General features: G+C 51.6%; 49 protein-coding genes and 1 riboswitch (1 of these 50 cut by a window edge). Of the genes, 7 read left to right on the plus strand and 42 right to left on the minus strand.

The features are described 5' to 3' along the window. The first annotated feature begins 281 nt into the window (after positions 1-281). The 3 genes from B9D94_RS24000 to B9D94_RS24010 all read left to right on the plus strand — a co-directional run bounded on the left by B9D94_RS24000 (position 282) and on the right by B9D94_RS24010 (position 2,350). Entirely contained in the window at positions 282-617 is a 336-nt protein-coding gene (locus B9D94_RS24000) for a PadR family transcriptional regulator (RefSeq protein ID WP_063478609.1), read from the plus strand. Further along, positions 617-1,282: a DUF1129 family protein gene (locus B9D94_RS24005; RefSeq protein WP_231888001.1), complete on the plus strand. Its 666-nt coding sequence runs from the start codon at positions 617-619 to the stop codon at positions 1,280-1,282. The genes B9D94_RS24000 and B9D94_RS24005 overlap by 1 nt, the downstream gene beginning before the upstream one ends. A 126-nt stretch (positions 1,283-1,408) precedes the next feature. Beyond that, positions 1,409-2,350, plus strand: a complete 942-nt coding sequence (locus B9D94_RS24010) for a hypothetical protein (protein WP_063478608.1) — start codon at positions 1,409-1,411, stop codon at positions 2,348-2,350. A 153-nt stretch (positions 2,351-2,503) separates the two neighbouring features. On the opposite strand, the gene ilvA is transcribed toward B9D94_RS24010, so the two are convergent. Continuing rightward, positions 2,504-3,772, minus strand: coding sequence for a threonine ammonia-lyase IlvA (gene ilvA, locus B9D94_RS24015; RefSeq protein ID WP_006208312.1), 1,269 nt, complete (start codon positions 3,770-3,772; stop codon positions 2,504-2,506). A 287-nt stretch (positions 3,773-4,059) separates the two neighbouring features. Here ilvA and B9D94_RS24020 point away from each other — a divergent pair, with 287 nt between their 5' ends. Then, positions 4,060-4,767: a stalk domain-containing protein gene (locus B9D94_RS24020; RefSeq protein WP_148248144.1), complete on the plus strand. Its 708-nt coding sequence runs from the start codon at positions 4,060-4,062 to the stop codon at positions 4,765-4,767. A 147-nt stretch (positions 4,768-4,914) separates the two neighbouring features. Here the strand turns inward: B9D94_RS24020 and B9D94_RS24025 are convergent, their stop codons facing one another. The 13 genes from B9D94_RS24025 to B9D94_RS24085 form a co-directional block, all read right to left on the minus strand. Beyond that, positions 4,915-6,837, minus strand: coding sequence for a DUF2264 domain-containing protein (locus B9D94_RS24025; RefSeq protein ID WP_148248145.1), 1,923 nt, complete (start codon positions 6,835-6,837; stop codon positions 4,915-4,917). A gap of 9 nt (positions 6,838-6,846) precedes the next feature. Beyond that, positions 6,847-7,071, minus strand: a complete 225-nt coding sequence (locus tag B9D94_RS24030; RefSeq protein WP_148248146.1) for a hypothetical protein — start codon at positions 7,069-7,071, stop codon at positions 6,847-6,849. A gap of 75 nt (positions 7,072-7,146) precedes the next feature. Continuing rightward, a complete protein-coding gene (locus tag B9D94_RS24035) occupies positions 7,147-8,283 on the minus strand; it encodes a YyaL domain-containing protein (protein WP_148248147.1) in 1,137 nt (378 codons plus the stop codon). A gap of 18 nt (positions 8,284-8,301) precedes the next feature. Then, positions 8,302-10,272, minus strand: coding sequence for a heparinase II/III family protein (locus B9D94_RS24040; protein WP_148248148.1), 1,971 nt, complete (start codon positions 10,270-10,272; stop codon positions 8,302-8,304). 78 nt (positions 10,273-10,350) lie between these two features. Beyond that, on the minus strand, positions 10,351-11,973 hold the full coding sequence (locus B9D94_RS24045) for a response regulator transcription factor (RefSeq protein WP_148248149.1): 1,623 nt from the start codon (positions 11,971-11,973) through the stop codon (positions 10,351-10,353). Next, on the minus strand, positions 11,966-13,777 hold the full coding sequence (locus B9D94_RS24050) for a sensor histidine kinase (RefSeq protein ID WP_148248150.1): 1,812 nt from the start codon (positions 13,775-13,777) through the stop codon (positions 11,966-11,968). Before B9D94_RS24050 ends, B9D94_RS24045 begins: the two co-directional genes overlap by 8 nt. 102 nt (positions 13,778-13,879) lie before the next feature. Further along, positions 13,880-15,259 (minus strand): ABC transporter substrate-binding protein, encoded by a 1,380-nt coding sequence (locus B9D94_RS24055; protein ID WP_148248151.1) that lies wholly within the window; start codon positions 15,257-15,259, stop codon positions 13,880-13,882. 66 nt (positions 15,260-15,325) lie between these two features. Next, entirely contained in the window at positions 15,326-16,165 is an 840-nt protein-coding gene (locus B9D94_RS24060) for a carbohydrate ABC transporter permease (RefSeq protein WP_006208304.1), read from the minus strand. Positions 16,166-16,179: 14 nt separating this feature from the next. Next, on the minus strand, positions 16,180-17,127 hold the full coding sequence (locus tag B9D94_RS24065) for a carbohydrate ABC transporter permease (protein ID WP_006208303.1): 948 nt from the start codon (positions 17,125-17,127) through the stop codon (positions 16,180-16,182). A 146-nt stretch (positions 17,128-17,273) separates the two neighbouring features. Then, on the minus strand, positions 17,274-17,888 hold the full coding sequence (locus B9D94_RS24070) for an alpha/beta hydrolase (protein WP_036640861.1): 615 nt from the start codon (positions 17,886-17,888) through the stop codon (positions 17,274-17,276). 385 nt (positions 17,889-18,273) lie between these two features. After that, positions 18,274-18,981, minus strand: coding sequence for a PIG-L deacetylase family protein (locus B9D94_RS24075; RefSeq protein WP_148248152.1), 708 nt, complete (start codon positions 18,979-18,981; stop codon positions 18,274-18,276). A gap of 39 nt (positions 18,982-19,020) precedes the next feature. Next, complete coding sequence (locus B9D94_RS24080) at positions 19,021-19,977, minus strand: GNAT family N-acetyltransferase (RefSeq protein WP_148248153.1); 957 nt, start codon at positions 19,975-19,977, stop codon at positions 19,021-19,023. Positions 19,978-20,150: 173 nt separating this feature from the next. Next, entirely contained in the window at positions 20,151-21,290 is a 1,140-nt protein-coding gene (locus B9D94_RS24085; RefSeq protein WP_148248154.1) for a serine hydrolase domain-containing protein, read from the minus strand. Positions 21,291-21,769: 479 nt separating this feature from the next. Here B9D94_RS24085 and B9D94_RS24090 point away from each other — a divergent pair, with 479 nt between their 5' ends. Further along, positions 21,770-23,911: an alpha-amylase family glycosyl hydrolase gene (locus B9D94_RS24090; RefSeq protein WP_148248155.1), complete on the plus strand. Its 2,142-nt coding sequence runs from the start codon at positions 21,770-21,772 to the stop codon at positions 23,909-23,911. Between the two features lie 417 nt (positions 23,912-24,328). Here B9D94_RS24090 and B9D94_RS24095 read toward each other — a convergent pair whose 3' ends face one another. The 27 genes from B9D94_RS24095 to B9D94_RS24215 all read right to left on the minus strand — a co-directional run bounded on the left by B9D94_RS24095 (position 24,329) and on the right by B9D94_RS24215 (position 55,550). Beyond that, positions 24,329-26,365 carry a methyl-accepting chemotaxis protein gene (locus B9D94_RS24095; RefSeq protein WP_063478599.1) on the minus strand — a complete coding sequence of 679 codons (2,037 nt, stop codon included), beginning with the start codon at positions 26,363-26,365 and terminating at the stop codon, positions 24,329-24,331. A 117-nt stretch (positions 26,366-26,482) separates the two neighbouring features. Next, entirely contained in the window at positions 26,483-27,325 is an 843-nt protein-coding gene (locus B9D94_RS24100) for a sugar ABC transporter permease (RefSeq protein WP_006208296.1), read from the minus strand. Next, entirely contained in the window at positions 27,325-28,638 is a 1,314-nt protein-coding gene (locus B9D94_RS24105) for a sugar ABC transporter permease (protein ID WP_006208295.1), read from the minus strand. The genes B9D94_RS24100 and B9D94_RS24105 overlap by 1 nt, the downstream gene beginning before the upstream one ends. Positions 28,639-28,735: 97 nt before the next feature. Further along, the gene (locus B9D94_RS24110) at positions 28,736-30,046 is read right to left on the minus strand and encodes a sugar ABC transporter substrate-binding protein (protein WP_006208294.1); all 1,311 of its coding nucleotides are present in this window, start codon (positions 30,044-30,046) and stop codon (positions 28,736-28,738) included. Positions 30,047-30,689: 643 nt separating this feature from the next. Beyond that, positions 30,690-31,958: a phosphoribosylamine--glycine ligase gene (gene purD, locus B9D94_RS24115; RefSeq protein WP_148248156.1), complete on the minus strand. Its 1,269-nt coding sequence runs from the start codon at positions 31,956-31,958 to the stop codon at positions 30,690-30,692. A 290-nt stretch (positions 31,959-32,248) separates the two neighbouring features. Beyond that, positions 32,249-33,796: a bifunctional phosphoribosylaminoimidazolecarboxamide formyltransferase/IMP cyclohydrolase gene (gene purH / locus B9D94_RS24120; RefSeq protein WP_148248157.1), complete on the minus strand. Its 1,548-nt coding sequence runs from the start codon at positions 33,794-33,796 to the stop codon at positions 32,249-32,251. 148 nt (positions 33,797-33,944) lie between these two features. Further along, positions 33,945-34,556 (minus strand): phosphoribosylglycinamide formyltransferase, encoded by a 612-nt coding sequence (gene purN / locus B9D94_RS24125; RefSeq protein WP_063478597.1) that lies wholly within the window; start codon positions 34,554-34,556, stop codon positions 33,945-33,947. Further along, entirely contained in the window at positions 34,556-35,596 is a 1,041-nt protein-coding gene (purM, locus tag B9D94_RS24130; protein WP_006208289.1) for a phosphoribosylformylglycinamidine cyclo-ligase, read from the minus strand. The genes purN and purM overlap by 1 nt, the downstream gene beginning before the upstream one ends. Positions 35,597-35,711: 115 nt before the next feature. Continuing rightward, the gene (gene purF / locus B9D94_RS24135; protein ID WP_006208288.1) at positions 35,712-37,190 is read right to left on the minus strand and encodes an amidophosphoribosyltransferase; all 1,479 of its coding nucleotides are present in this window, start codon (positions 37,188-37,190) and stop codon (positions 35,712-35,714) included. Next, the gene (gene purL, locus B9D94_RS24140) at positions 37,175-39,418 is read right to left on the minus strand and encodes a phosphoribosylformylglycinamidine synthase subunit PurL (protein WP_148248158.1); all 2,244 of its coding nucleotides are present in this window, start codon (positions 39,416-39,418) and stop codon (positions 37,175-37,177) included. Before purL ends, purF begins: the two co-directional genes overlap by 16 nt. Beyond that, positions 39,396-40,085: a phosphoribosylformylglycinamidine synthase subunit PurQ gene (purQ, locus tag B9D94_RS24145; RefSeq protein ID WP_006208286.1), complete on the minus strand. Its 690-nt coding sequence runs from the start codon at positions 40,083-40,085 to the stop codon at positions 39,396-39,398. Before purQ ends, purL begins: the two co-directional genes overlap by 23 nt. Before the next feature lie 4 nt (positions 40,086-40,089). Next, positions 40,090-40,335 carry a phosphoribosylformylglycinamidine synthase subunit PurS gene (gene purS, locus B9D94_RS24150; protein ID WP_006208285.1) on the minus strand — a complete coding sequence of 82 codons (246 nt, stop codon included), beginning with the start codon at positions 40,333-40,335 and terminating at the stop codon, positions 40,090-40,092. A gap of 49 nt (positions 40,336-40,384) precedes the next feature. Further along, on the minus strand, positions 40,385-41,275 hold the full coding sequence (locus B9D94_RS24155; RefSeq protein ID WP_148248159.1) for a phosphoribosylaminoimidazolesuccinocarboxamide synthase: 891 nt from the start codon (positions 41,273-41,275) through the stop codon (positions 40,385-40,387). A gap of 272 nt (positions 41,276-41,547) precedes the next feature. Then, positions 41,548-42,843: an adenylosuccinate lyase gene (gene purB, locus B9D94_RS24160; RefSeq protein ID WP_006208283.1), complete on the minus strand. Its 1,296-nt coding sequence runs from the start codon at positions 42,841-42,843 to the stop codon at positions 41,548-41,550. A 3-nt stretch (positions 42,844-42,846) separates the two neighbouring features. Then, the gene (gene purK / locus B9D94_RS24165; RefSeq protein WP_148248160.1) at positions 42,847-44,034 is read right to left on the minus strand and encodes a 5-(carboxyamino)imidazole ribonucleotide synthase; all 1,188 of its coding nucleotides are present in this window, start codon (positions 44,032-44,034) and stop codon (positions 42,847-42,849) included. Next, the gene (gene purE / locus B9D94_RS24170) at positions 44,031-44,516 is read right to left on the minus strand and encodes a 5-(carboxyamino)imidazole ribonucleotide mutase (RefSeq protein WP_006208281.1); all 486 of its coding nucleotides are present in this window, start codon (positions 44,514-44,516) and stop codon (positions 44,031-44,033) included. Before purE ends, purK begins: the two co-directional genes overlap by 4 nt. Positions 44,517-44,704: 188 nt before the next feature. After that, positions 44,705-44,806, minus strand: a riboswitch (purine riboswitch). 602 nt (positions 44,807-45,408) lie between these two features. After that, entirely contained in the window at positions 45,409-45,843 is a 435-nt protein-coding gene (locus B9D94_RS24175; RefSeq protein ID WP_006208280.1) for a universal stress protein, read from the minus strand. Between the two features lie 128 nt (positions 45,844-45,971). After that, positions 45,972-46,235, minus strand: coding sequence for a DUF1294 domain-containing protein (locus B9D94_RS24180; protein ID WP_063478594.1), 264 nt, complete (start codon positions 46,233-46,235; stop codon positions 45,972-45,974). 231 nt (positions 46,236-46,466) lie between these two features. Next, positions 46,467-46,604, minus strand: a complete 138-nt coding sequence (locus B9D94_RS31140; RefSeq protein ID WP_006208278.1) for a hypothetical protein — start codon at positions 46,602-46,604, stop codon at positions 46,467-46,469. A gap of 104 nt (positions 46,605-46,708) precedes the next feature. After that, the gene (locus tag B9D94_RS24185; RefSeq protein WP_148248161.1) at positions 46,709-48,844 is read right to left on the minus strand and encodes a DNA topoisomerase III; all 2,136 of its coding nucleotides are present in this window, start codon (positions 48,842-48,844) and stop codon (positions 46,709-46,711) included. 62 nt (positions 48,845-48,906) lie between these two features. Next, positions 48,907-49,059: a hypothetical protein gene (locus B9D94_RS31145; RefSeq protein WP_160163977.1), complete on the minus strand. Its 153-nt coding sequence runs from the start codon at positions 49,057-49,059 to the stop codon at positions 48,907-48,909. A 61-nt stretch (positions 49,060-49,120) separates the two neighbouring features. Continuing rightward, positions 49,121-49,942: an MBL fold metallo-hydrolase gene (locus tag B9D94_RS24190; RefSeq protein ID WP_148248162.1), complete on the minus strand. Its 822-nt coding sequence runs from the start codon at positions 49,940-49,942 to the stop codon at positions 49,121-49,123. A gap of 90 nt (positions 49,943-50,032) precedes the next feature. Continuing rightward, positions 50,033-51,961, minus strand: a complete 1,929-nt coding sequence (locus tag B9D94_RS24195) for an ABC transporter permease (RefSeq protein ID WP_148248163.1) — start codon at positions 51,959-51,961, stop codon at positions 50,033-50,035. Next, positions 51,936-52,706: an ABC transporter ATP-binding protein gene (locus B9D94_RS24200; RefSeq protein WP_148248164.1), complete on the minus strand. Its 771-nt coding sequence runs from the start codon at positions 52,704-52,706 to the stop codon at positions 51,936-51,938. Before B9D94_RS24200 ends, B9D94_RS24195 begins: the two co-directional genes overlap by 26 nt. Positions 52,707-53,076: 370 nt before the next feature. Continuing rightward, positions 53,077-54,057, minus strand: a complete 981-nt coding sequence (locus B9D94_RS24205) for a sensor histidine kinase (protein WP_148248165.1) — start codon at positions 54,055-54,057, stop codon at positions 53,077-53,079. Further along, entirely contained in the window at positions 54,054-54,752 is a 699-nt protein-coding gene (locus tag B9D94_RS24210; protein WP_006208271.1) for a response regulator transcription factor, read from the minus strand. Before B9D94_RS24210 ends, B9D94_RS24205 begins: the two co-directional genes overlap by 4 nt. Positions 54,753-54,815: 63 nt before the next feature. Further along, complete coding sequence (locus B9D94_RS24215; RefSeq protein WP_253806033.1) at positions 54,816-55,550, minus strand: acyl-[acyl-carrier-protein] thioesterase; 735 nt, start codon at positions 55,548-55,550, stop codon at positions 54,816-54,818. A gap of 204 nt (positions 55,551-55,754) precedes the next feature. Here B9D94_RS24215 and B9D94_RS24220 point away from each other — a divergent pair, with 204 nt between their 5' ends. Further along, positions 55,755-56,012 carry a GlsB/YeaQ/YmgE family stress response membrane protein gene (locus B9D94_RS24220; RefSeq protein ID WP_006208269.1) on the plus strand — a complete coding sequence of 86 codons (258 nt, stop codon included), beginning with the start codon at positions 55,755-55,757 and terminating at the stop codon, positions 56,010-56,012. Between the two features lie 169 nt (positions 56,013-56,181). On the opposite strand, the gene B9D94_RS24225 is transcribed toward B9D94_RS24220, so the two are convergent. Continuing rightward, positions 56,182-57,075, minus strand: a complete 894-nt coding sequence (locus tag B9D94_RS24225; RefSeq protein ID WP_036640893.1) for an SDR family oxidoreductase — start codon at positions 57,073-57,075, stop codon at positions 56,182-56,184. A gap of 129 nt (positions 57,076-57,204) precedes the next feature. On the opposite strand from B9D94_RS24225, the gene B9D94_RS24230 reads away from it, so the two are divergent. Continuing rightward, positions 57,205-57,671, plus strand: the start of a protein-coding gene (locus tag B9D94_RS24230) for a helix-turn-helix transcriptional regulator (protein WP_148248166.1). Its footprint extends 490 nt past the window's final position; only the first 467 of its 957 coding nucleotides appear in the window; its start codon is at positions 57,205-57,207; its stop codon lies beyond the right edge, outside the window.

Below are 57,671 nucleotides of genomic sequence, written 5' to 3' on the forward strand. Positions count from 1 at the left end.
CCTGCACCTGCAGGGAGTCGTGTATAGATTCAGAATGCTTATTATTGTGAAATAGGAGGCGTGGAATTATACCCTCTTTATGAATAACGACATGGATTGTTCATGCTACCTTGCAATGCAAGCATGCTGCTGATATGATATATTGCATAACAAGGTAGTTGGCAGATAGCACTTCTTATACAGGGTGCATAGGGTTTTGAGGTCTATCACATTCAGAATATAATCTTATTTCGACCCAGTACCTTGCATAACAACATACCCAGAGGAGGATCATCGGATTCATGACCACCCAAAGTCAAATGCTCAAAGGCATTCTCGAAGGCTGCATTCTCTCGCTTATGGAGCATCGGGAGGTGTATGGATATGAGCTTGGTACATTACTGGAAGACAGCGGGCTTACGTTTGTAAGTGAAGGCAGCATCTATCCTTTGCTCCTTCGCATGCAGAAAGAACAGCTTATTGAAGGAACCATCCGACCTGCGCCCGGAGCCGGCGGGCCACCCCGCAAATATTACAATCTCACCGACAAAGGCCGGAATATTCTACAACAATTCAAGGAACATTGGGGAACGCTTAAAGATAGCGTGGACCATATTTTAACCCGTGGAGGACAATAATGATGAATACCAAACAGATGATCAAGGAAAACAACAGGCTCCAGGATGCCATGAAACCAGACAATCTAAGTTACTATCAGGACATGGTTGTATATATTCGCAGCAGCTCCGTCGAGGAATCAAAAGGCGAGGAATTGCTGCTTGAGATCGCCCAGCATCTGCTGGATGCCCAGGCCAAAGGCAAAACAGCCGAGGAGGTATTCGGCAGCGATCCTGAATCCTACTGCAAGGAACTGGTCGAGCAGCTGCCCAAAATGAAAGGCTTAAACCGTCTGCAATACCATCTCATGATTCCGTGGATCGCCTTAACGTGGTTTTTCTTCGTTCAGGCCCTGGTCGGATTTATAACAACGTGGACAGGCGGCCCGGTAGAACGCATGACGCAGGTGCGAATTTCTACCCTGGTGCTGATTGCCGGGGGCTCTTACGTGTTAATCCACGCATTGATGAGATGGATGAAGAATGATACCTTTCAGCCCGATGAAGCTCGGCGCAAGATCAACGTGCGCAGCATGGGGATTTATATGGCCATCACGGTGTTGATTCTTATAGCCGGTGTGTGGCTGGGACGGCTGCTGCCGGTACTCACGATTGCGCCATGGGTCAGTCTCGTGCTGTTCCTGGTCGGGATCGCAGGGACAAAATTTCTTTTTTCGAGCAAATGATACAAACTCGTCATGAATTCGATACGGAAGCATAACAAAATCTTTAATATTTTTTAGTACATTGTAAACTACGGCTCTGAAGAAGATGATAGGATAAGGGTAATGTGTGGTAAGGGAGGAATATATATGTCAAAATCCAAAAAATCCGCGATTGCTGCCATCCTTGCACTTATTCTGTCCATCCAGACCGGTGTCATCGCAAGCGCAGCACCCGCTTCTGAACCTCTAGCTGATTCCAGCGCAGCTTCAAGTAAACCCACGGCCTTCGGCAATGCGGTGTACAACAAAGCCAATAAACTGCTGAAGGATTCAGACGTGGCTTACGCCAAGTCTTATATCACCAAGCATATCGGAAGTGTGACCAAGTATCAGGCCACCATGCTGATACTCAAGCTGGAGAACGCAATGAACGACGCGCTCCCTGCAAAAACCGATAAAGTGTACACAATCGGCATTCAGGATAAGCTGATGAATCTCTACAAGTACGGGGAGCCGATTAACACCACCATCAGCAAAGCCAAAGACGAAACGCTGCGGAAGGTGCTCATTAACCTGCGCGACAGCGGCTACCGACTGTACACAACCGAAGGCGTGATATTCCCGATTATAGATTATAAAACGCTGGAGCCTTACAAACCCTACATCAACAAGGATGTTCAGGCATACATCGATATTATGGTCGTAGAATCCGAGAAGCCTGCGGTCAGTGATGCGGCATTGGTTATCTCTTGGTCCGAAGTGATCGACCGGGGGCTTTCACTGGAAGCCTTTCTCACGGCTTATCCCAAATCCAACCGGGCTGCTGACATGAAGCTGAAGCTTCGTTTTACCGAACTAAGTCTGTTTTATGGGTATAACAATACACCGCTTATTAAATACGAGGACAACCTCTTGGATCCGGAAGTGCGGCAAGCCTTCGATAAAGCCCTGAAGAACAGCGACGCCGTATCCAAAAGCGCCCTTCTCAAAAAACTGAAAGCCTGGTCCGATGTGCTTGAGAGCAACAAGGACAAGCTGACACAGGAAGTGGAACAATACCGTGCCAAGGCGGTTCCGGTCGTTGACTAGAAACAGTTGATGGTGAGCATGCAAATGCAGTGACCTCTATTCACCAGGGCAAGCATCCAATTAAATGTTAACTATGTTAAAAAAGCCGGACTCCCGATGGTAACAGGGGTTCCGGCCTTTTTTTATCACCTGGTTGCTGCCTGACTCTGAAGTTTAAATCAGCAGATTAAACAGGTTCATGTTCTTGTTCAGCTCTGTATAATCCAATCCCTTGCGCTGCATTCGCTCAACTAGCGGACCGTAATCCTCCGGTCTCAGAAGCTCGATGCCCACGAGGGCTGGCCCATCTTCCTTGTTATGCTTCTTGGTATATTCAAAGCGGGCGATATCGTCATCCGGACCAAGCACTTCTTCCAGAAACTCGCGGAGCGCACCTGCACGCTGCGGGAAGTTAATCATGAAGTAATGCTTCAATCCTTCGTATATCAAGGAACGCTCCTTGATTTCCTGCATCCGGTCAATATCGTTATTGCCCCCGCTGATGATGCATACCACCGTTTTTCCCTTAATGCGGTCCCGGTTCATATCCAGCGCAGCAACGGCCAGCGAGCCCGCAGGCTCAACAACGATGGCATTCTCGTTATACAGCTCAAGGATGGTAGTACAGGCTTTTCCTTCCGGGACAGTCACAATGTCATCAACCAGCTCGTTGCAGATATCGTAGGTCAGCTGCCCGACACGCTTCACCGCAGCGCCATCCACAAACTTGTCGATCTCGTTCATGGTGACGACCTCGCCCTGCTTCTTGGACTCGATCATGGATGCTGCGCCGAGCGGTTCAACGCCAATGACTTGCGTCGTTGGGCTTACGGTTTTGACATAAGTTGCAACCCCTGCAGCAAGACCGCCGCCGCCAATCGTTACAAATATATAATCCGCTGGCGTATCGAGCTCCTCCATTACCTCCATGCCGATCGTACCGTTGCCCGCGATAATCTTCGCTTCATCAAACGGATGGATGAAGGTCATGCCGAATTCATCGCAAGCCTTGATCGCTTCGGCATAAGCATCGTCAAAGGTATCGCCTGTCAGGATGACCTCCACGCTGCCCCCGCCAAAACGCTTCACCTGCTTCACCTTCTGATTCGGGGTCGTGCTTGGCATATAAATCTTGCCTTTAATATTCAGCGCATTACAGGAAAAAGCCACCCCTTGCGCGTGGTTTCCAGCACTCGCACACACGATGCCCTCGCTTCGTTCCTCTTCGGTCAAGCTGCGAATCATGTTGTAAGCGCCTCGGATCTTGAAGGATCGAACTACCTGCAAGTCTTCGCGCTTCAAGTACACTTCGCAGTCATATTTGGCTGACAGCACAGCATCCCGCTGCAGCGGTGTCCGCACGATCACTTCGCGAAGCACATGGTGTGCGCGTACGATGTCCTCCATGCTGACTGTTCGTTTTGTCGTATACGTCTCTTCCATTCTCTAAGATCACACTCCCACTTCGCTGCCAGGTTTGCGTATATCCCTCCGCTACCCTTCGTTACGTATTTCTATCATTGTATCACTTTTCATGAAAATATCCCGCCCTTTTCTGACATGCTTTCGGAAAAAAGGGCATTTTCACAACAAGTATAAGCCGGTGCACAGCCGATACCCTGGATAGGTCCATGAAGGATCGGACCTTCCCTTTCAAGAGGTTGACTTCCTTCTGACACTTTACTACTATAAAGTATGAAAGTTAACCTAAATTTTGGGAGGGGTTTTAAATGAGGAAGAAAGTATTGTATGGGTTATTGGCGGGTACGCTCACGCTGGGGATCGGTACAGGCGCTATGGCGTCGTCAGCTTTGGAGCCAATCAAAGCCTATTTGAACAGCCAGATTTCCCTGAAGTTAAACGGTACGGTGGTAACGCCAAAAGACGCAAACGGCAAAACCGTGCTGCCGATCACCTATAACGGCACGACGTACTTGCCTGTGCGAGCTGTAGGCGATCTGATGGATATCGACATTCGTTATGATAGCGCAACTTCTTCAGTACTGATTGGCGGCAATCAGGGATCCCCATCCGAAACCTCCAGTCCGTTATCATTAAGCTCACTCGGAGCCTCCGTATTGGGGACATCGGCCTGGCACACCAAAGATTCCAGCGATACGGTCTACAAAGGCAAGGATTATAAAGACGTTTATTTACATACCAATTCGGCCAAACAAGGCAACAGCTTCCAGATCATGACGGGTAAAAAATATGCCAAACTGCATCTCGAGCTGGCCGTGACTGGCGGTGCGCAAGAAATCGTAATTATGGACCACAACAACTCAACGCTCAAAAAGGTGTCCCTGACTGCTGAAGATGGCCTGGTCGGCGTAGACGTCGATGTATCGGCTGCCGATTTTATTTTTGTGGAGATCGTTGATGAAGGTCCGGGCACTTCCCTGTTTGTTCCTCTGACCAGTTCCTATTTGACAAAATAAGTCCTTGCGATGATTCGTGCGGGCGGAAGGCCATGATATTGAAAGCCGGGGGTTAATGCCCCCGGCTTTCGCGTGTCTATCTGTATGATCTATATTAATTCTGACAAACCACTGATTCACACCTGTTCGGGTGAGACCACCTGCTTGTTAGTCCATCGGAATCACGATCACATTCCCCGTCTGTGTGGTGATTGTAATCTGACGCTGCAAGATCTCGACGCCCAGCCTTTCTTTCACGTCTTCCATGGAAGGCTCCTCAATGGCGGGAGTGCCGGGACCGCTCGGATCACCATATACGGCAGAAATCAGCCAATGCGTCCCGGGGTCCATCGCCGCCCTTAACGTAGGAATGACGGTCCGGGGATGCAAAAAATTCGTATTCGACTGCGGATAGATGAGCTCTGCCATATCGTAACCGAGCATGCCGTAGATGGCGCTGGTGCCGAAAGTACCGGAAGCCGAAGCTGCTCCATCTCCCGCACGGGAGCTGCTCAGAGATCCTAAACCTAACGCAAACCCACCTTCCGCAGCATCCAGTGTCCTGCCCGTGCTGATCCGGTGAATACGGATATGCCAGGGCAGGCCTGCAGCAATCCACGTCTGAACCTCCACGTCTCTCCACGGCTTCCACTTCGCATATAATACATGCTCCTGTATCCGCGTCTCCTTGCACAAGCGTTTCACCCTGAACAGATGATCACCCTCGCTAAGGGCCAGCATGGAATCAAAAGCCCCCTGGGAAAGTCCCCATTCGGCTCTTGGCACACTGAACGCAAAGGCGGTAGAGTAAACAAACTTCTCGTATTTGGCGGATGTATGTGTATGCTCGTTCGTAGAGGGATGACCCGTATTAAAAGCTGCCACATGACCAGCCTTCTCCTCACGGCAAATGACCAGATGTGCCGGCTCCTGCACCGACATGCTTCCTGTGCCTGTCCTTGTTCCTGTCCCTATCCCCGTCTCTGTCTTCGTCATCTCCAGCTCCTCGGCCAACCAGAAAGGATGCTCCTCTGGCAAGACCAGAATTAGAAACGTCTTCAATGACCAATACACGGAGCCTGGCGAATTATAATTCTCGGACATGATCTGATTCGGGTAGGCATAACCCACCGTTAATACACCATCCCGGTCAAAAATAGGCTGCTGAAACCACCATCTGAGATTTCGCAGGACAAGCCCCTTCAGCGATCCCGGACTCAGCCCTTCCAGTCCGGCATAGGCAGCAGCCGACCAGAAGGCCGACTGGGCGAATCGGTAAGTCAGGCTGCGTCCATATGGAATAGCCGCCCCATCAGGGGCAAACCAGTGCACAAAATCACGGGCAAACACCGCCGCCCGCTCCCGATAACTCTGGGCACGTTCAGGATCCTCATCCCCCATCAGCTCTGCATATACAAGGCCGTAGAAATGAAAGGCATACGGCACGTAGTAATCGCAGTGTCCGCCAACTCCATCGCTATACCAGCCAGCACCCAGATAGAAATCCTCAATCCGTTGAAGATTTTTCTCCAACAGAACTGCATCGTAAGGCAGTCCAGTCTTATGGAAGCCAACGTTCACCAGCACATGGAAGAACAGCCAATTGCAATCATGACAAGGATGATGGTTAATCTGATCCAGCCACTGATAGAGATTCGACTTCTCTCTATCGCTCAGCGGCTGCCAAATCCGGTCCGGAACCAAGGCAAAGGCTAATCCGAATACCGCCATCTCCACCAGACGCTGATCATAGTCGCGTACCTCCCCCCAATACTCCGCATGTCCCGGATCGGTTCCCGAACGTATCCCTTGAAGACAGAGCTCCCATAGTTCTTCGTGTGAGCCGCCCGCGATGGCCGGAACGAGTCCCCACAGTATCCGCGAGAAGCCTTCCATCTCTGCGATATTGGCGTAGGCATTCTTACTTGAGCTGCCAAGGATTAATCTGGAATGCTCCGCACTGTAATACCCTTTCAAAGGCTCCAATAGCTGCGAGAGCGCCTCCTGCACATCCAGTCTTGTCTTCAGCGGATTCTGGGAAACCGGATGTGTAAAGCCACCCCCGGGATTTCCAACACCCTCTATGCTCATCTTATATACTCACTCCATTTCCGGGGGTTCTCTGCTCTTATCTTCCGGGCTGGGCCTCCATCTGAAGCGTATGCTTCTCCTGTTTCCTTTCTCGATCCTCTCTCTGATACGTCTGCTTTCCCTATCTCTTCTTCTCAATCCTCTCTCTGATCTGCCTGCTTCATATCCTTTTCCCGTCAATCCAATATCTTCTCGGTTTTCTCTATCTCTTCTGATCTTCCTCGGTTTCTTCATGTTTCCGTAAATCTGGTATTTCCTCTATAACTTCCTTCATCTGTTCTTAATACCGAGACTGCCCCCTCATTCTCCTTACTCCCAATAAAAGGGCCCCTTCTCTCGCAACCGCGCGAGACCTTCCACAAAGAAGAAGTCACCATAAATGAGAGGCACGTCGACATTCTGAGCTTGCGGGTAGTGGCTTGTGCCGTGCAGAATCAAGCCCTCCTCTTCATCGTTGTCCCAAGTGCCGTAATTTCGGTACAGCGATTCCAGAATCCGGATCGCAGGCTTCCGGTATAAGGCAGCTTGCCCTTGATCTACCTTGTCGGCCAGAAGCAGCAGTCCGCTTGCCGCACAGGCACCGGCGGAAGAATCCCGGTATATGCGGGCCTCGTCCGGTGCGCGGAAATCCCAGAACGGCACATGATCTTCCGGCAGGTTCGCAAGAAAGAAATGCGCGACCGTTTTGGCTGTATCGAGGTAAACCTGCTTACCTGTATGATGGTAGGCAAGCGTCAAGCCGTACATCGCCCATGCCGTCCCTCTGGACCAGGCGGATTCCGGCGCATAGCCCTGACCTCCGATGCCTTCGATGCGCTCACCGGATACCGGATCGTAACGAACGATATGATACACGGACCCGTCAGGACGGACAAAGTCCCTGAGTACCGTATCCATATGTGCTTCGGCAATATGACGATAGCGCGGATCGCCGCTGACCTCGGATGCCTGGAACAGCAGCGCCGTATTCATGGAGCAGTCGATAATGGCAAGACCTGCATTGTCCTCTCCTTCCGACCACGGATTCCAGGCTCGAATATACCGACCGTTCAAATTGAAGCGTGCAGCCAGGTAATTGGCTGCCTTCAGCGCCCGGATCTTCGACTCTTCATTGCCGGTAAGCTTGTAAGAGGCCATGCTGGTCAGCATCCACATAAAGCCGAGATCGTGATCCAGACGCACATACTCGTTCAGCACATCGTCCAGACGGAGCTCGCATTGCTCGGCTAAACTACGTAATGCCGCATCGCCGCTGTCATTGTACAGAAGCCACAGCATCCCCGGCCAGAAGCCGGCCGTCCACCAATGCGGCGCCTCCAGTTGATAAACCCCGTTCTGGCTGGCATGCGGAAAGCCCGCCCCGATCCGCACTGCATTTCGCTGCATTTTTACAAGCGCCTTCTCCCAGGCCTCCGTCAACCAATCTAATGCCGTTTCTGTTCCCATGCCTCTTCACTCCTCGATTCATATGAATTGAAATCCAAGCCCTATATTCACGCACAAGCCCGGGTCCTTCACGTTAAAATCAATGGCATACCAAGCCGCATCCTTGCCATCATGATCACGGAACGTATAAGCTTTCAGCTCAGGCTCCATCAGCTCGGGATCGTAATGGATCGCCAGACTCGGTCTGTCGTCTATGGAAAGATCCGGCTCCCGGGTACATTCCGAATCTTGAACGGCTGTCCGCTTCCAGGTTCGTTCATCTGCTGCTAGTCCTTCCGCAGCCTCTTCTTTCCTCTGAACCTGTTCCTGCTCCCTAATCTCCCCCTGCTCATCAGCACCCGCTGCCCGCAGCACAACCATCCAGCACTCATTCAGCTGCTTCAGTTCGGGCTGTACCCTTGTCACAATTCGCTCTACCAGGCTGCCCGGCGGCGAATGAAAATTAAAACGGTCACGCAGCGTTAATACCGGTCTCTCCTCCTGCTTGTTCCACTCCAAGGACCTAACGAATTCCCGAAGCACCGGAGCGCAGTAGGCCGAGGTCAGCTCAAGCGTGAGTTCATCCCTCTCTTCTCCGGTGGCAGCTTCCAATACAATTGCTTCGCTGTCCGCGCCCTCGCACTGGACATGCCCATCAATAATTGGCACGGAATGGCCCTGTGAGCCGTTGCAATCATAATCGTATCGTCCATCGCCGAAATAATCCGCCGTGTACTCGCCGCAGCCGAGATCCGAGCACCACACCTCTCCCGCACCATACAGAATAAAATGACCAAGATCATTATGGTTGTGAGGCTCGTCATTCCTGCCGCCCTTGGCCGCAAATGCATAGAGTTCCTCTCCATCCGAGACTCTGGAGATCAGCCACCGGGCATCCGGCAAGTAATAGCTTGCCTCCCCCCATTCGCTTCCCGGCTTCCCGGGGTCCCTCCAGATCAGATTGCGCAGAGCCGGAGCCCAGCGGCTGCAATGATCGTCACCGTACGCGGACCGAAGGGAAGGAGGCGGTGTCTCGAAGTCTTCATATAATCCAGCCAAATAATGAGACAAGCCGATATGTACGGCGTTTTCCGGCTGCGAGTCGGAGAAGTTGACAACCGCCCTCCCGCCCAAAAAAGAGCGTTGCTGGAACAAGGCGATGCGGCTCACCTTCTCATCACGGAACCAATCCATTGCGCCTTGGCTGCGCTTAAGCAGCAAATCGGCATAATACACAAAATAACCGAACCCATAGTTCCAGTATCCCAGCCCCTCCAGACAAGCTCCGTCAGCACCAAAGCCTTGCAGATAATAAGCCATGCAGCGCTCCGTCTTCAACAAAATCTCCTCCAGCTCACCCGTATCTTCCATCATCAGAAGGGCAGCAGAGCCGATGGAGCCCGCACAGACGGCAGACCAATTGTGCGTTGCGGTCTCCCATCCAAACTCATGGCTGAGAAATGGGGTGAACAGGCGCCTTGCAACCTCGTCCTCCATCCGCGAGATCAGCAGCGGCGGCAAGCGATCCTGCAGCAGCAAGCGGATTTCGCTGAGGGTAAACCCTGTCTCTGCACTGAACAGATCGATCGTGCTTCGGATGTTGGCGGACGACTCACCGTTCAGATGGGCCGGCAAACACCAGGTATACTCATCGCAGATTGTCCAGATCATCTCCTGAAGTGCCAGCAGATACTCCTCCTTGCCTGGCTCAAGCAGGGTCAGAAGAGCACACGTATTCAGCCGCCGCCTTCGCTCGAAGTAGACCTTCTCGTATTCCAGTCTCGTTCCCTGCCGGGCGAACCGCGCGAATAAATCATAGGTCAGCTGCGGGATCGGTTCCGCCAGCACCCGTACCCCTTCCCGCCGAATCTGGGCAATGTCCTCCTCGTAAGCCCCGCTGCTCTGGATATCTTCCCAGAATGACCTCTGGTCTCCATTCGGATAATACAATCGTAGATCCACCGAAGCCCAGCGGGTCACGGCCGGTTTCAGCTCCTGCTCCCTGCTCATCAAGTAAACCCCCATTGCTCTTTTCTTGTTAAAATATTGGCTTCGCGTAAGATGTTAATCTGATTACTATCTAAACCATCAACCACTCCGGTACTCTATGGGCGTTACGCCCGCATACGCCTTAAATATTTTGCTGAAATAACTTACATTGTCATAGGCCAGGCTTTCGCAGATCTCCCCAACCGTGCGGTCCGTCTGTCTCAGCTGATCCTTGGCGCGCTCCATCTTCATCCGGGTTACGTATTCGATAAAGGTAATGCCGGTTTCTTTCTTGAACAAACGACTGAAATAACTCGGGTTCAGATGCAGGCTGCCCGCTACCTCATCCAGCGTGATCCTCCGGTCCAGCCGGAGGGACACATATTTGCAGGCATCCGCTACCTCTGATCTTCGGCTGCCTCCAAATCCTCCGCCCAGTGCCTGTGCCGTGGATTCCAAATGCGCGTATAACCACGACCGCAGCTCGTTCAAGGAATCCATGTCCATAATCTCCTTATGCAGCGCATCTGCCGTATAAGCGGGGGAAAGCGATTGCAGAAGATGAAGCCGCAGCTTCATATCCAGCAGGAGCTTCAAGACCCAGTCCTTCACCAGTTCCGGCGCAAACCGGTTTTCTTGAATCCAGGCAATCCATCGATCCGCCGTATCGCGGACTGCATCGAACGCATCCTTGCTAAGCAGCGATTCCCGCAGCTCCGAGCTGGCCTGTTCATAATGGACGAAGGGATCGGATGCTCGGCCAAGTCCCGGCTTTTCCCGGCTTCCCAGAGATCTGGATACCTCCCCCGGTTCCAGATAAAATCGCTGATGCTCGCAAGCCAGCAGTTCGTTCAGCCCAAGCTTTAGCCCCTCCGGACTTGCGCATCCACTGCCAACCAGAAACGACATTCGAATTCGAAGCACGCTCGTAAGTGTGGCCCGGACTCCTTGAAGGCATGCGGCGACTTCATCATATATGTTGTTTTTCAATCCGGGAGCATAGGAGAACAAGAGCAATGAAGTCTTTGCATCATATCCGACATGCACCGCATCCGGATTCAGGTCGTCCAGCACCTCGCGCAGCACGTTGGAGAGTGCAAAATGCAGCGTCTGGTTGGAGGCGAAGCGATGCTTGATATCCCGTGCGTCCTCCAGGTATCCGATAACGGGAAGACAATGATGGCCAGGCCGCAGCACGCCGTACTCCGACAGCTCATGCTGCCATTTTTCCGGAGACAGCAGGGGCTGGTGGATGAAATTTTTAAAACTCTGCTCCTTGCGCAGCTCCCGGGATTCGTCCACAAGATGAATCATGCGAGACCGCTCCCAGCCCTTCTGGACCTCCTCGTCCATCGCCTGCTTGAATCTTCTCAGCAGCTGTGCCAGCTCCTCGGGGTCCAGCGTGTCCTTAAGCAGATAATCCTGCACGTTCAGGCGCATGGCCTGCTGGGCATATTGGAACTCATTATGACAAGAGAGAATGGCAATTCGGACATCGGCCTTGACCTCTTTTATGCGTGCAGACAGCTCAAGTCCGTTCATCTTGGGCATACCGATATCGGTGATCAGAATGTCCGGGGGTTGAGTCCTGGCATGCTCCCAGGCACTCATTCCATTCTCATAACTTCCCATCAGGTTCAGACCCAGCTCATTCCATGATATCGTCTCGGATAATAACTCGATGACCGGATAATCATCGTCTACCAGCATCACGTTATACATCGGCATTCCCTCTTTCCGGTATATGCATTTCGATCACCGTTCCCTGACCCGGCTCACTGTAAACATGGCACTGAAAAGCCTCGCCAAACACCATTCTCATCCGCTCCATCACATTTTGCAGACCTATCCGGGAGAAACTCCCGCTGCCTGCTTCATCTTGTATCGAGGCGTTTGCTGCTCCTTGTCTTATTTTCCGGATGATGGACTCCCTTGTCGCGACCTCCATGCCGATCCCGTTATCCTTCACCTTCAATATAATATGCCTGCCTTCCATAACCGCTGTTATGGCAATCGTTCCCGCATGCTGATTAAACCCATGGATCAGCGCATTCTCCACAATCGGCTGCAGGAAGAGGCGCGGTACCTTAAACAGGAACGCTTCTGCGGCAATATCCAATTCCAGCCGGACGTCCTCCTTCTGCCTGAGATTCATCAGGGCCACGTAATGCGAGATCAGATCGATCTCCTCGTGAAGATAAATTTCATCCTCTTCCCGGCTGATTGTCATGCGCAGCAACATCGATAAGGAGCCGATCATCTTGGCGCTGTCCGGGTCTCCCCGCTTCATAACCTTCATCCGGATGGAGTTCAGGACGTTGAACAGGAAATGGGGGTGAATCTGGGCCTGGAGCATCCTCAGCTCCGCCTTTCTTTTGCGGGTCTGGTTATCCGATATTTCGGCAATCATCAGCTTGAACCGGTCCAGCATGTCATCGAATAGATGCCCCAAACGGCCGATCTCATCATTGCCTTCGATGTTCGACCGCACCTCCAAATTGCCGCGCTGCACACTCGTCACTACCTTGCCGAGCCGAACAAGCGGCTTCGTAAAGGTCCGGACCAGTGCAATCAGCAGCAGCAAGAAGACCAGGAAAGAGCCCATCTGAAACAGAAACACCCTGCTGAAAATGGCATTGATGTTCACGATTGCCGATTTGTACGGCTGCATCATTACAAGCCGCCATCCGGCAGATGGAATGTCCTGCTGCACCATCAAATATTTCTCTCCGTCCATCGTAACGATGGAGTATGGCTCAGCCGTTCCGGTCTCGCTCAGGTAGGCAAATGGGGTGCCGATGCTGTCCGGATGAGTGCTCGACACAATGTTCCCCTGCCCATCAATCATCAGCACATCGCTGCCTTCGGACAGAGAGTTAAAGATCCTGCTGATTTGATCCTCGGTAAAAGTCACGATGACATAACCGTAAACCTCCGAATCCAGAAGCCGAAGGGTGCGCACCACGGACACCTGATTCGGATGATCGATCCGATCGGAACGGAACACCGTGGGCTCCGGCCCTGTCCACAGCGACTCCAGTCCCCGCAGCTGCTCGACCTGCCTGAACCAGGACTGCCGCCTGTAATCCAGCGGATTGTAATCGCTTACGGAATAATTCATATAATAAGCTCCGTTTGTCAGCAGTACGGTAACATAACTGTGCTCGCCCACCACCGTCAAGCTGTCCAGAAGCTCCAGCACGCGATGCGATTCAACGAATCGGCGGTACGGGTCTTCTTCCTCATTGCCGGAAGCCACCTGCTTGAAATAGGAATTCAAGGTAGAATTCACCTGGATGTAGTTGGCGATATTGAGCTTGCTCAGGAGCAGGTTCGTGACGGACCCGCGAACCAGCTGCAGCGCATCATTGGCATTGGATACTGCCTGCTGCCGCAGAGCTTCCTTCGTTAAGGAATTGTACAGAATCAAGCTGACAATTGCCGGAACGATAATGCACATGACGGACGCCAGAATCAGCTTATGACGAATGGAGCTGGGCACATATCTTTTGAGCCGTTCAAGCATATCCTTCACCTCAGCCCGGAGTGTTCCTTACCTATACGCTTCGAGATACGATGGCAAAAAAGGGACGAAGGCTCGCCCCTTTTTTTCGTTTATTATACCAGATCATTTTTTGTTGGAATCGATAATTTTGTTCACACGCTCCTGGGTGCTCTTAAGGGTCTGATCTATATCCTGATTGCCGAGGATCAGCTTCTCATACTCCTCATTCACCGCCTCGTACACTTCGGCCTGATAGGAGGAAGGCGGAACGATGGCCGAGGCTTTCGAGATAACAAGTGTGTCGACAAGCGATTTTTTATCTACCTTTTCTGGACTTTTGGTGCCTGCCAGGATGGTGTCGATGATTCCCTCCACCTGCTCGCTCTTCACCTGCTGCCAGGCAGGAATGTTCTTGCCCTGTACGATCTGACCTTCCGTTGTGTACCAGCGGACAAACTTGTAAGCCTCTTCCTTGTGCTTCGATTTGGCAGCAACGGCCACATAGTCCGTAGAGACTGATGTCAGTCCGATCGGGTCACTCTCTTTGTTTTTGGGATACGGGGCGACAGCCACTTGGAAATCCAGCGGCACCTTGTCGGTTCCGCCGATCTCGGTATTCATCCAGCTTCCAATCGTGATCATGCTTGCCGACTGGTTAAAGAACTGTGTCCGGTAATTCAGCTTCTGAGAGATAATGTCGGTATAGGGAACAGAAGACTGATCCTCCTTCTCCATCTTCACTCTCAGCTCCAGCGTCTCCCGAAATGTAGGGTTATCCAGATTGGAAGACCCATCCGTCTTCAGGAAGTCGGCATCCTGCGGCTGGTTAGCCATCTTCAGCTTCAGGAATTCCATCCAGCCACCCCCTTGCGGGCCGTGAAAATATGTGCCATAGCGCTTGCTTGCCCCTTCGCCCTGAGTCAGCTGCTTCGCATAGTCCGCATAGTCGTCCCAGGTCCAATCCGTCGGAACGGGAAGGCCCGCCTCCTCCAGGTGGTCCTTATTCAGCAGCACATACCAGGGGTTGAATTTTCCGGGAAGCGCATACACTTTTCCATCCAGATGGGTATCCACTTTATAGTCAGTCTCCACGGTGTAGCCGTCCTTGGCGATGTATTCGTCCAGCGGTTCGGCCATGCCAAGCGCAACCCGCTGGGCATACCCTGCCGGATCGCTGAACATGAGAATATCCATTTGCGCCGAGGACGCGGCTTCAAGGTCCATCTTCTTCATCGCTTCCTGGCTGTCTCCCTTCTCGCTTAGCTGAACCAGCTCAATGGTCACACCGGGTGTTGCATCCTCGTAAGCTTGAATCGTTTTGCTCCAATTGTAGGCTTCCTCCGTACCGTGCGTATACAGCCTCAGATTGACCGTCCCTCCACCCTCGGCGGCGCCTTCTCCTGCCGTACCGCTCGGTTCCTTCGTGCCTCCGCCGCAGCCGGACAGCAGACTGAATGCCATCGTCCCTGCAAGTATCCCTGCCCACCATTTCTTGTTCATCATCGTTATCGAGCCCTCCCCAATCATATCATTCTAATAGAAGCGCGATTCTCCGGGATGTCCTTGTGCCTATCCCTTGACCCCGCCCAGTGCAATTCCTTCGATGACACTCTTCTGACCTATGATAAAAACAATCAGCAGCGGGAATATGGCCGACACGGCCGCCGCCATAATCAGCGAATAAAACTCACCGCTTAAAGACGTAAATTTCTGCATCGCCAGCGGAATCGTAAACAGCCGATCCGTTCGAAGAAAGATGAGCGGATTCTGATAGTCATTCCATGTCCAGATAAAACGCAGAATCGCATAGGTAGCCACAGCGGGCTTTACCAGCGGCAGCGCAATGGACCAGAATATCCGCGGATGGCTCGCACCGTCGATTTTGGCGGATTCGATGAATTCCTGGTGCACCCCCATGAAGAATTGCCGCAGCATAAACGTCCCCAGCACGCTGAAACTCCCAAGCATAATGAGGCCGAGATGATTATCAAACAGCCCAATGTTGCGGTACAGGATAAACTGCGGGATCAGAATGGCCTGACCCGGGATCATGTAGGTCACAAGCACAATGATGAACAGCCAATTCCCGGCGGCAAACTGGATTTTGGAGAACCCATAGGCTGCCAGCGCGGATACCATTGCCGAGATGAGGGTTGTGAGCATGCTAACCTTGATCGAGTTCCAATAGTAGAGATAGAAGGGATAATCACCGAACCATACCTCCCTGTAATTCTGGATCGCGTTCCATTCCCGCGGAATCCATTGAATCGGATACACGAACACATCTCTTTCCACCTTAAAGGATGTGACCAGCATCCATATGAACGGAAGGAGGAACAGCATACTCACAACGAACATCACGATGGTTACGAAGAGCTTGCGCCAGTCAACGCCAGCTTGTGTCTGCATATAACGCCCTCCTCCTAGTAGTTGACCCACTTCTTCTGAGCTGCCCACTGCCCCAGTGTAATCAGCATGACGAACCCGAACAGTACCGCGGCAATGGATGATGCATAACCTACCTTCAGGTTAACAAACGCCGTATCGTACAAATACCAGACCATCATCGTCGTAGAGCCGATCGGTCCGCCTTGTGTCATGACGGCGATGATGTCGAACACCTTGAATGTAGAGATAACCCCCGTAACCAGCAGAAAAAAAGACGTCGGTGACAGCAAGGGAAGCGTAATGCGCCTGAACTTGGTCCAGCCGTTCGCTCCATCGATATCCGCTGCTTCGTACAGATCCTTCGGTATAGACTGCAGTCCGGCAATATAGATGATCAGATTGAAGCCGATGGATATCCAAATCGATATCAGCATAATGGAGATCAGGGCAAAATTCGGATCTGCAATCCATTTGGGCGGATTGGAAATCCCGATTGTCCGGAGGATTTCGTTAATAGGCCCGTAGGACGGCTGGAACAGTACCTGCCATACGACAGCAACCGCAACGATGTTGGATATGTAGGGCATGAAGTAGGCTACTTTAAAGTATCCCTTCATATAAACAAACCGGTCGATCAATATAGCCAGCAGCATCGATATCATCATGTAGATCGGAACCGTCAGAAGAAAAATCAGGTTGTTCCGCACGGACTTGAGAAAGATGTCGTCCTCCAGCAAATGTCGGAAATTCTGAAACCCGACCCACTGGATTCCGTCCCAGCCCTGCACAAAGTTCCAATCGGCGAATCCCAGCACGAGCGTAGCCAATATCGGAAACAGCACCAAAATGATGACGCCAAACAGCATCGGGCTTACAAATAAAATCCCCCATAGATTCTCCCCCCGCCGCAAGGAGCCCCGGGGCTTGGGCCTGCCGGTCATCTGCCGACCAGGCTTCTTCACTGTCTCCATCGTCTGTGACATGTCTGACCACCTCGTTTATCTTGGATGGCTTAAGTATAAAAAAAATACCGTCAAGTCGTTGACGGTATTTTGATCATATTCACTTTCATTTTTACCTTCTATAGGTAAGAAATGTTTAGCACTTGCACATCATGGCATCCAAGGTATTACTGGAACTTCTCCTTAAACCAGGAAGCTGCCATGCCAACCTCTGCACGGCTGAGCTGATGCCCTCCATTCTCCCAGTGCAGCTTGACATCCGCGCCAGCCTCGCTCAGGAGTGCATTCAGATCCTCGCTCTCCTGCGGAGTGCACATCGGATCGCGCCGGCCAGCAGCGATGAAGACCGGAACGCCAGTCAGATCAGGCAGGGCCTTATCCCGCAGCGGAACCATCGGATGGTGGAGTACAGCTCCTTGCAGCGCATCTCCTTCGTGAAACAGCAGGCTCGCGGCGATATTGGCCCCGTTCGAATAACCAACCGCTACGATACGGCTGCGGTCAAAACCGTACTCGGCTGCTGCCCAGTTTAAGAACTCATTCAGATCCTGCGTACGCTTCACCAGATCCTCTACATCAAACACGCCTTCAGCCAGACGTCGGAAGAACCGGGGCATGCCGTTCTCCAGCACGTTCCCGCGGACGCCGAGCACATTCGAAGCTGGCGAGATCATCTCGGCCAGCGGCAGCAAATCCTCCTCATTGCCTCCGGTGCCGTGCAGCAGTAGCAAGGTCGGTGCCTCGGAAGATGTTCCCTGGCGATAAATATGTGTATGTTCCATATGGATTCCGTCTCCTTTTCGTTAATTTAAATAATCTAATCAGAAAACAGTCTGCAATTCCATCAAAGTCTGCCCTGATATCCAGCTTATATATCTTTAATTTAAGATTCTTCAAATACATCATACCATGGAATTCAAAAAATGCAACATCGGTTCTTCTGCATCCCGCCCGGTTTCTACGCGCATGAAAAGAGAGGAAGCCTCCAATATGGAAGTCTTCCTCTCTCATGTATATTCTCTATATGATTCCGTACGTGTTCCCCCGTAACATCACTCATTATATCAAAAGATGTTTATAATGTCAGTGTATGTTTTGGGATTTCTCACAATTTTTTTGCGATTTCATTAGGTATTATTCCAGATGACTGGATGTGAAACCATATATTTAGAAAAACTGTAATCGTTTGGTCATTGTGCCTCTCGGAACCGCAAAAGCCTGTGCCCGCTTGAAGTTCATCGGCGCTCCCCGTACAATCGTGAGTGCCTTATAATATTCGATGAACGGGAAGCCGTAGGTTTCCCCGCGTGCGTAAGCATATACATTCATGGCTCTTACCCAAGTTTCATAGGCTTCTTCCGGAATATCGATAAATACCTCGGGATGAAAATCATACGGATCCTCCCAATTGTCCGCATAGTATAAATGCTGGGCATAATGGGATGGAAGCTCGCGCTCAATGGTCTTCAGCCCCGCATAGAATCGCGCATCCTCCACGATATAGTGTGTATTGGCATGATCCTTATGAATGCTCTCCTTCCAGTGGGTAATTATAATGTCCGGCTTCACTTCCCGTATGACATCGGCTACCTGATACTTCACTTCCTCGTCCAGCGGAAGCTCCGCATCCTTATAAGCAAGAAATCGGACATCCGCGCCAACAATTTCGGCGAATTGATGAGCTTCGTCAATCTTCTGCTTCGCGTAATCCTCCGGCGTCATCCGAGGATGCCCCTTCTCCCCCGGCGTTAAATGAAGAAACGTTGCTCGGTGCCCGGCCTGCGTGTATTTTGCTATGACCGCTCCTGCCGTAAGATCCATATCCCCCGCATGTCCGCCAATCGCCAAAATGTGATGCTGCTTTGCTTCCGTCAATTTGATCTCTCCTTTGTAGAAAAAGTCGTAGAATCTATTTTATTGAAGCGGCTTGCTCATAATATCGAACCGGCGCGTCACGTGAAACCCGGCTTTTCGGTATAAATGTCCTGCGGGGCTTTGCTCGCCCGTCCAGAGGAACCACGCACCATGCAGCCCCTGAGCCCGCATAAGGGCGAGACAGTCATACAGCAGAATTTTTCCCAAGCCCTTCCCTTGCATCGACGGGTCCACTCCAAACGGGCCGAATCGTTCAGCAACGCCCTCGTATCCGCCATGCAGGCAAAATCCAACCAGCTTCCCCTGCTCGTCCGCAATCAAGATCTGATCTGTTCTTAATTGCTGCAGCAATCCCTCACGAATCGCCCGGCCCCAATCAGGGTTAAACACGTCCGTTGCAAAATCAATCAGCTCCACCAGATCGCCGTCCTGAGCCAGCTGAAAGGTAAAGCCCTCCTGCTCGCGCTGCTGCTTCAGCTCCGCAACTTCAAGCGGCATATGGAAATCAACCAGGGAGCGATCCATTGCAACCGCCGTGTAATTCCGGGTAAAACCGCTGGCTTGCAGCCATCCAAGGCCCTCAGGATACCGCTCGCCATCGATACCCGGGACCATATAATTCGGGGCGTAAGAGGAGAAAAAAACTGTACGGCGTCCATGGCATCGAAGGAAATCCTCACCTTCCTGAAGCAGCCGCGCCCCAACGCCCTGTCTTCGCATCGACGGATCGGTATAAAAGAAGGTAATCCAGCCCCGATCCGGCTCCAGCTCGGTTCCGATCATCGGGAGTCTCCGGCGCACCGCATACAGGACGCCTACAATCCGATGTTCCAGCTCGGCAACCCGCAGGCCCTGCGGATCAAAGTTCGGGTCCAGCAGCACCAAGTTTCGAAAGCGAAGACGGGTGATGGGATCTCCCGGCACACAGGCATTCCATAAGGTTGTGATGCCTTCTTCATCTCCAGGCCGATAAGACCTGTAGGTTAGGGTCGTCATAGCGTGTTCCCTCCTCAATTTCTCGTTATAGGTCCCGTTCCGGTTAACGTGAAGCGAAACGGGACCGGATAATCCAATCTTTTGTTCGCGGAATTTGGATATATATTCCCCTGGCTAATCAAACTTTGGCAGCTGTCCATAAGGTGTCATTATTATCCTTCATTTACCGCTGATTACTTAGCCACGGCTCCTGTCAAGGCATTGTGGACCTGGGCACGCAGCTGAGCCACGCTTGTGCTCCTCCCTCCGTATACACGGTTGGTGAGCAGAACGACCGCGAGATCAAACTCGGGATCGATCCACAGGCTGGTACCGGTAAATCCGGTATGTCCATAACATCCAGGACTCATCCAATCCCCGGAAGCATCCATCTTATCCCCTTTCAGAACCCAGCCCAAACCGCGGTTCGATCCTTGAATATGCCCTGTATGGGTACGTACAGCGGTACCAGCCGCAGCTTGAGATAAAATCCGTGATACATGGCCTGTCACCTCCGTATGCGGGGCTGCCGGGATTGTCCCCTGTCCAAGCCACATGCGGGCGTACAACAGCAGATCGCCTGCGGTCGCAAACATTCCGGCATGGCCGCATATGCCACCCAAGGCCCGGGCCTTCTCATCATGTACGATTCCGCATAGATGACCTTGTAGGGTCTCATCATATTCCGTTGCAGCATAGCGTTCGGTCTGTTCCGGATCAGGCGTCAATGTCGCATGACGCATATTCAGCGGATCGAAAACCCGCTGTTTTGCCGCCTGATCTAGTGGCATACCCAGCACCTTCTCAATGATGCGGCCCAGGGTGAGATATCCCAGATCACTGTAAATCACTTCAATATTCGGTTTGGCAGCGAGCGGCGATGCAAGAACAGCATCCCACATCTGCTCTCTGCTCCAGCCCTGGGCATGCAGGTTCATATCGGCCTGAAGCCCGGAAGTATGTGTCAGCAGCTGCCCTACCGTAATCCCTTCTTTACCGGTCGAACCGAATGAAGGCAGAATATCACTCACTTTTGTGGTCAAGGTCAGAACGCCATCATCGATCAGTTGCAGAATTAACGGGAGTGTGACTACCACCTTGGTCAAGGATGCGCAATCATATAACGTCTCCTCACGGGTAGATACAGGCTGACCCTGAATCCGCTTCGGATTGGCATAACCTGCTGCGTAGTACCAGTCCCTGTCTTGGTGGAGAACGCCGAGCACCGCGCCGGGTGTCGTACTTGCAGCAATCTCACGCTCTACGGCAGCGCATGCCGCTCTCAATCCTCTAATGCCCAATCTTAGCTTCGCTGCGCCAGCTTCCACATTCATCACCGAGTCCTCCCCTCCATTACGACAAAATCCATTGAACAACCAGCTATAATCAAAACAACCGAACGAAAGATATCCAACTCTAAAATCTATACTAATGACATACAAACAGAAGCGGAGAAGCCTTTATAAATGTAAACGTTTCCTAAATCTTATTATAGAGCCTGTAAAATTTTGTTTCAATATTAAATATAAATTATAAAATTTAATTTCATGGTGGATCATTAAATATTTCCATTGAATTGGATATTAAATATTGACACTTGAATCCGCTTTCAATTACAATAATTTTGAAATCAAACACTCGCATAATTTAAGGGCCATGCATTCCGTAACCGCACACCGGTATGGAACAACCCCGGTTTCTCTTCAGGAGATGCCGGGGTTTTTTGTTGCCCGATTTTGTTGGAGGTGATGCTGAAGCAGCCAGTTAGCAAGATGAACCAAGATTTCATTCTCAATTACATAGGAGGTATACAATGAAGAAGTTTTACAAACTGACCACCGCGTTAGCCCTTAGCTTATCCCTTACCTTGAGCCTGTTTGGCCCAGCATACGCGGCCCCGGATACCTCGGTATCCAACAAGCAGAATTTCAGTACGGATGTCATCTATCAGATTTTTACTGACCGTTTCTCCGACGGCAATGCTTCCAACAACCCGACCGGGTCTGCCTTTGACGGTACTTGCACCAACCTTAGACTGTACTGCGGCGGTGACTGGCAAGGAATCATCAACAAGATCAACGACGGCTATCTTACCGGAATGGGCGTTACCGCCATCTGGATCTCCCAGCCGGTTGAGAATATCTACAGCGTCATCAATTATTCCGGTGTTAACAACACCGCTTATCACGGCTATTGGGCCCGAGATTTCAAGAAGACCAACCCGGCTTACGGCACGATTGCCGATTTCCAGAATCTTATCGCTGCCGCTCATGCCAAGAACATTAAAGTCATCATTGACTTTGCTCCTAACCATACATCTCCCGCCTCCTCTGACCAGCCTTCATTCGCAGAAAACGGCAAGCTGTACAACAATGGCACCCTGCTCGGGGGATACACAGGCGATACGCAAAATCTGTTCCACCATAACGGAGGCACCGATTTTTCCACGACAGAGAACGGGATTTACAAAAACCTGTATGACCTTGCTGACCTGAACCATAACAACAGCACGGTGGACACCTATCTGAAGGACGCCGTCAAAATGTGGCTCGATCTTGGCATTGACGGCATTCGGATGGACGCCGTGAAGCACATGCCGTTTGGCTGGCAGAAGAGTTTCATGGCCACCGTCAACAACTACAAGCCGGTCTTCACCTTCGGGGAATGGTTCCTGGGCGTGAATGAAGTAAGCGCCGAAAACCACAAATTCGCTAACGAATCCGGCATGAGCCTGCTTGATTTCCGATTCGCCCAGAAGGTTCGTCAGGTATTCAGAGACAACACGGACAATATGTACGGTCTGAAGTCCATGCTGGAGGGTTCAGCGACCGATCATGCCCAAGTGGAGGATCAGGTAACGTTCATCGACAACCATGACATGGAGCGTTTCCACGACAGCAATGCCAACCGACGGAAGCTGGAGCAAGCCCTGGCCTTCACACTCACTTCCCGTGGCGTGCCAGCCATCTATTACGGAACTGAACAATATATGGCCGGCGGGAACGATCCCAACAACCGGGCACGGATCCCTTCTTTCTCCACAACGACTACAGCTTACCAAGTGATTCAAAAGCTTGCGCCTCTGCGTAAATCAAACCCGGCTATCGCTTACGGAACGACGCAGGAGCGTTGGATCAACAACGATGTGCTGATCTATGAACGCAAATTCGGCAACAGCGTAGCTGTCATCGCTGTGAACCGTAACGTGAACACGCCAGCCTCGATTACAGGATTGGCCACCTCGCTTCCTGCCGGGAACTACGCGGATGTATTGGGCGGACTCCTGAACGGTAATTCACTTACCGTCAGCTCCGGCGGGGCTGCTTCCAACTTCACGCTGGCAGCAGGCGGCACGGCAGTATGGCAGTACACTACAGCGACTACCGCTCCAACCATAGGACATGTAGGACCGATGATGGCAAAACCGGGCGCAACCGTCACCATTGACGGCCGCGGCTTCGGCGCAAGCAAGGGTACCGTGTACTTCGGAACGACAGCCGTTACAGGCGCCAACATTACAGCTTGGGAAGATACGCAGATCAAAGTGAAAATCCCAGCGGTTGCCGGTGGCGTATATAACATCAAAATCGCAAACAGCGGTGGCGCTTCAAGTAATGTGTATGACAACTTCGAAGTACTGACCGGAGATCAGGTCAGCGTCCGCTTTGTGATCAACAATGCAACAACCGCTCTCGGGCAGAACGTGTACCTCTCAGGCAGCGTAAGCGAGCTCGGCAACTGGGACCCAGCCAAGGCCATCGGCCCGCTGTACAACCAGGTCATCTACCAGTACCCAACCTGGTATTATGACGTCAGCGTGCCTGCCGGCAAAACCATTGAATTCAAATTCTTGAAGAAACAAGGCTCAACGGTAACATGGGAGGGCGGAAGCAATCACAGCTTCACCGCTCCAGCCAGCGGCACGGCAACGGTCAACGTGAACTGGCAGCCGTAAGCCCCTAATGGGCTAGGCTATTTTCGCAGACTCCATATCAAGCCCACCGGCTCCGGGATTATTCCCGGAGCCGGTCTTCGTGCAGCTAACGACGCGCACCGCGGACAACAAAAACGAGCCGATGAGGGTGTTTCCCTTCATCGGCTCGATATTATTTTACCCTCTATATCCACACCCCGAGAGTAAATTGCTTTTATTGCAATGAGGGTGCAGCGAAATGCATACACAGAGGCGAGGCTTCGACGGAGCAGGCGGAATCATGCTGGAGAAACGAAGTGGTCCCCTTTATCCCCGGAATTCATCATTAGATATGATTTCAATAGAATTCCGGGGATAACAGGGATCGGAAGCATGATCCGTATGCGAAGTGCTGCACGGCCTTCACATTATGCAATGCACATGGTTAACCAAAGCTATTTACGTCCTGAACTTCACCAATGACTGCCGCAAGCTCTCCGACAGCTCCTCCAATCGCGAGGACAGAACAACCAGCTTCTCGCTTACCTTGAACTGCTCGGATGACATCGAAGCGACCTCCTCTGTGGCGGCACTGGTCTCTTGTACGATCGAGCTTGCCTCCGAGATGGAGTCGGTCAAGGTGAGCTGGGATTCGATCAGGCCCTCTATGGCATGAGTCGATTCGCTAATCTCGGTTAAGAGGGTATCCATCTCGTGCCGCACATTATCGAATACCCCCTGCGCTTCCTGTACCGAATGCAGCTGTTCGTCAAAGAGCGGCGATGCCGACGTTAACGCGTCGACGGAGCCCTGCACTTCGGTCCGTATATCCAGGATCATGGCGCCCACCGTCTGGATCGATTCCTTGGAACGGTCCGCCAAGCTTCTCACCTCATTAGCTACGACCATGAAGCCGCTGCCTGCTGCCCCGGCCCGGGCTGCTTCAATGGTAGCGTTAATGGACAACACGTTGGTCTGGTGCGTAATCTCCGACATCAGTTCCAATATTCTGTGAATCGACGAGGTATTATCCTTCAGCTTCTCCGCATTCTGAACGATTGCCCGGTTCACCTGATTGATCCGCGTGGATTTCTCTACCAGACTGTCCATATGCAGTGCACCTTCTCCCGTCACCCGAAGTACGCGATCCGCTGCGGCCTCGATCACTTGATTGGAATCTGAAACCTTGCTCATCTGGACCCCGATGTTCTCGGCCAGCTGATTCTCCCGTTCGGCTTCCATGGCGAGACTTCCGCTGCCCTGCGCAATCTGCTCCATCGCTGCCGCAATTTCGCCAGCTGTGAGTGAGGTTCCTCTTGACGCTTCTGCCAGTTCCTCCGCGGTAGCCAGCACTTCCTTCGCGGAAGCATTCGTCTGGTCAACCAGGGCTGAGATTTGCCCCATCATCTGGTTGAAGCTGTGGCCGAGGCGGCCAATCTCATCCACACGCTGAAAATCTGTCCGAACCCTCAGATTTCCCTGCTCCCCCTCTTCCATCAAACTGCACATCTGATTCAGTGGACGGCCGATAGTGCGCATCATATAGTATCCGATCAGCACTGCAACCAGAATCGCAGCTGCAATGACAACAAGCGTTACGGTCAGCAGCTTATCTGTAGCTTTCACGAAATCACTGACAGGAGCAAAGCCAACCATGTACCAAGGAGCCGTCTTCAGAGGCGTATACACGACCATCTGCTCATTCGCAGTATAATAGGTCCCTCCTTCTGCAGCACCTTCAGGAACCGTAATGGTGGACGGCTGCATTAGTTGCGCCGGATCCATATCGTGTACGATTCGGTTATCTGCGGCAACAATTCGCATTTGCCCGTTATGCCCTATTTTTAAATTAGCCAACACCTCTCCCACGGCCTGATCCTTAATATCCATCAGGAGGATGTACTGCGCATTTGGATTTTTGAGGTTTTTCAGCAATCTCCCCATTGTCATGGTGGGGCTTTTCTCATTCTCCATAAATCCTTTGGTTTCCGTAGGGAACCATACCGGCTCGCCATCAGCTTGAATGATCTGGTCGATTTTGGACTTGATGCTGTCCGCAGAAGACAATCCCAACAAACCTGTAGAATTATAGGAGCCTTGTGCACTTAGACTGGGTGCCACCAGGCGCATGCCCTGCATACGACCATCCGAAGAGGCCGTCCCGTTAAGTTTCTCACGGATACGGTTCTCAGCCTCTGTTTTCTCCCGAATACCGATGTCTGAAGAACTGACCGTAACCAGATCCTCACGAAGCACCGTATCCAGCGCCCATTGACGGGAAGTGGCTTCGTACTGGGACAGCAGGAAATCCAGCTTGTCCGCCGCCTGCATCATCTGACCCGATGTCGCTTCAGACACCTGATCCATAACTGTATCCTTGGATATGAAATACGATAACAACCCCAAGGCCGAAGATAACAGCACAATTGTTGCAAAAAAGATAACAAACAGCTTCATTCCGACTGCCCTAAATTGAAAGCGCCTTGCCATGTTCATATGTATGTACCCCCTGCGTAGCATTCATAAAATACGAAAAGACACAGCAAGCGGTTACCGGCTGTGTCTCTTCGCTGTTCTGTCTATCTTTAGGTCTGATGATGAGTCCGTTGCATGCTACCCTTTGCTTGCACCTGCCGTCATACCGTCCACCAGCAAACGCTGCAGGAAGATAAACAGAATGGTGATCGGCAGCGCGATAAGCACTGAGGCTGCTGCGAACAGAGTAAAGTTACTGTCCTGGGTGGAGTTGACGAGATCCCACAGACCAACGGCAAGCGTCCAGTTTTCTTTAGTCCGGAGCACAAGTCTGGCAAAGATAAAGTCTACCCACGGTCCAACAAACATCGTCAAGCCCATATACGTAATCATTGGCTTCGACAACGGCAGAATGATTCTGCGGAAAATCTGGAAGTTGGTTGCTCCGTCGATTTTCGCCGCTTCATCCAAGCTTCGCGGTATCGTATCCAGGAAGCCCTTCATGATCAGCGTTCCGCCCAGAGGCGCCCCTGCGGCATACACAATAATCATAGCTGCATGTGTATTCAGCAGATCCAGAGAGTTCAGCAAAATGTACAGTGCGATCATACTCATGAAGCCGGGGAACATCCCCAGCACAAGAATGGTCGATAGTGCATTTTGCCGACCCTTAAACCGGAAGCGGGATACGGCATAACTTGTAAGCAATACAAGAATGGTCCCGATAATCATGGAGAATACCGCTATTTTCAATGTGTTCATATACCATGTACCAAACAGGAAGCTTTGGGATGTGAACAACTCTTTATAGTGACTAAGTGTAAATGATTCTGGAATCAGAGTCTTGCTGTACAATGACTTTCCGGGACGGAAAGAAGCCAGAACAATCCAGAGCGCCGGGTAAATACAGCCGATCGCGATGATAACAAGTGTAATATAACTTGCCGTCAGGCGAATCGCATTTCTCGTTTTAATTCCCATTATTGGATCATATCCTCCTCTTTAAATGATCTGGTTCGGCGATAATTGTAAATCGAGAAGGACGCAATAATCATGAAGATGATAATACCGATTGCCGATGCCATACTGTATCTCTGCTGATCCAAAGTCAGCTTGTAGAGCCAGGTAACCAGCAGGTCCGTAGCTCCCGCGTACTGATAATCTCCCACAACCGGGTTACCGTTCGTCAGGAGGAAGATCAGGTTGAAGTTGTTAATATTACCGGCGAATTGCGTAATCAGAACCGGTGCGGTTGAGAACATGATCATCGGCAGGGTGATGATTTTAAACTTCTGGAACCCGGTTGCCCCATCCACGTCCGCGGCTTCGTAGAGATCCTTCGGAATCGTAGTCAGGACACTCATGACCAGGAGCATGGATACAGGTATACCTACCCACATGTTTACGATAATAACGGTGAATTTTGCCCAGATCGGATCTGTCAGCCAAGGCAGGCCTTCCAAACCGAAATATCTTAAGTATTGGTTGATCGGTCCGAACTGCCCGTTAAACATATTACGCATAACGAGCAATGAAATCAGCTGCGGAATTGCATATGGAATGATCAGAATAACGCGCCATACGCCTTTGAAGCGAATTCCTTTTTGCTGAATAAGCAGTGCAACGAGCACCCCGCCAAAATACGTGGTTACCGTTGCAAGCACCGCCCAAATGATCGTCCAGGTCAGGACGCCGAAAAAGGTATGGCTCCACGATTTCAATGCAATCAGATTCGTAAAGGTTTGGAAACCAACCCAGTCTACCAGATTTGCCGGTGGCAGGTTGTTCGGAGCAGAATAGTTCGTGAACGCCAGCAAGACCATGAAGATAATCGGCATGACAGTAAAGAATAAAATACCGATGGCAGGCAAGGTCAGGAATGATTGGGCGAATTTCCACTCAAAAATATAATAAAGGGTCTGTCTGAAATTGTTGGGTTTCACACCCTTTTCCCTTTGTTTTCCAGCATTATATGCGTTTCTGATATTGGCATAGTAACCAAGCAGAAAAATCGCAAACAAAATCAAAGTGATAAGACCTTCAATCAACAGGTTGATGGAATGATCTCCGGCAACCATCTGGGTTAAGCCGTTCACCTTCTCTAAATGACTTCCCTGTTCCCCTAACGATATCATTCCCCAGATAGCATCACCCAGGTTGTTTATGAAGTAGTACAGACTGAATACACCTACGATAAGTAAAAGAACGCCTTTGATCCATTGCCGGTTGTAAAGCTGACCCAGACCCATACAGATGGCTGATAATATGGCCGCTGTCATACGATGTTGACGCATGCTCCCTCCATTCTCCTCTCCATATAATCGAGGAATCACCCGCCGGTTGTTCGGCGGGTGAACTTCTTCATCTTTCTCGTATTATATAAGAACGCTATTACTTAGCAGCTCCACCACTGTTAAGATCTTTAACTTGACTCACAGCTTTATCCAGTGTTTCTTTAACGTCTTTGTTGTTATCCCAAATCTCAGCCAGTGCAGCGCCTACAGGAGACCATACGTTAGCCATTTCAGGAACGGATGGCATCGGCTGGGAAGATTTGAACTGCTCCGTGAATGCCGATACATACTCGTCATTCTTGATTTGATCGTCTTCTTGAGCTTCATTGTTTGTTGGAACCGATCCAACCAATGCACTCAGCTGCAATTGAGCTTCCTTGGAAGTTGCAAAGTCAGCGAACAGACGAGCCGCTTGCGGATATTTCGAGAATGAGCTTACGTACCATGCTTTGATACCGGAGAACGATACGGCAGGCTGTCCGCCAATCGTTGGGATTGGAGCAACGCCGAGTTTGTCGCCAAGCGCTTCTTTGTATCCGCCAAGTTCCCAAGGTCCGTTGATGTCCATAGCCAGGTCGCCGGCTGTGAACAATCCGCGTTTGATATCCGGTGTAATGTCGCCAGATTTAACGGGAAGAATTTCTTTCAGGCTAGCGTATACTTCCATACTCTTAACCGCGCCGTCATTGTTAAGACCGATATCGTTGACATCTGCACCGCCGTTACCGAAGATGTATCCGCCGTTGGAAGCAAGGAACGGATATGCAAAGTACAGGTTGCCCGTTTCGAACATAAATCCGTATTTGTTCTTGGATTTGTCGGTGAACGTTTTGCTGAATTCGATAACTTCTTCCATCGATGTTGGAACTTCTTTTACCAAGTCCTTGTTGTAGTACATCAGGTAAGTTTCAGCAGCGCGCGGGTATCCGTACAGAACGCCGTCATAGCTTACACCTTGGATGGCAGCTTCCGTGTTGCTGCTCTTTGTTTTTTCTTCGTAAAAGTCATTTGGCAGAACCAGGTTTGTAGCTACTGCTTTACCCAGGTTATCGTGAGGGAACAATACTACGTCAGCGCCCAATCCGGATGGACCGTCTTGTGCAAGCTTGGTTACTTGATCGGTTGGAGACAATTCTTCGATGGTCACTTCAACGCCGTATTTCTCGGTAAATTCTTTAGCCACCGCGTCCGTGTAGGCTCTTTCGTCCCGGCTTTCCCATACGATCAATTTAGCGCCTTCTTCTGGCTTAAGTTCCTGTGCTTCTGTATTTTCAGCCGGCGTTTCCTGTGCTGGTGGATTCTCAGCAGGTGCCTCTGTAGCAGGAGCAGCTGTGTTTCCTCCACATGCTGTAATGGAGAACGCCAACGTGAAGGTTGCAGCTAGCGTGAGTAACTTCTTCATCTTCATTCCATGATTACCCCTCTCAAATAAATGATCAGAAAATGTTGGAAATCTGCGCAAACGATTTCAGAAAATTTTCAGTGTCTCTTTTTTTATGTAGCATCTGGCGAGATACTTTGGAAAAATCCCGTTGAGAAAGCGCTTCATTCACTGAAAACATCATACAACATTTAATATCGAATGTAAAAACGTTTGCACAGATCATTTTTCCTCGAAATAGGCATTTAATCCTATATTATCTTCCATTATCGCTGTGTTTCGTAAGTTATCATAAAAATAGTTGTGCATTCGCTGTGCAATCCTGTAGTTATGCTCGCTAATTAAGACAAGAATTCACAATAATTGATGATCAATTGAACAAACGTTTGCACACTAATACGATAGGCGTTAATGAGGCTCCACATACATCTATTGCTTGCGAAAAAGACCGTTCCTCCAGCATTTATGCTCTCACAGTACGGAACGGAAGGAGCGCCGATCGTGATCTAAAAAAGATCCAAGGCAGTCCTTCAGTTTCCTCTAAATGATCATACAAAACAGAAGGACTACCGATCCCGATCTAAAAAAAGATCGGCGGCAGCCCTTCAAATTTTTATGATAGCTGTTCTTGTTCGTTAATGAATACTTCTGCTATTTAGCATTTCCGTTATCATCTGAGTGCCTTGAGTGCAATATCCGTCCGGTTAAACTTGCCTTCAAACGTGATGCCTTCTGCCCGTTCATATGCCTTTGCCCGTGCAGAAGCGATATCTGCGCCTAAACCGACAACGCCGAGTACGCGTCCGCCGTTCGTTCTCCACGTTCCTTCCGCGTCGCGTGCAGTTCCCGCATGGAATACTATGGTGCTGTCCTGCTCGTCCTCCAGACCCGTGATAGCAATCCCTTTCGGATACGATGCCGGATAGCCGCCAGAGGCCAGGATAACGCATACAGCCGCTTCATCGCTCCACTCCAGCTCCAGATCAGCCAAGGTGCCATTTACAGCAGACAGGAACACCTCCAGAAGATCCGTCTTCAGGCGCGGTAATACTACCTGCGTCTCTGGATCACCAAATCTGGCGTTAAATTCAATCGTCTTCGGCCTGCCGTCCGGTGAGATCATCAATCCGGCAAACAGAACCCCGCGGAACGGTCGCCCTTCAGCTACCATCGCCTTTGCTGTCGGCTTGATAATCGTTTGAATGGCCTCTTCAATAATGGATGGCTGAATATGAGGCAATGGCGAATAGGTTCCCATTCCTCCCGTATTCGGTCCCCGATCATCATCGTAGGCCGGCTTGTGATCCTGGGCTGCCGACATCGGCTTCACGGTCTCACCGTCGACAAAAGCCAGAATCGACATTTCCTGGCCTTCCAGAAACTCCTCAATGACGACCCGGCTTCCGGCATCGCCGAATACCTTCGATTGCATGATGTCGCTGAGCGCCTGCTCTGCTTCTTCCAGCGTGCGTGCAACGGTAACACCCTTGCCTGCTGCCAGCCCGTCCGCTTTCACAACGATTGGCGCGCGTTGCTGGCGCAAATAAGCAAGTGCAGCTTCGTAATCGTCAAACTTCGCATAAGCCGCTGTCGGAATACTGTACTTGTGGAGCAAATCCTTCATGAAGGTTTTGCTTCCTTCAATCTCGGCAGCATTTTTACGTGGACCAAAGACAGGAATGCCTGTCTCATCGAACGCATCGACAATGCCGTCTGCCAGCGGATCATCCGGACCAACGACGATAAGTCCCACCTGCTTCTCTACCGCAAATGCAGCCAGCTTCTCAAACTCCGATACCGCGATGGGCACGCACTCAGCCAGCTGCCCGATTCCGGCATTGCCAGGTGCACAGTATATCGTGCCAGCCTTCGGACTCTTCGACAGTGCCCATACGATGGCATGCTCTCTGCCACCGCCTCCGATCACCAATATATCCATGGATCTTCCCTCCCGATTCATCTCAGGTATTCACATCGTTTCATTGCATGAATGATTCATAGTGCAAAATCAAATGTACCATGACGACCGCCTGCTCGGGCTCCAAGTCCCGAAAAGGGACTTGTGCTACCTCTTCGGCAGCCTGGCTCAACGCCCAACGTCCACTTCATCCCCTAAACTTAAAGGCGGCGCCCGCTAAGCGCAGCGTCGCCTCAGTCTGTGTTGGGATTAAGGGGTCCCTTGAACTGCACCGGATGGCTGCAACAAGAGAGACTTTGTTGCCATCCTCATTAGTGTTTGAAATGTCTCACGCCGGTGAAGACCATGGCGATGCCGTGTTCATTGGCTGCCTTGATGGATTCCTCATCCTTAATGGAGCCGCCCGGCTGGATGATCGCCGTAATGCCGGCTTTCGCTGCAAGCTCAACCGTATCTCCCATCGGGAAGAATGCATCGGAGGCCAGTATAGCCCCCTTCGCTTTCTCGCCGGCTTGCTCAACCGCAATGCGTGCCGAGCCGACGCGGTTCATCTGACCTGCGCCAACGCCAACGGTCATGTTGTCCGCAGCCAATACAATCGCATTGGATTTCACATGCTTGACAACCTTCCATCCGAAGAGCAGCTGCTTCAGCTCCTCTTCAGTAGGCTCACGGTCCGTCACGACCTTCAGATCGGCAACATCCAGAGAATGCACGTCGCTTTCCTGGACGATCATGCCGCCTTCAATCGTCGTTACGGCAAGCGTGCTCTGACGCTCCTTGGCAGAACCGAACTCGCCCATCTTCAGCAGACGGATGTTCTTCTTCTTTGTCAGAATTTCCAGCGCCTCCGGCGTGAAGTCCGGTGCAAGGATGATTTCGAGGAAGATCTCCTTCAGCAGATCAGCTGTCGGAGCGTCAATTGTCCGGTTCGCTGCCACAATCCCGCCGAAGATGGAGGTTGGATCGGCGCTATACGCTTTTTGATAAGCCTCCAATACGTTGGTGCCAATGCCAACACCGCAAGGATTCATATGCTTCACGGCCACTACCGTCGGCTCGTCAAACTCCTTCACGATCTGCAAAGCCGCATTCGCGTCGTTAATATTGTTATAGGACAGCTCCTTGCCGTGCAGCTGTTCCGCTGTCGTCAAGGTACCCGCCGGAGCCAGCGGTTTACGATAGAAGGCCGCCTTCTGATGCGGGTTCTCGCCGTAACGAAGATCCTGGATTTTCTCATACGTCACGCTGAAGCGCTCAGGAAGCGGATCGCCCATCACATTCGACAAATAGTCGGAAATGAGTGTATCGTAAGCCGCTGTATGGCGGAATACCTTGGCTGCCAGACGTTTGCGGGTTTCCAACGTGGTGTCGCCACCACCGCGGATTTCCTCGATCACACTGCCATAATCCGCCGCATCGACAACCACGCTTACAAAAGCATGGTTTTTTGCCGCAGAACGCAGCATGGTTGGACCGCCAATGTCGATATTTTCGATGGCATCTTCATACTCGACATCCGGCTTCGCAATCGTTTCCTGGAATGGATACAGATTAACGACAACCATATCGATATAATCGAGACCGAGCTCCTGCATTTGGCGCTGATGCTCCTCGCTGTCGCGAATAGCAAGCAAACCGCTGTGTACCGCAGGATGAAGGGTTTTTACACGTCCGTCCAGAATCTCCGGGAATCCCGTCACATCCGAAATACCGATAACAGGTACTCCTTCCTGTGCAAGAAGATTCTTGGTTCCCCCAGTCGAGATGATCTCTACACCCAATGAAGACAACTCACGGCAAAATTCCACGATGCCGGTTTTATCCGAAACGCTGACCAAAGCTCTTTTGATACCCACGTCCATACCCCCTATATTGAATGAAAATCATAATAGCCTGTCTTGATTCCTTAGATGCTGTCGAACATCCATAATTGCAAATTATTTCCCGAGAAATATCGAACATGTCGATTCGCCGCAAGACCTTGTCCGCTATTATTACAAGAGGCTATTCGGCAATCGTCACATTCCGCCCATTCAGCGAAATCCGCCTCTGAGCAAACCAGGATACGACCTCCGAGTACAGCTTCTGCTCCACATGATGAATGCGCTCCGCCAACACTTCCGCGGTATCGCCTTTCTTGATCTCAACGGCCTTCTGGGCAATAACGGGCCCGGTATCCATGCCGCCATCCACGAAATGAACGGTAACTCCGGTCATTTTCACACCATAGGCAAGCGCTTGTCCAATCGCGTCTTTACCGGGAAAAGCAGGCAGCAGGGAAGGGTGAATGTTGATGATTCGGCCGCTGTAAAACTCCACAAAAGACGGACTTAATAATCGCATATATCCTGCAAGTACAATCAATTCGACACCGCGCTGCTGAAGCTCTGCTGCAATATTCCGTTCATACTCTTCCTTTGAGGCATACTCCTTCGGCTCGAATACAAAGGTATCCACATTCGCCGCTGCCGCCAGCTCCACCACGGGAGCCTGCGGCTTGTCGCATACCAGAAGGCAGATATCGCCACCCAAGGCACCGCTTAACTGCGCATCCACCAATGCCTGAAAATTGCTGCCCTTTCCGGAAGCAAAAACGGCTATGCGAAACGGACTCATTACACCTCAGCTCCCGTGAAGGTTACGATACGCTCGCCTTCCGTCACTCGGCCGATCACGTAAGCCTCTTCGCCAGCGGAACGAAGGAATTGAAGCGTCGCGTCAGCATCCTGTTCCTTAACGACAAGAACCATGCCGATTCCCATATTAAATGTCGTAAACATATCCTTGTTCGAAATCTTGCCTTTCTCCTGCATCAGCTTAAAGATCGGCAGAATCGGCCAAGCACCGTATTCGATGTCGACATTGACGCCATCCGGCAGCATGCGCGGAATATTCTCGATGAATCCGCCGCCCGTAATGTGCGCCATGCCCTTCACTTCAATCTCCTTCAACAAACCAAGCAGCGGCTTCACATATATCTTGGTTGGCACCAGCAGCACGTCGCCAAGACGTCCTCCCAATTCGTGAATCTCTTGCTGCAGCGAATAGCCCGCATCCTCCAGAAGCAACTTGCGTACAAGCGAGAAGCCGTTGCTGTGCACGCCGCTAGAAGCCAGTCCAATCACCGTGTCGCCCGCTGCGATATTCGACCCGTTGATCATTTTGCTTTTGTCGACAATCCCGACGGTAAAGCCTGCAATGTCATACTCGCCTTCACTGTACATCCCCGGCATTTCCGCGGTTTCGCCGCCGATCAGCGAACAGCCGGCCTGGTTGCAGCCGTCCGCAATTCCTTTGACAATGGATTCAATCTTGGATGGAATGACCTTGTCACACGCCAAATAGTCGAGAAAAAAGAGCGGTTCTGCGCCTTGCACCACAATATCGTTCACACACATCGCCACCGCATCGATACCGATGGTATCGTGTTGATCCATCGCAAATGCGAGCTTCAGCTTTGTGCCGACGCCATCCGTGCCTGAGACGAGTACCGGCTCTTCATATTGGTCTTTATTCAGCTTGAACAGTGCGCCAAAACCACCCAGATCTGTCATGACCTCCGGTCGGAAAGTCGTTTTGACATGCTTTTTCATCCGCTCTACCGCTTCGTTGCCTGCTGCGATATCCACGCCTGCTTGTTTGTAAGTATCAGACACGCGCTCAACACTCCTTTTTCGTTATGACGAAAGTATCCGTTCACACAACATTTATGGCCTTAATCAATAATCAGCTTAAAGGGTATTCCCAAGAAAACGGCTGTCCACCGCAAATCTAGCAGCTGCAGCCCATTTTCTCTTCCCCGTTAAAATCAATCTGCGTCGGGTAATCATTGTCAAAACACGCCATACACAAGCCGCCCTTATGGCTGTGTTCATCATAACCGCCAATAGCAGATATGAGTCCATCCGGGCTCAAGAACGACAGGGAGTCCGCATTGATCTCACGGCAAATCTCCTCGACGCTTTTTTCAGATGCAATCAGTTCTCTGCGATCCGGTGTATCGATGCCATAGAAGCAAGGATTCTTGAATGGCGGCGACGTAATTCGCACATGCACTTCGGTAGCGCCTGCCTCGCGAAGCAGGTTGACGATCCGGCGGGACGTCGTACCGCGCACGATGGAGTCATCAATCATCACTACGCGTTTGCCTTCCACCACGCGCCGTACAGCGCTCAGCTTCATCTTCACGCCCTGTTCGCGCAGCTCCTGGCTCGGCTGGATGAACGTACGTCCGGTGTACTTATTCTTGATCAATCCGAGCTCATACGGAATGCCCGTCTGTTCGGCATAACCAATCGCAGCTGAAATGCTGGAGTCTGGCACGCCTGTGACCACATCCGCATCCACGAACGATTCCAACGCCATCTTGCTGCCCATCCGTTTACGGGCCGAATGCAGATTTGAACCGTTCAGATCGCTGTCCGGACGGGAGAAATAGATGTATTCCATTGCGCATAGCGCTTTGCGGCCGGCTTCCGTGTAACGCTCTTCACGCAGACCGTTTCTATCCAGAATAAGAAGCTCCCCTGGAGCGACATCACGTATCGCTTCCGCCCCGATCACTTCAAGCGCGCACGTCTCGGACGTGAAGATATACGCATCGCCAAGACGTCCCATCGTCAGCGGACGGAGTCCGTTCGGGTCCGAAGCGACAAGCAGCTTGTCGTTTGTCATGAGCAGGAAGGCGAATCCGCCGACCAGTCGCTTCAATGCATCCTTGGCTGCCTCGACAAAATCCTTGGGCGATCGTGCAATCAGATGCGCAATAACTTCCGTGTCACTCGTAGTCTGGAAAATAGAGCCCTCCATCTCCAGCTCACGCCGGAGCTTCGGCTCATTCACGATGTTGCCGTTCGTGGCAATCGCCAGATTGCCCTCACGGTATTTGAAGACAAGCGGCTGCGCATTCGTCAGCCGACTGTCGCCGCTGGTCGAATAACGGACATGCCCGATCGACATCCCGCCCTTCAGCGATTCCAGCTTATCCTTGTCGAACACTTCCTTCACAAGCCCCATGCCGCGGTGATAATTGAAGTTCTCACCATCGGCCACGCAGATCCCTGCGCTTTCCTCCCCTCGATGCTGGAGGGCGTGAAGCCCGTAATAGGAAAGGGAGGCGGCATCGGGATGCCCAAACACCCCGAATACGCCGCACTCTTCTTTTAATGTATCAAATATATCGCTCTGACCTGTTCCCTCATTGTAGTAATCCCCTGTCCACAGTCCTTCGGGCATCAGTTCATGAGACATGGAATGGCATCCTCCCAGACGGATTTCAAAGCCTCCACGGATTCTTCCAGCGCAGAAGCACCGTTAATGTTAATGCTAAGCTTGCTTCCGCCAACGAAACCAAGTGCCGTAAATGGTACGCCGGCTTCTTGCAGAAGCTTCTCAAGCGCGTTCTTATGATCAGCGAATACCGACAGCACGATCCGGGATTGGCTCTCGCTAAACAGCGCCACGTCGCTGCGAAGCTCGGTCGACCATTCGACCGTTGCACCGACATTGCCGCTGATGCAGCTCTCGGCGAGTGCTGCTGCAAGGCCGCCCTCCGACACGTCATGCGCGGATTGAACCAGACCGGATTGGATCGCCTTCAGTACGCCGTCAAGCAGTTTCTTCTCGGTACCGAGGTCAAGCTCCGGCGGTCTGCCTTCCGACACCCCATGAACGACCGCTTGGAACTCACTGCCGCCCAGTTCTGCAAGGGTATCGCCCAGCAGATAAATCGCATCGCCTTCCCCCTTGAAAGCTTGTGTCGTAATATGATCCGTATCATGGATCAGACCGACCATGCCGACAACCGGCGTCGGATAAATCGCGCCCTTCGTGTTCTCGTTATAGAGGCTGACATTGCCGCCAATGACCGGAGTTCCGAGCTCGCGACAAGCCTCGGCCATGCCGTCAACGGCTTTTTCCATCTGCCAGAATATTTCCGGCTTCTCCGGGCTGCCGAAGTTCAGGTTATCCGTAATGGCAAGCGGCTCTGCGCCAGAGCATACGATATTGCGCGCAGCTTCGCTGACCGCAATTCTGCCGCCCCGCTCGGGATCGAGATAGACATAACGGCCGTTGCAATCCGTTGTCATCGCCAGCGCTTTGCGTGTTCCATGAACCGTCACGACAGCGGCATCCGAACCCGGACGAACCGCCGTGCTGGTACGAACCATGTAGTCGTATTGATTGTATACCCATGCTTTGCTTGCAAGGCTTGGTGAGCCCAGCACCTTCTTAAGGGCACCGCCCAAATCCTTCACTTCTTCATAACGAAGTGTATCCACGGCCGCTTGCTCTTTATAGTAAGCCGGTTCCTGGGATGGTTTATCATAGATCGGACACTCGTCAACAAGTGCTTTCACCGGCATATCGCCCACCACTTCATCATGATGGATCAGCTTCAAGCGGCCATCGTCCGTTACCTTGCCGACTTTGGCGCAGATCACGCCCCACCGGTCGAAGATTTCGCGAGCTTGAGCTTCATCCTTCGGCTCTACCACGAACAGCATCCGTTCCTGGGATTCCGACAGCATCATTTCATAAGGCGTCATGCCCTCTTCACGCTGAGGCACCTGGTCCAGGTACAGTTCAAGACCATTGCCGGCTTTACTTGCCATTTCCGCACTGGAGCAAGTCAGTCCAGCCGCGCCCATATCCTGAATGCCCAGCACGATGCCGGAATCGATCAGCTCCAGGCAGGATTCCATGACCAGCTTCTCCATGAACGGATCACCGACCTGAACGGCCGTACGGTTCGCTTCGGATTCCTCCGTCAGCTCAACGGAAGCGAAGGTCGCGCCGTGAATGCCATCGCGTCCGGTTGGAGGTCCAACATAGAAGACCGGATTACCTACCCCTTTTGCCACACCGCGCTGAATCTTGTCATGGTCGATAATGCCGACACACATCGCATTGACCAGCGGATTGCCTTCATAACTCTCATCGAATACAACCTCGCCGCCTACCGTCGGGATTCCGATGCAATTGCCATAACCTGCAATACCGGATACAACGTGCTCAAACAAATATTTCACGCGATCGCTCTCGAGCTTGCCGAAGCGAAGCGAGTTCAGGATCGCAACCGGTCTTGCCCCCATAGAGAAAATATCGCGAATAATGCCGCCCACACCCGTAGCTGCGCCTTGATAAGGCTCAACCGCGGACGGATGGTTGTGGCTTTCGATTTTGAATACAACCGCCTGGTTGTCGCCGATATCCACGATCCCTGCGCCTTCGCCTGGTCCCATCAGGACGCGCGGACCGCTTGTCGGGAAGCGACGAAGGAGCGGCTTGGAATTTTTATAAGCACAATGCTCGGACCACATGACACTAAACACGCCGATTTCCGTATAATTCGGTTTGCGTCCCATGAAGGAACAGATCAGCTCATACTCGCTGTCCGAAACTCCCATCTGCTTATAAATCTGAAACTCTGCGATCTGTTCTGCTGTCGGTTCCTTAACGGACGTTTGCTGCGCCATGAGTATCCCTCCATGCCTGTAATATGGATGTGAACATTGCCTTGCCGTCATCCGAGCCGAGCAGACTGCTCACCGCGCGCTCCGGATGCGGCATCATGCCGATTACGTTGCCGCGCTCGTTGCAGATGCCTGCGATATCCTCTACCGAGCCGTTCGGATTGTTTTGATACGTAAATACGATTTGCCGGTTGTCCCGGAGCTTTTGAAGCGTTTCTTCATCACAGTAATAGTTGCCTTCACCATGGGCGATCGGAATGACAATCTCTTGCCCTTCTGCATAATCGCGCGTAAATGGCGTCGTATTATTGTTCACTTTCAGCACACTGTCATGGCAGCGGAATTTCATCGAATCGTTGCGGCGCAGAGCCCCTGGAAGGAGTCCCGCTTCCGTCAAAATCTGAAATCCGTTGCAGATGCCAAGAATATACTTGCCCTCTTCCGCCGCCTTCGCCACTTCATTCATAACCGGGGCGAACCGGGAAATCGCACCACACCGCAGATAATCTCCGTAGGAGAATCCGCCGGGTACCAAAATACAATCATATGGGGAAAGGTCGGTTGCCGTATGCCATACGTAATCCACCGGCTGACCAATCGTCTCTTCTACCGCCTTATAACAGTCAATGTCGCAATTCGAGCCAGGAAAGACCAGCACTGCAAATCTCATCGGTTTAGCCCTCCAATTCATAACGGTAGTTCTCAACCACCGTATTGGCCAGAAGCTTCTCGCACATTTCTTTCACACGCTGCTCGGCTTCCTCACGGTTATCCGTACCCAGCTCAAGCTCCATATATTTACCGATGCGAAGACTCTCTACTTCCTTATATCCGATTGAATGAAGTGCACCCTGTACCGCTACCCCTTGAGGGTCCAATACGCTCTGTTTAATCGTGACGTAGACCTTTGCTTTCAACATTGTTTCCTGTTCCTCCTCGGTATATATGAATGAAATGGTTTATAAAAGCTTACACGCTGACACCCGTGATTCGGCTGTAAATATCAGTGTAGCGGCGTGTTGTTTCCTCCACCACGGCTTGCGGCAGGGGACCCGGTTCACTGTTCTTATCCCAGTCGGACGAAGCGAGGTACGTGCGCACCGGCTCCTTATCCATACTGTCAATTTCAATGTCGAGCGCATAATGGTTCACATCCCAGAAACGGGAGGAATCCGGCGTAAAAATCTCGTCGATCAGCACGATCTCTCCATCGATCAAACCGAACTCAAATTTGCAATCTGCCAAAATAATGCTGTGCTTGCTGCAATAGTCGCGGGCGAACTTGTAGAGCATGAGGCTGCGATCCTGCAGCTGCAATGCGAGCTCTTCACCGACAAGCTCTTGCATCCGATCAAGCGAAATATCTTCATCATGACCGACATCGTTCTTGGCAGCCGGCGTGAAGATCGGCTTGGGAAAAGCCTCATTCTTGCGCATGCCCTCCGGCAGCTTAATACCGTTAACCTCGCCCGTGGACTGATACTGCCTCCAGCCGCCGCCGGTAATATATCCGCGGACGACGCATTCGATATCGATGCGCTCGGCTCTGCGGCACACCATGATTCGGCCATCGAGCAGCGCCTTATCCTTGACGGCATCACCCAGGAGATTCACGTCCGTATGCACAACATGATTGCTGATAAGCTGTTCCGTTTGCCCAAACCAGAAAGCACTCAGCTTGTTCAGCACGGTTCCTTTGGCCGGTACAGGCGGCTCCAGCACATAGTCAAAAGCGGAAATGCGATCGGTGACGACGATGAGTACGTGCTCCCCCAGGTCGTACAATTCACGCACCTTGCCCTTGTACAGCAGCGGTACGTTGACCAGATGAGTGGCGGTCGATAATGCCGGTAATGTCATGTGTTCCTCCCCTTGGGGCGACGTATATCTCAATCTGAGACTGTCGCTCCCTGTATTTCTGTCGGATGAAAAATAGAATGCTCAGTATCATGTGGACTAAAGATCTTTAGCTTGTTCATCACTACGAATGCGGATTGTTTTTCCGATCCCTGTTGCCCCCAGATTTCCATGAATATGATTCAAAGGTTAAAATCCGGGGGCAAAGGGGACCGCTATCGCTTCTACAAAACAATTCCGCCTTCTCCGCTGTAGAACTTCTTATACCGACATCCTTACTCCAGCCCCAGCTTGGCAAAAATCGTATCCACATGCTTCAGGTGCCAGCTTGGATTAAATGCATCCTCAATCTCCTCAGCGCTGAGCACCTCGGTGATCTCAGGCGTGGCTTCCACGATCTCGCGGAATTGGCGCTGCTCTTCCCATGCCTGCATGGCGCGCGGTTGAACGGTATCGTACGCTTGCTCGCGGCTGAAGCCTTTATCGATCAGCTTCGTCAGGATGCGGCCCGAGAAGGGAACGCCATAGGTGCGAGCCATGTTGCGCTTCATGTTCTCCGGGAATACCGTCAGGTTCTTCACGATATTGCCGAAGCGGTTCAGCATGTAGTTCAGCAGCATCGTCGCATCCGGCAGGATGATGCGCTCTACCGAGGAGTGGGAGATATCCCGCTCATGCCAGAGCGGCACGTTCTCGTAGGCGGACACCATGTGACCGCGAATGACGCGCGCCAGGCCCGAGATGTTTTCCGAACCGATTGGATTGCGTTTGTGCGGCATCGCGGAAGAACCCTTTTGACCTTTAGCGAATGCTTCTTCTACCTCGCGAACCTCACTCTTCTGCAATGCGCGAACCTCAGTTGCAAACTTCTCAAGCGATGTAGCGATGAGTGCCAGGGTTGCCATGTATTCCGCATGACGGTCACGCTGCAGCGTCTGGGTCGAGATCGGCGCTGCCTTCGTGCCGAGCTTGCGGCATACGAATTCTTCTACGGAAGGATCGATGTTGGCATATGTTCCGACCGCCCCCGAGATTTTACCGTATTGGACGCCGTCAGCCGCATGGCGGAAGCGCTCCAGATTGCGGATCATCTCTTCATGCCACAGCGCCATTTTCAGACCAAACGTTGTAGGTTCAGCATGAACACCATGCGTTCTGCCCATCATCGGGGTATGTTTGTAGGCCAGTGCCTTCTCTTTCAAAATACCGATAAAGCGCAGGATGTCCTGCTCCAAAATATCGTTAGCCTGCTTGAGCAGATACCCCATCGCGGTATCCACCACGTCCGTCGAAGTCAATCCATAGTGGACCCATTTCCGTTCCTCGCCCAGGCTCTCCGATACCGCGCGGGTAAAGGCGATGACATCATGGCGGGTTTCCTGTTCAATCTCATATATCCGATCCATATCAAAAGTCGCATTCTGTCGAAGTTTAACGGTGTCTTCCTTCGGAATGACGCCAAGGTCTGCCCATGCCTCACATGCGCACAGTTCCACTTCCAGCCACGCTCTGAATTTGTTCTCCTCGGTCCAAATCGCTCGCATTTCCGGTCTGCTGTAACGTTCAATCATCGTTTAATCCTGCCTCCAAATATTCATTTTCTCCACCCATTCCAGGGCGGCATCCACATCCCCGCACAAGAGGTTGATATGTCCCATCTTGCGGTTAAGCTTCGCCTCGCTCTTGCCGTACAGATGAAGTTTAGGCACAACACCCAGAGACTCTGCCAGCGTATCCTCATTACCGAAGCGCTGCACGACCTCCTCCAGATGCTGGCCGAGCACATTCACCATAACAACCGGGCTCAGCAGCGTGGTATCTCCGAGTGGGAGATTACATATGGCTCTCACATGCTGCTCGAATTGGGAAGTTGAGCAAGCCTCCATCGTGTAGTGGCCCGAGTTGTGCGGACGTGGTGCAAGCTCGTTCACGTACAGCTCGCCATCCTCGGTCACAAACATCTCCACGGCCAGCAGGCCAACCGCTCCTAAGCCTTCAGCCACGCGTTCCGCGAGCTGACAGGCCCTGCGCTGAACGTCGCTTTGCACACGCGCAGGTACAACCGACAAGTGCAAAATATTGTTGACGTGCACGTTCTCTGCCGGCGGAAAGCTCTTCACGATACCGCTTGGGGTGCGTGCAGCGATCACGGAAATCTCGCACGCAAACTTCACAAACTTCTCCAATACGAGCTCCGTTCCACTGGCTGCCAGCTCCCTATAAGCCGACCCCAGCTCATCCTCGCTGCGGAGAACCGCCTGCCCTTTACCATCATAACCTCCCGTAGCGGTCTTAAGCACGCACGGAAGTCCAAGCTCAGTGGCGGCGGACTGCAAATCTGTAAGGCTTGTTATCTCACGATACGGTGCAACCGGCACGCCTGCGGCTTCAATTGCCGCCTTCTCACGCAAACGGTGCTGCGTGGTATAGAGCAGCTTGCTTCCTTGCGGAACATAAGACTGCTCCTCCAGAAGCTTGGCTACGCCCGCATCGACATTCTCGAATTCGTACGTAATGACATCAGCACTCTCTGCCAATTGACGTGCAGCTTCGACATCATCGTAACCTGCCGTAATCTGCTCAGCCATCTGACCGAGCGGCGAGTTCGGCGTCGGGTCCAGCGTGACGAACGAATAACCCATCCGGATGCCGTCCAGCGCGATCATCCGTCCAAGCTGGCCGCCGCCCAGAACGCCAATGACGGAACCAGGCAAGAGCTTTTTACCGGATCCGGTTGTCTGCTGTGTTCCGTTCTCCATCATAAGTTATTGCTGCTTTCCAGCACTTCGTCACGAATACGGTCACGACGCGCCTGCACTCTTTCACGAATCCCTGCATCCGAAGTACCCAGTATTTGAGCTGCGAGAAGTCCAGCGTTAGTGGCCCCCGCTTTGCCGATGGCTACGGTCGCTACCGGAATGCCCCCTGGCATCTGTACGATCGACAGCAATGAATCCAGACCCTTCAGCGCTTTGGATTTAACCGGAACGCCGATGACCGGCAATACCGTCTTGGATGCGACCATACCAGGCAGGTGCGCGGCTCCACCAGCTCCGGCGATAATGACGCGAAGCCCCCGGCCCTCCGCTTCCTCGGCATAACGGAACATCAGGTCCGGTGTGCGGTGAGCAGATACGACTTTTTTCTCATACGGAATTTCAAGCTCGTCTAACACCTCGCATGCATGGGACATCGTATCCCAATCCGATTTGCTTCCCATAATAACTCCTACTTGTGCTGACATGAGTTACCCCCGCTTTCTTCGAAATTCGACAATTCGTTGCTGACCACTGAAAAAAGTCCGATCCCGTAAACACAAAATCTGTGCAGGTCTCGGACATACAAGGATTACGAACGCTGCTGCTCCAAGCAGAAGAGTCATTCGCATCCGCCGCCAAAGAGGCAAACAAGAAGTCAGGCCCCGTTGTTGCCGCACCGTTTGTATTCCCTCGTAGTCCGAAAATTTACGGTTTTCGGGTAGAGACTTCCGGGCCATATCCCCGGTTTTATACGAGAAATATTAAATTTCATCAATCACGCTTCATAAGTTATTTTGAACCTCAACATCCTCAGTTTATCAATTTCTGACACCTAGTGTCAACCTAAACACGAACAATCAGATTTGCATAAAAAATAATGTTCGTATCTGGCAAGTGAGGCGTGCAGCAGCAAAAACTTCTTGGAGACTGCGGACTTTATAAGGCCTGCCAATTGGTGGATATGAAAAGCTGTAAGCAGTACATGTTGAGCAATTGGCAGCGCTGCGCTGACGCATCGTGATTCCGATCGCTGTTAAACACGGGAAACTGGATTGAACTATAATGGATGTTTCCCGTGTTTAAAGGCGAACGCTGGCGCTTCTCCATCCACGATTCGTCCGCTCCGCTGGAGCATATTCAATGGAGATTTTTTTGCTGCTGCATTGAGGGTAAGGGAAAAGTATCGCAGAATAAAATAAGACCGTATTCTGCTCTTTAATTGTAGTTACTTACACGAAAGATGGGGGCTAGTGTCGAAATCTTATCATCCGACATCTGGGGGGGAGTTTATCTTGCGAGATAAGAATGGAAAGCCTCTGACGTTTATACTGTCTTATCTTTATAAAAAAAGGGACGCTCTCAGCGTCCCCAACATCATTATTTCACGACCAATACTGGAACCGTTGCATGCTGCACCACGTTATGGCTGACACTCCCGAGCACAAACTCGCGAATACCGCCAAGACCGCGGCTGCCGATAACGATCAGGTCACTGCCGTTCTGATCTGCATACTCCAGAATAACTTCAGCCGGAGGACCCTGAATCATCTCCACCTGACCAGGCACGCCAGAATTCTCAATTCGCTCGCGGATCTCCTCAGTCGTCTGCACGGCAAGATCGTAAACATCTTTATTGAGTGAAGCTGGAATCGGAGCTAGCCCTTCCCCAACGAAAAAACGCGGAAAATCGTAAGCATGAATGACATCCAGCGCAGCTCCCGGCGTTACCTTCGCAAGTTCAACCGCACGTCCGAGTGCTTTATTCGCTGCCTTGGAGCCGTCGTAAGCTAGAAGAATTTTAGTAAAAAGCATACAGGCCACCTCTTTCTGTTGTTAAAAGACCTACTACTTATTATTAAACAACTTCATACCCATATGAAACGAGCTAACTGACTTGCTGTTCGGCTGTCCCCTTATGTAAAAACCAGGCTAATCCGACTTCAACCCCAGAAGTACGTATACAGCGCAACGTTCACGATTAATAACAGCGGTACTCCGATTTTAAAAGATAAATGCCGTGTCTTATGACGTTTGCGGTACATCGCAATCCATACGCCCAAGGCACCGCCAATTGCAGCCAGCAAAAAGAGCGTTCTCTCCGGAACACGATCCCGTCCCAACCGGGCACGCCGCTTATCCTCGGACATGACCAGATAGGCTACCGCATTGATAAAAATAAACCAAACGATCAGTGCAGGTCTCACGTTGGCTCACGCACCCCCATTTCAACTGATCCATGCTGCTCAATCAGCCATTAGTTCTACCATCATTATAAAACCGCAGGCTAATGAAGACAATGCCCGGCTAATCAGCCCTGCCGCCGCATCATCCGCGAATGCCATTACGAGGACACCGGTCTGCCGGCAAGAACCGACTCCCCGATGCCCAGCACAATGACAACTAAGATAATCGAATCATTCGACCGTTACGAAAGCTCAAGATTCATTCTTGGGTATTTCGTTCAGGCTTGGTACATAGTCTGCAGCCTTTTTCGGTTTGAGGGTTTTACTCTCCTCAAGAATGCTTGATTTGTTCTGCTGATTTTCGGTTTTTCTCGCTTTATGATTCGGCATGCAAATCACCCCCTGTCCGTAGAATGGGCCATTGCGCCGGAGGTTATGCTAACAGCGGCAAGAAAAAAAGCATTTCGAGCATCTGAGGTCTCATAAACAGCCGACTACTCCTTGCCCTTCTGTTCAAGAGCTGCTTTCAACAGGTCGCCCAGATTCGAACCGATCGACTCCTGTTTGCTGAATTGCTGTACGAGCTTCCGTTCCTCCCGTTTGTTCACATGTTTGGCGTCCTGCTTCAGCGTTTCGGTAATGCCGCAGCCAAGGCACTGCACAAACATTCCCGCCTTGCCTTCTTTCATCTCCATCTTCTTATGGCACTGCGGGCAGCGACGGTTTGACAGACGTTTCTCACCGGAACGCTTATATCCGCAATCTTCGCTCGGGCAGACCAGCAGCTTGCCGCGCTTGGTCTTCTTCTCCAGCAGCCTTGTACCGCAGTCCGGACAGTGGCTGTTCGAGACATTATGCGGCTTATATTCCGCGTCGCTTCCCTTAACGTCGGTGACCAGTTTCTTGGTCATGTCCCGAATGCCACGCAGGAACGGCTCCGGCTTGCCTTGCCCCTTCGCGATCCGCTCCAGCTCAGCCTCCCAGCGTGCCGTAAGCTCCGGTGTTCTCAGCTCTGGAGCAACAAGCTCAATCAGTTGCTTGCCCTTACCTGTCGGATGCAGGGATTGCCCCTGCCGTTCGATGGTGTCCGAGCTAACCAGCTTCTCAATGATGTCCGCCCGGGTCGCAGGTGTTCCAAGACCGTGCTTCTCCATCTGCGAGAGCAGTGCCGCCTCGTTGTAGCGCTTGGGCGGCTGTGTCCGTCCCGGTTTCAGCACGCAGCGAACCACCTTCACCGTCTCTCCTTCCTTCAGTTCAGGCAGGAGTTTGCCTGAGGACGCACCCTGGGCATCCTCAGGCTCATCATCGCCGTCATCATCATAATCACCGCCATAGACCTCACGCCATCCGCTGTCCTTGATCGTTGTCCCTTTCGCGTAGAGCAGCTCTCCTTCAATCTGCACGGTTACCGATACGTTATCGTACCGGGCAGGAGGATAGAATAGGCTGATGAAGCGGCGCACGATGAGATCGTACAGCTTCCGCTCATCAACAGACAGCTGATTAAGCAGCACGGTTTGCTCGGTTGGAATGATTGCATGATGGTCCGTTACCTTGCTATCATCCACAACCCGTTTGCCTGGCGATATATTTTTGCGCAGCAATGGACGTGCAAGCGATGCATAAGGTCCTATCGCAATGCTCGACAATCTCTCCTTCAACGTCCCCACCATATCGGATGTCAGATAGCGGCTGTCCGTACGCGGGTAAGTGACCAGCTTATGCTGTTCATACAGGCGCTGCAGCACATTCGAGGTCTGCTTGGCCGAGAACCCGAACCTGCGGTTGGCATCCCGCTGCAGTTCGGTCAAATCGTAAGCCAGCGGATGCGGCTCGTTTTTCTCGCTCTTCTTCACGCTGGTGATTTTCCCGGTGCTGCCTTCCAGCTTCGACTTCAGCTTCGCGGCCTTATCCTTCTCAAACAGACGACCGTCTCCGCCCGCCGGACGCCACGAAACCTCGAAGCCTCCCAGATCGGCCTGCAGTGTCTCATACTCTTGGGAGCGGAAATGGACAATCTCCTTCTCACGGTCCATGATCATTCCGAGCGTTGGCGTCTGAACCCGGCCTGCCGACAGCTGAGCATTGAATTTGGTCGTAAGCGCACGCGTCACATTGAGGCCAACCATCCAATCGGCTTCCGCCCGGCAGCGTGCGGACTCATACAGTCGATCAAACTGCTGTCCCGGCTTCAGCGATGCGAACCCTTCCTTGATTGCCTTATCGGTCTGGGAAGAAATCCATAACCGCTTGAACGGCTTGTTCCACTTCGCCATTTTCAGAATCCAGCGAGCAAGCAGTTCCCCTTCGCGGGCGGCATCGGTAGCAATGATCATCTCCCCGACATCCTGTCGCTTCATCAGATGCTGCACCGTCTTGAACTGGTGGCTGGTTTCCTTAAGCACTTTAAGCCTGGTGTTATCCGGCAGGATCGGCAAATCCTCCAGCACCCAGGTTTGATATTTCTTATCATAATCCTCGGGTTCTGCAAGACCTACCAAATGCCCAAGCGCCCAGGTCACAATATATTTCGGTCCTTCAAAATAATTCTTCTGCTTCTCTCGGCTGCCCATCACTCTGGCAATTTCCTTCGCGACGGACGGCTTCTCAGCCAATACTAATACTTTCATAGCCCTCCCCTTCCTCTGTTCCCCTATTATAACCTCCCTTCGTTTATTTCCACAAAAATGAATCAGATCGTTCGCTTCGCGAGCCAGGCAAACGTATGGCTGGCACATATCGGGCAGCCCTGGTTCTTCAACTCCTCAATGATGGAGAAATCGCCCTGGATGCCGACCTGGAGCACGCCAAAACACCGCAGGGAGTTTGTCCCAACGGTGTCCACGTAACCCTGTTAATATTTCATATCATGAAGCTGAATCCTATCCTATAGATTTCCATCCCATTCAGTTCATATCTTTATTAACGTATCGTCCATGATCGGGAACGGCAAGGCGGTTGAACTCTCGGGCCAGCCGATCCAGCGAATCCCTCATCTCATCCCCGTTCATCGACACGCCGTGTCCAGTTATTAGAATCCGGGGTTTTAATTCAGCCAGGCGGCGAACCGATTCCTTTGCAAGGTCCCAGTCCGGTGTAAAGTACATCGGTGGGCCATGCAGCTCCTTCTCCTGCCCTATGACAGCTAATGCGGATTCCTGCTTCACCGTAATGACAGCATCTCCGGCAATAAGAACGCCATCTGTAGCGCGATACAGGGAGATATGACCGGGACTATGCCCTGGTGTATGAATCCACCGCCAATCAGCGAGATTCGGCACCGTGCCATCATGGGGCAATGGACGAATTCGTGAGCCCAGATCGATCGCTTTATGAGGATACATCGGGGCGACACGGGCCATTAATCCACCGCCCACGCTTGGATCTGCTGGAGGGTAATCCTCATCTCCAGTCAGGAACGGCATTTCGTTCCGGTGAGCGTAGACAGGTACGCCCCAGCGGTCCGACAATGCCTTCACATTGCCAACATGGTCAAAATGGCCGTGCGTAAGTACAATACAGACAGGCGGACGAGCGAACCTTTTTTCTGCTGCCTCTGCAATCGCATCTTCAAAATTACCCAGGCCGCTGTCCACCAATACCCAATCACCTGAACTCGGCAGGCCAATCATCTGGATGTTCACCATCACGGTGCGCATAGAAAGGATATCCGGCACAATCTCTTCAGACTCTATCGCACCCGTCTTTAACATACTGTGATCATTCATTATGAAAAGTCGCCCCCATCCTCGTTATAAAGTGCTTCTTGTAATAACATACCCGTTTTGACACTTTTCAACGAGGAAACAGGGGGAATGCTACTGAATCATTTTGTTGAGACGCTCCAGGTAACGCCATCGAGTAATAAAGAAATACATGATCTGTATGCTAAGGAAGAAGATAAAAATCTTCAAACTGTGACCTACAATGGAGAAGTCGACCAACTGCTGAAGGGCAACGAAGGCAACGCCGCTATGGATCAGTGCAATGAGCATCGGAAGGAAGAACATGATGACAAGCTGCTTGGTGATGATGATGCCAAGCTCTTTTTTACTGAGACCGACCTTGGCAATCATGCGATATTGCTGTTCATCCCGTGCAAGATCCGCATACAGGCGGAAATAGACAAAGCTTGCTGCAAAGGTAAAGAAGACGATGCCAACCAATCCGCTTACCATGAGTAAGATGCCGTTCTGCTGCTGGGCGTTTTTCCAATCGAAATACAACGATTTTAGATAATAACTGTTGTCTTCATTCTCGTTAAAACGTTCCAGAATCGATCTGGACACGTCCCCGGTATTCTTCCAATCCTGCACGTAAAATGTATGGTAGGCCGCATAACCGTATTCTTGGTCCTGCTGTGCCTGCAGCGCATCCTCGTACAAGCGGTCGGATACAACCAGCGTCTCCCCGTAGCTTTCGGGTACCGCAATGAACGTTTCGGCCTTGAGCACCTTGACGATTTCCGATGTTTTGCCGTTTAATACCTCGAACTGATCAGACAAAGGACCGTCGATGCGGTAGCTGTTCTTCTCCGAGACCGTTCCCGGAGTCAGAATTCCTTCCAGATCGCCCAATGTTTCTGCCGGGAAACCCAGCGATTGAATGAGACCGTTATATTCGCTCAGCTTAATTAGCTTAACCCCGTTATCCGTGAAAATCGGGGTAACCTCTGCCTCCTTATAATCCAGTCCTCCCTTCTTGAGCTCCTCCCTGATGATATCCAGATGCCGATTCCCTTTATCCTCATCCTCGTCATACATGGAATATGTGTAAGCATAAGGGTTCTCCATCGCAGACAAGCCCGGATCCCCAATCGCCAGCGTCGTCCCAATGCCGGTAAAGGCGGATGCCGAAATGACCGATACAAGGAAAAACATCACTGCATTGTCCTTGATTCTGTACAGCAGCTCCGATACCGTCAGCAGGTTGGTTTTGCGAAAAAAGAATCGTTCCCTCTTCTGCAAGTACCGCATGAAATAAACGCTGAACTGGGTGAAGAGAAAATACGTGCCCGTGATGACCAATACAACACCGCCCAGCAGCAGCAATAGATTGAAAATTTGGAGAATGGCAAAGGCCATAACCATGCCGTATCCCGCAGCAATCAGGAAAACGGCGAGCACAGCCAGCCAGGGTGAGGCTTTCGGCTGGGGCTTGGGGCTTTCCTCCGCTTTGACAAGAGCGAGCAGCGTGCCCTTACGGAGCATAAGCGAGGAGAACAAGGCAATGAGCAAGAACAACACGGCGTAAGCCACTGCCGTCATCACAAGCGCTTGGAGTGGAAAATAAAACGGCAGGCCCTGATCCACAGCCATCAGCTTGGCGCTGATTAACAGAATGAGCTTTGAGAACAGCATGCCGATTCCCATACCGGCGATGATCGCAGCAGCGCCAATCAAAATATTTTCGATAAACAGCATCCGATTCAACTGTTTGCGGGACATTCCGAGTATCATCAGTATGCCGAATTCCTTCTTCCGAACCTTGATAAAGGCCCCAACGGAATACAGCAGGAAAAAGAATGAAAAGACAAACACAATATATTGGGATACCGTCATGCCCATGGTTCCCAGCATGCTCAGGGTTCCGCTGGAGGAGACCAAGCCGTCCTTGAGCTGCGGGTGAAACGAGAGCAGGCCATAAGTAAAGAAAATCATGACAGAGAAGGCACTGCTCAGAAAGTGGGCGATATATGTGCGCTTGCTGCGCAGGACATTATTAATGGCGAACTGGCGAAAATTCATGTCCCGAACCCCCCAGCAGCGATAACACGTTGATAATTTTCTGATAAAAAGCCGACTGGCTGTCACCGTACGTGATCTCGTTGTACAATTGACCGTCCTTGATAAACACCACCCGATTGCAGTAACTTGCGGCCAACGGATCATGGGTGACCAGCAGCATGGTCACTTTGTCTTCCTTGTTTCTGCGATCCATGATCTCCATGACGTCGCGCGCGGATTTGGAATCCAGATTCCCCGTCGGTTCATCCGCAAGCACCAGCTTCGGAACGTGGATCATCGCCCGCGCTACAGCTGTCCGCTGTGCCTGTCCCCCTGAAATTTCATAGGTCCGCTTATCCAGAATCGATGTAATGCCCAGCTTCTCTGCCAGCACGCCGACCCGTCGGTTCATCTCGTCCAGATCGACACCGTCCAGCGCCAGTGGCAGCAGAATATTCTCCTTCACCGTCAGTGTATTAAGCAGATTGAAGGACTGGAAGACAAACCCGAGCTCGCGGCGGCGGAACATCGCCAATTGATCCTGTGACAGACGAAACGGATCTTTCCCGCCAATGCTGATCTCACCGGATGTGGGACGGTCGATGGTGGATATCATGTTAAGCAGCGTCGTTTTCCCGCTGCCGGAAGGTCCCATAATGCCAACGAACTCCCCTTCGTTGATGCTCAAATTGATATTGGAAAGCGCCTCGTGTGACACCGCGGCCTTGTAGACTTTGCCCAGATTGCGGACGTTCAATATTTCCATCTTGTTAAACCTCACTCTCGTTATTTCGTAATCTTGTAAGGTTAGTGTATAGCATCCCCCGGCCTTCTCCTATCGATCACTCTTTCACCAGTCTTACATCGGTGTAAGATTCACTTTTCCCCAAATCTGAAAGACGTCAATACATACTTAACCATAAGAAAAAACCTTATCTCTGACAGATGTCTTCATCCGAAGTCATTTCCCGAGATAAGGCTCCTAGCTTAACATCTTGTATGCTATGGCTTGCTATGGCTCCAGTACAGCCTCGATATGACAAATCCGGGGCGCAGAGCGGAACAGAATCATGCTTGATCTTCCCGCAGCTGCATCTCTAACGAGAATAACGCGATCAATGAAATAAGCCTCATCCCTAGAAAATCAGCCTCACGGTTGTGCCTTTCCCCGGCTCGGATTCCAGCTCAATCCGGTGGTTCATTTTCTGGATGACCTCCTTGACGAGGTATAAGCCCATGCCTGTGGACTCCTTCAGCTTGCGGCCGTTCTCCCCGGTATAGAACGGGTCGAACACCCGGTTCATATCGGACTTTGGAATTCCCATTCCCCGGTCCGTGATCTCCAGCATCACATGACGGCCATCCTCCGAGCGGCGAGCTTGAATCGTCACCTTGAATCCGGTACCGGCAGAATATTTAATGGCATTGGAGAGCAGCTGCAGCATAATAAACCGCAGCCACTTGGCATCCGTCTGAACCATAAGGTCTGGATCCACCAGCAGTTCGGGATATACATGACTATGGATGAAGAAGCGCTTGTTCTCATGAACCGCGTCGACAGCTATCTGGTTCAGATGTACCGGCTCTACGCTGAAATCCTGCTCGAAAGTTTCGAGCCTGGACATATACAGCACCATCTCAAGCCCCCGCCGGATTCGGTCGGATTCCTCGGAAATGCTCTTGAACGAATCGTTATCGTCCTCCTGCGTGATCATCTCAATGACCGAGAGCGGCGTTTTCATCTGATGCACCCACTGATTCATGAAGATCATATGCTCTTTGCGCCGTCGCTCCCACTCCTCCATGACCGTGCGGTATTGACGGTACTGTTCTTCCATAAGCTCGCTGAGAGCGGTTGGCAGGGGAGCGGATTCATTATGCTTTATCGATTCCTCCAGCGATCGGATGGGCTGTGACAGCCGCTCATAGAAATCCCGGTGCGTGAAATACCGGAAAGCCAAGTATCCCCCCAGAATGGTTAAACCAAGAAAAACCGCATAGGCAGCTGTTACCGGATGATCATAACCGTCATACCAGAAAACGAGCAGCACCACAAACAGCGCTGCAAGCGTGAACATAATCAGCGGCAGATGCTCTCGCCAGAACAGCTTTTTCATGACTGCCTCTTCCACACCGTATGAAGTCGGTATCCCGAGCCGCGGACCGTTTCAAGGGCATCCTCAATGCCCAGCTCGGCAAGCCGTTTCCGTACCCGGTTAATATTGACGCTGAGCGTATTATCATCAACAAAGGTATCATCCCATAACTTCTCCAGAATGGTCTCGCGCGTAACAAGGCGGGGACTCCGGCTTAGCAGCGTCTCGAGGAGAATCGTTTCCTTTTTCGTGAGAACGGAGGTCCGTTCGTCCAAACTCATCTCCATTCGCTCGGGATACAGGACAAGCCCGTCCTTCTCCACCGTTCGTTCGGCGGATGCTGTCGCATAATCGCCATATACGCGCCGCAACTGACTGTGGATTTTGGCAATGACGATATCGTAGGCAAATGGCTTCGTAATATAATCGTCCGCTCCGTTCTCAAGGGCTCTTAATTGATCCGGGGTTCCGCTTCTGGCAGATATGAAAATAATGGGGCAGGTGGATAACGACCGAATTTGACGACACCAATAGTATCCGTCAAAGCTCGGCAGATTCACATCCAGCAGAACCACATGCGGCTTCAGCTCCTGGAACTGTTCCAGCACCTGATCGAAATCCTCAACAATAATCGCTTCGTTGCCGTACCTTTCGATATGCGATTGCAGCAACCCCGCCAGCTTCGGGTCATCCTCTACGACCATGATTTTGTACATCAGGCTCTCCCTCCGTGCAGCGTCAGGCACTTCCCCTCCTATCCGGATTAGCAGCCTGATGGTTTATGGTTCCCTAACGATAGCCGCTTCAAAAAAGTTTATCCCGTCAGGTGAAGTGCCTTGCACATACACCCTGCTGTTCTCTTCAGCCGAACGGCTGAGGAGCATCGTATCTCCGAGTCTGGCCTCGTTGTGATATGTAATCTTGAAGCCCGTCACTTTCCCTTCCTGTAGCTCCTGCTCGTCCAGCACATCGAAGCACAGATCCGCATACCGGGCATTATTCAGATGCCCGTTCACATCAATTCCACTGTATCGAACTTTATACGTATAGGCCTCTGCAAGCTGTACGCCTTCAGCCAATACGGCTTTGTTTGGCAGCTCTCCTACCGATTCTTTACCGATCGGCACCTCATACGGGAACATGGAGGGACGCAGGATTTTCCGTTTGTGAATATCCACCAGCGCCCATACCGAGCGGGCTTCACCCAGCTTTTCTCCGTCAGCATTTTTTATCCGATAATCCCGATGCCACAGAGCCCCCTTGGAGCCGCGGCTCCAGGTCTCGACATGGACGGTCTCCATATCCCTTGGCATTCGCCCCATATCAAGGTCAAGCGTAATGAGCATCCAGCCCATCCCCCGCTCAATCATCTCCTCGCGACTGATCCCAAGCGCCTCGACATGCCGGTCTGCCGCCCTTTGCAAAATACTGAGCAGCGAGGACCAGCGGCAATCCCCCCGAAAATCCGCATCAACGGATTGAATGGTATATTCTTCTATCCATTTCTCTGCCATGAGCCTCATGCCAACTCCTTTATAATTTTCATGTTCATGATACTTCAAGCATAATCAAAAGCCCTCTATTTATCAAAAGAACAGCTCCTTTTGTTAGCTGGAAAAAAATGATTTTATCAATGTTCGGGATCAATCCGGTTTAAAAGTCACTTCTTTGGTTAATAGTAAGGCACAAACAACTATAACTTATACGAGGTGATAAACATGAGTTTTCTTTGGTCATTAATTGTCGGCGGTATCATTGGTTGGATTGCAGGTTTGATTATGGGCAGAGACATTCCCGGCGGTATCATCGGTAACATCATTGCTGGTTTTGTCGGTGCTTGGCTGGGTGGACTTTTGCTCGGGTCTTGGGGACCGGAAATGGGAGGTTTCTTCATCTTGCCTGCCCTGATCGGTGCCGTCGTCCTTGTCTTTATCGTCAGCCTGATCATGGGCTCGATGAGACGCGGCCGCTCGTAATGAGCTGAAGTCTAAAACCTTGACTTCCACTGCGATGTACCGCTATTGCCGATACAGACATTCTCACAGCGGTACCGCTAAATGCTAAGTCAAAGGAACATTTTTACCCATCAAAACAGGGTGCCTATTCGCCGCCATGGCTATAGGCACCCTGTTTTTACGTATCTTCTTACGATATGGGAAGACCCTGCTCCTTCGCATAATGGCCCCAATGCGGCCTGCGGCCGTCAATGTCGCGGAAGCCGTATTCATCCGACAAATCCCAGCTGGTCAGCGCCTTACCGCTCTTGGCTGCAACATCCGGATCAGCCGCCAGCGCCGCAACCCCCTGCGCCAGGAAATACGGCGTCTCCGACGCGATGAAATGCGGTTCTTGCGTTGCGGCATCCTGCCAATTCTCTTCTGTAACACCGAAGTGATCCAGCATTTGTTCGGAACGCAGAAATCCGGGTGTAACGGATAACGCGGTTACATGATAGGGGCGCAGTTCCTCTGCCATTGCTTCTGCCAGATGAATCGGCGATATTTTGGCCAAACTATAATACAAGTTCCCGCGATATCGGTAAGTAGAGCCATCCGTAACCTCAATGACCAATCCGCTTCCATTCTCTACCATGAGTGGAACACCGTAATAGCTTGTGATCATATGCGTGGTAACCGCACGCTCCTGCATTAACAACCCATCGGACAGGAACTGTTCCCAGAACGGAACATTCCAGTGTGTAAGATGCTCGCCACCCCATATATCATTGACAAGAATGTCGAGTCGCCCATCCTGCTCCTCACGAACTCGCTCAAACAGAGCCTTCACCTGCTCTTCCACGGTATGGTCACATTGCACGGCAATTCCGGTCCCTCCCCGCTCTGTCACCATATCCGCCGTATCGTTAATGGTCTCTGATCGCTTAATATCCGATGCTTGTCCCCGTACGCTCCGTCCTGTGCAGTACACCGTTGCCCCCGCCGCACCCAGCATAACCGCAATAGCTCGACCCGCACCGCGCGTCGAACCTGCAACGACAGCAACCTTGCCTTGTAGCGGCTTACGATTTTCGTTAATCATAGCGTAACCTCCATCATATAACAGATTTTCTCAACACCTTCATCCTATCAGGCTTATATGACATCCATTGTCTTATATCCATGCTACAATACATTTATCTTCTACAGTTCTTAAAAGAGGTGACACGATATGAGAGCCGACCGTTTACTGTCCATCATGCTGATGCTTCAGAACGGTGGTAAAAAGAACACCCGTTATTTGGCGGAGCAGCTCGAGGTATCGGAGCGAACGATTATACGCGATATGGAAAGCCTGAGCTCGGCCGGCATTCCCGTTTATGCGGAGAGAGGTTCCCACGGCGGCTGGGTGCTGGAGGAGAGCTATCGTACAAACCTGACGGGCATGACGCCTGACGAACTCATCTCCCTGCTGGTTTCCAGCCATAGCCCGCTGATCGGAGATTTAGGCATAGGCAAACAGTTTGATGCCGCTTATCAGAAATTATTGGCTTCTTCCCCGCGCTCCATTCGGCAGGATGCCGAAATCATTCGGGAGAAAATTCATATTGATGGCGCTGGCTGGCACGCTTACCGTGAATCGCATCCGTACCTTACGGTGCTTCAGGAGGCAGTATGGCTGGATCGCGTACTCCGCAT

The sequence above is a fragment of the Paenibacillus sp. Cedars genome (assembly GCF_003184205.1).
Classification (GTDB): domain Bacteria; phylum Bacillota; class Bacilli; order Paenibacillales; family Paenibacillaceae; genus Paenibacillus_AQ; species Paenibacillus_AQ glucanolyticus.

What these genes read in the sequence shown, in the direction of transcription:
- B9D94_RS24000 (WP_063478609.1), top strand. Translation starts at nt 282, where the DNA reads ATGACCACCCAAAGTCAAATGCTCAAAGGCATTCTCGAAGGCTGCATT.
- B9D94_RS24005 (WP_231888001.1), top strand. Translation starts at nt 617, where the DNA reads ATGATGAATACCAAACAGATGATCAAGGAAAACAACAGGCTCCAGGAT.
- B9D94_RS24010 (WP_063478608.1), top strand. Translation starts at nt 1,409, where the DNA reads ATGTCAAAATCCAAAAAATCCGCGATTGCTGCCATCCTTGCACTTATT.
- ilvA (WP_006208312.1), bottom strand. Translation starts at nt 3,772, where the DNA reads ATGGAAGAGACGTATACGACAAAACGAACAGTCAGCATGGAGGACATC.
- B9D94_RS24020 (WP_148248144.1), top strand. Translation starts at nt 4,060, where the DNA reads ATGAGGAAGAAAGTATTGTATGGGTTATTGGCGGGTACGCTCACGCTG.
- B9D94_RS24025 (WP_148248145.1), bottom strand. Translation starts at nt 6,837, where the DNA reads ATGAGCATAGAGGGTGTTGGAAATCCCGGGGGTGGCTTTACACATCCG.
- B9D94_RS24030 (WP_148248146.1), bottom strand. Translation starts at nt 7,071, where the DNA reads ATGAAGAAACCGAGGAAGATCAGAAGAGATAGAGAAAACCGAGAAGAT.
- B9D94_RS24035 (WP_148248147.1), bottom strand. Translation starts at nt 8,283, where the DNA reads ATGGGAACAGAAACGGCATTAGATTGGTTGACGGAGGCCTGGGAGAAG.
- B9D94_RS24040 (WP_148248148.1), bottom strand. Translation starts at nt 10,272, where the DNA reads ATGAGCAGGGAGCAGGAGCTGAAACCGGCCGTGACCCGCTGGGCTTCG.
- B9D94_RS24045 (WP_148248149.1), bottom strand. Translation starts at nt 11,973, where the DNA reads ATGTATAACGTGATGCTGGTAGACGATGATTATCCGGTCATCGAGTTA.
- B9D94_RS24050 (WP_148248150.1), bottom strand. Translation starts at nt 13,777, where the DNA reads ATGCTTGAACGGCTCAAAAGATATGTGCCCAGCTCCATTCGTCATAAG.
- B9D94_RS24055 (WP_148248151.1), bottom strand. Translation starts at nt 15,259, where the DNA reads ATGATGAACAAGAAATGGTGGGCAGGGATACTTGCAGGGACGATGGCA.
- B9D94_RS24060 (WP_006208304.1), bottom strand. Translation starts at nt 16,165, where the DNA reads ATGCAGACACAAGCTGGCGTTGACTGGCGCAAGCTCTTCGTAACCATC.
- B9D94_RS24065 (WP_006208303.1), bottom strand. Translation starts at nt 17,127, where the DNA reads ATGTCACAGACGATGGAGACAGTGAAGAAGCCTGGTCGGCAGATGACC.
- B9D94_RS24070 (WP_036640861.1), bottom strand. Translation starts at nt 17,888, where the DNA reads ATGGAACATACACATATTTATCGCCAGGGAACATCTTCCGAGGCACCG.
- B9D94_RS24080 (WP_148248153.1), bottom strand. Translation starts at nt 19,977, where the DNA reads ATGACGACCCTAACCTACAGGTCTTATCGGCCTGGAGATGAAGAAGGC.
- B9D94_RS24085 (WP_148248154.1), bottom strand. Translation starts at nt 21,290, where the DNA reads ATGAATGTGGAAGCTGGCGCAGCGAAGCTAAGATTGGGCATTAGAGGA.
- B9D94_RS24090 (WP_148248155.1), top strand. Translation starts at nt 21,770, where the DNA reads ATGAAGAAGTTTTACAAACTGACCACCGCGTTAGCCCTTAGCTTATCC.
- B9D94_RS24095 (WP_063478599.1), bottom strand. Translation starts at nt 26,365, where the DNA reads ATGAACATGGCAAGGCGCTTTCAATTTAGGGCAGTCGGAATGAAGCTG.
- B9D94_RS24100 (WP_006208296.1), bottom strand. Translation starts at nt 27,325, where the DNA reads ATGGGAATTAAAACGAGAAATGCGATTCGCCTGACGGCAAGTTATATT.
- B9D94_RS24105 (WP_006208295.1), bottom strand. Translation starts at nt 28,638, where the DNA reads ATGCGTCAACATCGTATGACAGCGGCCATATTATCAGCCATCTGTATG.
- B9D94_RS24110 (WP_006208294.1), bottom strand. Translation starts at nt 30,046, where the DNA reads ATGAAGATGAAGAAGTTACTCACGCTAGCTGCAACCTTCACGTTGGCG.
- purD (WP_148248156.1), bottom strand. Translation starts at nt 31,958, where the DNA reads ATGGATATATTGGTGATCGGAGGCGGTGGCAGAGAGCATGCCATCGTA.
- purN (WP_063478597.1), bottom strand. Translation starts at nt 34,556, where the DNA reads ATGAGTCCGTTTCGCATAGCCGTTTTTGCTTCCGGAAAGGGCAGCAAT.
- purF (WP_006208288.1), bottom strand. Translation starts at nt 37,190, where the DNA reads ATGTCTCATGAACTGATGCCCGAAGGACTGTGGACAGGGGATTACTAC.
- purL (WP_148248158.1), bottom strand. Translation starts at nt 39,418, where the DNA reads ATGGCGCAGCAAACGTCCGTTAAGGAACCGACAGCAGAACAGATCGCA.
- purQ (WP_006208286.1), bottom strand. Translation starts at nt 40,085, where the DNA reads ATGAGATTTGCAGTGCTGGTCTTTCCTGGCTCGAATTGCGACATTGAC.
- purS (WP_006208285.1), bottom strand. Translation starts at nt 40,335, where the DNA reads ATGTTGAAAGCAAAGGTCTACGTCACGATTAAACAGAGCGTATTGGAC.
- B9D94_RS24155 (WP_148248159.1), bottom strand. Translation starts at nt 41,275, where the DNA reads ATGACATTACCGGCATTATCGACCGCCACTCATCTGGTCAACGTACCG.
- purB (WP_006208283.1), bottom strand. Translation starts at nt 42,843, where the DNA reads ATGATTGAACGTTACAGCAGACCGGAAATGCGAGCGATTTGGACCGAG.
- purK (WP_148248160.1), bottom strand. Translation starts at nt 44,034, where the DNA reads ATGATGGAGAACGGAACACAGCAGACAACCGGATCCGGTAAAAAGCTC.
- purE (WP_006208281.1), bottom strand. Translation starts at nt 44,516, where the DNA reads ATGTCAGCACAAGTAGGAGTTATTATGGGAAGCAAATCGGATTGGGAT.
- B9D94_RS24175 (WP_006208280.1), bottom strand. Translation starts at nt 45,843, where the DNA reads ATGCTTTTTACTAAAATTCTTCTAGCTTACGACGGCTCCAAGGCAGCG.
- B9D94_RS31140 (WP_006208278.1), bottom strand. Translation starts at nt 46,604, where the DNA reads ATGCCGAATCATAAAGCGAGAAAAACCGAAAATCAGCAGAACAAATCA.
- B9D94_RS24185 (WP_148248161.1), bottom strand. Translation starts at nt 48,844, where the DNA reads ATGAAAGTATTAGTATTGGCTGAGAAGCCGTCCGTCGCGAAGGAAATT.
- B9D94_RS24190 (WP_148248162.1), bottom strand. Translation starts at nt 49,942, where the DNA reads ATGAATGATCACAGTATGTTAAAGACGGGTGCGATAGAGTCTGAAGAG.
- B9D94_RS24195 (WP_148248163.1), bottom strand. Translation starts at nt 51,961, where the DNA reads ATGAATTTTCGCCAGTTCGCCATTAATAATGTCCTGCGCAGCAAGCGC.
- B9D94_RS24200 (WP_148248164.1), bottom strand. Translation starts at nt 52,706, where the DNA reads ATGGAAATATTGAACGTCCGCAATCTGGGCAAAGTCTACAAGGCCGCG.
- B9D94_RS24205 (WP_148248165.1), bottom strand. Translation starts at nt 54,057, where the DNA reads ATGAAAAAGCTGTTCTGGCGAGAGCATCTGCCGCTGATTATGTTCACG.
- B9D94_RS24210 (WP_006208271.1), bottom strand. Translation starts at nt 54,752, where the DNA reads ATGTACAAAATCATGGTCGTAGAGGATGACCCGAAGCTGGCGGGGTTG.
- B9D94_RS24215 (WP_253806033.1), bottom strand. Translation starts at nt 55,550, where the DNA reads ATGGCAGAGAAATGGATAGAAGAATATACCATTCAATCCGTTGATGCG.
- B9D94_RS24220 (WP_006208269.1), top strand. Translation starts at nt 55,755, where the DNA reads ATGAGTTTTCTTTGGTCATTAATTGTCGGCGGTATCATTGGTTGGATT.
- B9D94_RS24225 (WP_036640893.1), bottom strand. Translation starts at nt 57,075, where the DNA reads ATGATTAACGAAAATCGTAAGCCGCTACAAGGCAAGGTTGCTGTCGTT.